Source organism: Shewanella frigidimarina (assembly GCF_003797125.1).
Classification (GTDB): domain Bacteria; phylum Pseudomonadota; class Gammaproteobacteria; order Enterobacterales; family Shewanellaceae; genus Shewanella; species Shewanella frigidimarina.
On record NZ_RKKE01000002.1, the window covers coordinates 388018 to 445688 of the forward strand.

The 57671-nt window shown below is 43.1% G+C and carries 42 protein-coding genes (2 of these 42 only partly in view); 24 read left to right on the forward strand and 18 right to left on the reverse strand.

Translation table 11 applies throughout. The annotated features are described in order from the left end of the window. On the reverse strand, positions 1-877 hold the start of the coding sequence (locus EGC86_RS06675; RefSeq protein ID WP_245423115.1) for a LamG domain-containing protein. 1562 nt of this gene lie to the left of the window's left edge; the window shows 877 of its 2439 coding nt (coding positions 1-877); its start codon is at positions 875-877; its stop codon lies beyond the left edge, outside the window. A 2-nt stretch (positions 878-879) separates the two neighbouring features. After that, positions 880-2148: a hypothetical protein gene (locus EGC86_RS06680; protein ID WP_123777033.1), complete on the reverse strand. Its 1269-nt coding sequence runs from the start codon at positions 2146-2148 to the stop codon at positions 880-882. Between the two features lie 314 nt (positions 2149-2462). Here EGC86_RS06680 and EGC86_RS06685 point away from each other — a divergent pair, with 314 nt between their 5' ends. The 21 genes from EGC86_RS06685 (at position 2463) to EGC86_RS06785 (ending at position 37611) form a co-directional block, all read left to right on the forward strand. After that, positions 2463-5126, forward strand: a complete 2664-nt coding sequence (locus EGC86_RS06685) for an HzsA-related protein (protein ID WP_123777034.1) — start codon at positions 2463-2465, stop codon at positions 5124-5126. Between the two features lie 57 nt (positions 5127-5183). After that, positions 5184-5924 (forward strand): SH3 domain-containing protein, encoded by a 741-nt coding sequence (locus EGC86_RS06690; protein WP_123777035.1) that lies wholly within the window; start codon positions 5184-5186, stop codon positions 5922-5924. Continuing rightward, positions 5894-6556: an outer membrane beta-barrel domain-containing protein gene (locus EGC86_RS06695; protein WP_245423116.1), complete on the forward strand. Its 663-nt coding sequence runs from the start codon at positions 5894-5896 to the stop codon at positions 6554-6556. Before EGC86_RS06690 ends, EGC86_RS06695 begins: the two co-directional genes overlap by 31 nt. Positions 6557-6631: 75 nt before the next feature. Next, positions 6632-7135: a TlpA family protein disulfide reductase gene (locus tag EGC86_RS06700; RefSeq protein ID WP_123777036.1), complete on the forward strand. Its 504-nt coding sequence runs from the start codon at positions 6632-6634 to the stop codon at positions 7133-7135. Between the two features lie 4 nt (positions 7136-7139). Continuing rightward, complete coding sequence (locus EGC86_RS06705; RefSeq protein WP_123777037.1) at positions 7140-7400, forward strand: DUF4266 domain-containing protein; 261 nt, start codon at positions 7140-7142, stop codon at positions 7398-7400. Continuing rightward, the gene (locus EGC86_RS06710) at positions 7387-8541 is read left to right on the forward strand and encodes a DUF3570 domain-containing protein (protein WP_245423117.1); all 1155 of its coding nucleotides are present in this window, start codon (positions 7387-7389) and stop codon (positions 8539-8541) included. The genes EGC86_RS06705 and EGC86_RS06710 overlap by 14 nt, the downstream gene beginning before the upstream one ends. A 54-nt stretch (positions 8542-8595) precedes the next feature. Continuing rightward, entirely contained in the window at positions 8596-9156 is a 561-nt protein-coding gene (locus EGC86_RS06715; RefSeq protein WP_123777039.1) for an AraC family transcriptional regulator, read from the forward strand. A gap of 117 nt (positions 9157-9273) precedes the next feature. Further along, positions 9274-11406: a tetratricopeptide repeat protein gene (locus EGC86_RS06720; protein ID WP_123777040.1), complete on the forward strand. Its 2133-nt coding sequence runs from the start codon at positions 9274-9276 to the stop codon at positions 11404-11406. Continuing rightward, a complete protein-coding gene (locus tag EGC86_RS06725; RefSeq protein ID WP_123777041.1) occupies positions 11406-14462 on the forward strand; it encodes a tetratricopeptide repeat protein in 3057 nt (1018 codons plus the stop codon). The genes EGC86_RS06720 and EGC86_RS06725 overlap by 1 nt, the downstream gene beginning before the upstream one ends. After that, complete coding sequence (locus tag EGC86_RS06730) at positions 14449-15240, forward strand: tetratricopeptide repeat protein (RefSeq protein ID WP_165872357.1); 792 nt, start codon at positions 14449-14451, stop codon at positions 15238-15240. The genes EGC86_RS06725 and EGC86_RS06730 overlap by 14 nt, the downstream gene beginning before the upstream one ends. A 1-nt stretch (position 15241) precedes the next feature. Beyond that, entirely contained in the window at positions 15242-15595 is a 354-nt protein-coding gene (locus tag EGC86_RS06735) for a hypothetical protein (RefSeq protein WP_123777043.1), read from the forward strand. Between the two features lie 132 nt (positions 15596-15727). After that, positions 15728-16381, forward strand: coding sequence for a MotA/TolQ/ExbB proton channel family protein (locus EGC86_RS06740; RefSeq protein ID WP_123777044.1), 654 nt, complete (start codon positions 15728-15730; stop codon positions 16379-16381). Further along, on the forward strand, positions 16381-16953 hold the full coding sequence (locus EGC86_RS06745; protein WP_242445186.1) for a biopolymer transporter ExbD: 573 nt from the start codon (positions 16381-16383) through the stop codon (positions 16951-16953). The genes EGC86_RS06740 and EGC86_RS06745 overlap by 1 nt, the downstream gene beginning before the upstream one ends. Beyond that, on the forward strand, positions 16950-17483 hold the full coding sequence (locus EGC86_RS06750; RefSeq protein ID WP_123777045.1) for an ExbD/TolR family protein: 534 nt from the start codon (positions 16950-16952) through the stop codon (positions 17481-17483). Before EGC86_RS06745 ends, EGC86_RS06750 begins: the two co-directional genes overlap by 4 nt. Position 17484: 1 nt before the next feature. After that, complete coding sequence (locus tag EGC86_RS06755) at positions 17485-18483, forward strand: AgmX/PglI C-terminal domain-containing protein (RefSeq protein WP_123777046.1); 999 nt, start codon at positions 17485-17487, stop codon at positions 18481-18483. Positions 18484-18928: 445 nt separating this feature from the next. Continuing rightward, positions 18929-19810: a COG3415 family protein gene (locus tag EGC86_RS06760; protein ID WP_011636696.1), complete on the forward strand. Its 882-nt coding sequence runs from the start codon at positions 18929-18931 to the stop codon at positions 19808-19810. Then, entirely contained in the window at positions 19794-27668 is a 7875-nt protein-coding gene (locus EGC86_RS06765) for a type I polyketide synthase (protein WP_123777047.1), read from the forward strand. Before EGC86_RS06760 ends, EGC86_RS06765 begins: the two co-directional genes overlap by 17 nt. After that, a complete protein-coding gene (locus EGC86_RS06770) occupies positions 27665-29758 on the forward strand; it encodes a PfaB family protein (protein ID WP_123777048.1) in 2094 nt (697 codons plus the stop codon). The genes EGC86_RS06765 and EGC86_RS06770 overlap by 4 nt, the downstream gene beginning before the upstream one ends. Beyond that, the gene (locus EGC86_RS06775; protein ID WP_207893036.1) at positions 29755-35643 is read left to right on the forward strand and encodes a hotdog fold thioesterase; all 5889 of its coding nucleotides are present in this window, start codon (positions 29755-29757) and stop codon (positions 35641-35643) included. Before EGC86_RS06770 ends, EGC86_RS06775 begins: the two co-directional genes overlap by 4 nt. A 17-nt stretch (positions 35644-35660) precedes the next feature. Then, positions 35661-37289: an eicosapentaenoate synthase subunit PfaD gene (pfaD, locus tag EGC86_RS06780; RefSeq protein WP_123777050.1), complete on the forward strand. Its 1629-nt coding sequence runs from the start codon at positions 35661-35663 to the stop codon at positions 37287-37289. Between the two features lie 64 nt (positions 37290-37353). Continuing rightward, positions 37354-37611, forward strand: coding sequence for a hypothetical protein (locus EGC86_RS06785; protein ID WP_059747937.1), 258 nt, complete (start codon positions 37354-37356; stop codon positions 37609-37611). Positions 37612-37710: 99 nt separating this feature from the next. On the opposite strand, the gene EGC86_RS06790 is transcribed toward EGC86_RS06785, so the two are convergent. Continuing rightward, positions 37711-38403, reverse strand: coding sequence for a fumarylacetoacetate hydrolase family protein (locus tag EGC86_RS06790; protein ID WP_123777051.1), 693 nt, complete (start codon positions 38401-38403; stop codon positions 37711-37713). A 372-nt stretch (positions 38404-38775) separates the two neighbouring features. Here EGC86_RS06790 and EGC86_RS06795 point away from each other — a divergent pair, with 372 nt between their 5' ends. Further along, positions 38776-40812, forward strand: a complete 2037-nt coding sequence (locus EGC86_RS06795; protein ID WP_123777052.1) for a methyl-accepting chemotaxis protein — start codon at positions 38776-38778, stop codon at positions 40810-40812. 105 nt (positions 40813-40917) lie between these two features. On the opposite strand, the gene EGC86_RS06800 is transcribed toward EGC86_RS06795, so the two are convergent. From EGC86_RS06800 to EGC86_RS06815, 4 genes are all read right to left on the reverse strand, one after another. Next, positions 40918-42501: a methyl-accepting chemotaxis protein gene (locus EGC86_RS06800; RefSeq protein WP_123777053.1), complete on the reverse strand. Its 1584-nt coding sequence runs from the start codon at positions 42499-42501 to the stop codon at positions 40918-40920. 535 nt (positions 42502-43036) lie between these two features. Further along, on the reverse strand, positions 43037-44050 hold the full coding sequence (locus tag EGC86_RS06805; protein ID WP_011636687.1) for a succinylglutamate desuccinylase/aspartoacylase family protein: 1014 nt from the start codon (positions 44048-44050) through the stop codon (positions 43037-43039). Beyond that, the gene (gene rimK / locus EGC86_RS06810) at positions 44050-44955 is read right to left on the reverse strand and encodes a 30S ribosomal protein S6--L-glutamate ligase (RefSeq protein WP_011636686.1); all 906 of its coding nucleotides are present in this window, start codon (positions 44953-44955) and stop codon (positions 44050-44052) included. Before rimK ends, EGC86_RS06805 begins: the two co-directional genes overlap by 1 nt. Before the next feature lie 3 nt (positions 44956-44958). Further along, entirely contained in the window at positions 44959-45390 is a 432-nt protein-coding gene (locus EGC86_RS06815; protein WP_011636685.1) for an ATP-dependent zinc protease family protein, read from the reverse strand. A 469-nt stretch (positions 45391-45859) separates the two neighbouring features. Between EGC86_RS06815 and EGC86_RS06820 the strand changes: the two genes are divergently transcribed. Together EGC86_RS06820 and EGC86_RS06825 are read left to right on the forward strand one after the other, a co-directional pair. Continuing rightward, positions 45860-46531 (forward strand): DUF2461 domain-containing protein, encoded by a 672-nt coding sequence (locus EGC86_RS06820; RefSeq protein ID WP_011636684.1) that lies wholly within the window; start codon positions 45860-45862, stop codon positions 46529-46531. 245 nt (positions 46532-46776) lie between these two features. Beyond that, positions 46777-48153: an RsmB/NOP family class I SAM-dependent RNA methyltransferase gene (locus EGC86_RS06825; protein ID WP_123777054.1), complete on the forward strand. Its 1377-nt coding sequence runs from the start codon at positions 46777-46779 to the stop codon at positions 48151-48153. 89 nt (positions 48154-48242) lie between these two features. Here the strand turns inward: EGC86_RS06825 and EGC86_RS06830 are convergent, their stop codons facing one another. The 11 genes from EGC86_RS06830 to EGC86_RS06880 form a co-directional block, all read right to left on the reverse strand. Next, positions 48243-48641 carry a DUF2802 domain-containing protein gene (locus tag EGC86_RS06830; protein WP_011636682.1) on the reverse strand — a complete coding sequence of 133 codons (399 nt, stop codon included), beginning with the start codon at positions 48639-48641 and terminating at the stop codon, positions 48243-48245. A 92-nt stretch (positions 48642-48733) separates the two neighbouring features. Next, on the reverse strand, positions 48734-49228 hold the full coding sequence (locus EGC86_RS06835; RefSeq protein ID WP_011636681.1) for a chemotaxis protein CheW: 495 nt from the start codon (positions 49226-49228) through the stop codon (positions 48734-48736). A 2-nt stretch (positions 49229-49230) separates the two neighbouring features. After that, a complete protein-coding gene (locus tag EGC86_RS06840) occupies positions 49231-50313 on the reverse strand; it encodes a chemotaxis protein CheW (RefSeq protein ID WP_123777055.1) in 1083 nt (360 codons plus the stop codon). Next, on the reverse strand, positions 50297-51091 hold the full coding sequence (locus tag EGC86_RS06845) for a ParA family protein (RefSeq protein WP_011636679.1): 795 nt from the start codon (positions 51089-51091) through the stop codon (positions 50297-50299). Before EGC86_RS06845 ends, EGC86_RS06840 begins: the two co-directional genes overlap by 17 nt. Positions 51092-51136: 45 nt before the next feature. Next, the gene (locus EGC86_RS06850; protein ID WP_102036434.1) at positions 51137-51601 is read right to left on the reverse strand and encodes a membrane anchored protein in chemotaxis locus; all 465 of its coding nucleotides are present in this window, start codon (positions 51599-51601) and stop codon (positions 51137-51139) included. Next, positions 51594-52790: a protein-glutamate methylesterase/protein-glutamine glutaminase gene (locus EGC86_RS06855; RefSeq protein WP_123777056.1), complete on the reverse strand. Its 1197-nt coding sequence runs from the start codon at positions 52788-52790 to the stop codon at positions 51594-51596. The genes EGC86_RS06850 and EGC86_RS06855 overlap by 8 nt, the downstream gene beginning before the upstream one ends. A 30-nt stretch (positions 52791-52820) precedes the next feature. Beyond that, positions 52821-55028 (reverse strand): chemotaxis protein CheA, encoded by a 2208-nt coding sequence (locus tag EGC86_RS06860; protein ID WP_123777057.1) that lies wholly within the window; start codon positions 55026-55028, stop codon positions 52821-52823. Between the two features lie 15 nt (positions 55029-55043). Next, positions 55044-55781, reverse strand: coding sequence for a protein phosphatase CheZ (locus EGC86_RS06865; protein ID WP_123777058.1), 738 nt, complete (start codon positions 55779-55781; stop codon positions 55044-55046). 13 nt (positions 55782-55794) lie between these two features. Continuing rightward, the gene (gene cheY / locus EGC86_RS06870; RefSeq protein ID WP_011919599.1) at positions 55795-56178 is read right to left on the reverse strand and encodes a chemotaxis response regulator CheY; all 384 of its coding nucleotides are present in this window, start codon (positions 56176-56178) and stop codon (positions 55795-55797) included. Positions 56179-56222: 44 nt separating this feature from the next. Then, positions 56223-56942, reverse strand: coding sequence for an RNA polymerase sigma factor FliA (locus EGC86_RS06875; protein WP_011636673.1), 720 nt, complete (start codon positions 56940-56942; stop codon positions 56223-56225). Next, positions 56935-57671, reverse strand: partial view of a MinD/ParA family protein gene (locus tag EGC86_RS06880; protein ID WP_011636672.1) — the 3' portion only. The gene runs 145 nt beyond the window's last position; 737 of the gene's 882 nt are visible here — the last part of the coding sequence; its start codon lies off the right edge, out of view; the stop codon is at positions 56935-56937. Before EGC86_RS06880 ends, EGC86_RS06875 begins: the two co-directional genes overlap by 8 nt.

Here is a 57671-nt window from a genome sequence, read left to right on the forward strand (position 1 = left end):
CAATCACGTCAGTTTCAAAACGGCCACCACTTGAGGCGGTAATACCATCGGTTAAACGCAATGACTTTGACATCACCATGTCTGGTGAAATCTCATCAAGTTCAATGCCATCACTGAGCGCCATAATCGCATCACGCATTTCAATGCTGTCGTCTACACAATTGCTCCAACAATTATGAAACTCAGAACCTAACCGCACTACAAGCCTTGATTGCGCAGGATCATCTAAATTAATCACCCCTTTAGCCGCTTCATAAGCTTGTTCAATGTCGTTACTGGCAAAAAACGGCGACTGTGCAGCTTGCACGCCTTGGTTATGACAAGACGCACAATATTGACTCACGATGGGATAAACGTGCTGACCAAATAAGCTGTTGTCATCTGGGAAGTTTTTACTTGAACCAGGATCACGAATAACTGGTGCGGTCAGCTCAATAGTATTGGCACTGCTAACACGTTCATCTGCCCATAATTTAATCCATTGAGTCATGGTTTCGCCGCAAGCTGAATCACTGGCGAGCCAACAATTGTGGCCACCAGCCACTTTGCTAACCAAACGTGATGCTTTGGGGTCGGTTAAATCAACCAATGGATTCGTGGCGGCATAAGCATCATTTACATCATTGCGACTAGCAAAATAAGGCGCTTGATTACCTTCGGTATGACACGCACCGCATTTGTCTTGGGTTGAGATGTTATCCCACAATGATGCTTTGTATTTTTGAATATCAGCCGTTGCTGCTGCGGGGCCGGTATAAACGTCAGATTGCGGGGTTTGTTGCGCAGGCGGATTTTTTTCAACATCGCCACCGCCACAAGCAGAAAGCCCCAAGATTAATGAGCCAATAACAAGGCCTTTAGCCATTAAATACTTCACGGTCATTCTCCCATACAGTAGTTGCCAACTTCAGCAAACACGCGCTTAAGTTGGTAAGAGTTCTGTTTAAAAGAAGCCGTAGTAGCACTAATTTGTGCAATATCAGCTTGGCTTTCTGCATCTCGTAAACATACAGTTTTAAAAACTTTTTTGACTTGGCACTGAGCAAATGCGTTGCTGTTTGCCAACTCTTGTCCTAATGATTTAGCCCCACTACCTTGACCTGACAAACTGTTATCCCAACCCAATTTTTGATTAGGACCTTCGCGCCAGTAATTGTTCCATTTATCGTTTGGCGTTGCATAGCCAAAAGGAAAGCTGGTTGAATTGATATGATACTTACCTTGCACTCGAGTGCCGGTGGCTGGGTCGGTTTGACCGCTGGTGTTGTAAGCTATCGCACCTGCCTCACCGGTTGGATCTTGGTCACGGTTAAACTCATATTCATAATAAGCAAACGCTTGTGCCAGCGGATCCATACCACTATGACAACTTGAGCAGTTATTAATAAATAAACGGCTGTCACCACCAGGACTGCGACTCACATCTTGTCGAATACGATCGGTTGGGCGGGTGTTGTCTTTTAATGGCTCTAAATCGGTACACAAATGATTCATTAAGGTAAAACGGAACATGGCGCGGTTAGTGCCTAAATAAAAAAACTCTTTTGCCGCTGCACGGCTCGTTAACACCCCTGCGGTTGCATCCGCAGGTAATCCATTCACACTCGATTGAGTGGTGCGCTCTAAGCCGTCTTTTAAATCAATAAATTGGTCTTCTAATGCCTGATAATGGTCATTATTATTACGATTGTAACCGGGTAAATTCAAACTGTTTTTACCCACATACACCATGTCTGCTTGCAGAATATCTCTGAAATCAACATCGTCCCTAACCGCACCAATCACTGTGGCAGAATAGTCATTTAACGGCGCAAAAATGTCTTGATCAATATTGGTCCACGGCGTAGCGAATAATTTTAGTGTAGTGGAATAAAATGCCGGCGTTTCCATGGCGAGGTATGCAGCGTCAATGGGTTTGCTGTCATCCAGTAATGCTGCCATATTTTGCAATGTGGTTTCGGATGCTGGAACACCAGTTATGCGGTCGTGCAGTTGCTTTGCTTGCTCTAGGCTAGCCGCTACTGCATTGATCGAGAAAAGACCAAACACACCAAGTACTAAGACACTCCTAAACGCCTTAGAATGCATTGTTTTTCCATAATAAGATAATAAGCTGAAGCTTTTTACCGTACGAAGTCGTTGCTTCATACTGTCTCCTTGTTAGCACTTGACTGCCTTACATTGAACTGACATTGAACTGACATTGATGTTGGACATGCTGAAAATCGAATGGTGCTGATTAAATCATTCAACGGCTCACAATAAAAGTTTTTATTTTGTTAATTTTTTTGACACTTGCAGCCAATAACTTGGCGCCAAAAAAGTGTCTTGCAGCGTCAAAATAAAGTATTCAATTATTTAATAAAAAATGTTGAAACACTGGTCCTAGAAAGCAATAATGTCAGGCGCCATCAGGTTTTGCCATGATACCCACAAAAATAATAAATCGTTAAGGAAAACAAATGAGGCCGACTTTGGGCTATAACATTATGATGTTTACGGTAATTACATTGTTATTAGGATGTAACACTGAGACAGCAATTAAAGATCAACAGCCTGATCCCGTTCTTGTTGAATATCCAGTAGCTTATATTGAGCGTAATTTAACAGCGGTCGATCAAACATCCGCACAATTTCAATCCCTTAATCCTGCCTATTTTAATCCTGGCGCTCAATTACTCATTAAACGCAATGCCTTCGCTGATTCACCTGCGACGAATTTAACAGCCGCCTTATTTGCAGAAGATCAGCTGATTGATATTCGCGATCTGTCAGTGTCTGACGATGGCCAACAACTGCTTATGGCCATTCGCGCACCAGAAATCGATGGTGTTGACGACGATGAACAACCTAAATGGAATATCTGGCGTTATACAGTTGCTAGCCAAACCTTAGAACGAATTATCACGAGTGACATAACTGCTGAGCAAGGCAATGACCTAATGCCTGCTTTTTTGCCAGACGGCAGAATTATATTTGCATCAACCAGACAACGTTTATCTCGCGCTATTTTGCTTGATGAAGGTAAACCACAATACACAGCATTAGATGAAAGCCGCACTAATGAAACCTTTAATATCCATGTAATGGACCCAGATGGCAGCGCCATTAAGCAGTTAACCTTTAACTTAAGCCATGACTTTTACCCATTGGTACTGCAAAGCGGAAAGATTTTATACAGCCGCTGGGATCGAATGGGCGGCGGCCATGGAATTAACCTGTACCGTATGAATCCAGACGGAACAGAAAACGAATTAGTATTTGGCTGGCATTCGCATCAATTGCCCCTTGACGGCCAAGCCGAGCCGATAGATTTCATCAAGCCACAACAATTAGCTAGCGGCGAGATATTGATGTTGTTGGCATCACAGGATGACACCAGAATTCAAAAGCGTCCGGTACTTATCAATATTGATGACTACATTGACGCTCAGCAAGCCACTGCCAATTCTGGCGCACAAGGCGAAGCGATTACAGACGCCACGTTATCAGAATTTAACTTCTCATTTTCTGCCGCATTGTCAGAAAACGGTAGAATCAATCATTTATACCCACTACCCGATAACAGCCAGCGCTTTTTAATGAGTTGGGATTTGTGTCGTGTTGTTGTAAATGACATCGTCCGCGCCTGCGGTCAACTCACCGCGGAGCAACTCGCTGACGATAATCTGATTCAAGCCGATCCCTTATACGAGCTATGGCTACTCAACAATGCCAACAACACCCAACAATTGGTAGCCACAACAGCTCAAGGGACGGTGCTAACCGAATCGGTGGTGATGCAACCTAGCGCACAACCAAAAACCTTTATCGCGGACAAGGTCGTCGGCAACGAACTTGATTCACAGCTAAGTCAAGAATTGGCTGGTTCTATCCACATTCGCAGCGTATATGACTTTGATGGTATCGACACCACTGCCAACGTAGGTGGTATTAGCCGTTTAAGTGACCCATCGCAAACACCCGCAGCCAACTTACCGGCTCGCTTTTTACGGATTGTGCGTGGTGTTCCCATGCCACCCGACGATGTTAGAGACATTGCCAATACCGATTTTGGCCGCAGTAATAACCAACTCATGCGCGAAATTGTCGGTTATAGCCCAATTCAACCCGATGGTTCAGTCAAAATAAAAGTGCCTGCTAATGTCCCATTGGCCATCAGTGTGTTAGATATCAATGGTCAGCGTATTGGCGGACGCCACAATCAATGGATCACGTTAACGCCGGGTGAAACCCTAGAATGTACCGGCTGTCATACTGCTAACAGTCAACTGCCTCATGACCGACTCGACGCCCAGGCCCCTAGCATTAATACCGGAGCCGCGGGTGGTTCTGCCTACCCTAATGCCACGAGTAATATCATTCCTGCGCAAGGACAAACCATGGCCGAAGCCAATGACATGGTCAATGGCCTTGCCGAGCTTAGCGACAGTATTAAATATCAAGATATTTGGACTAACCCAGTATTGTCTGCCGTTAATCCAAATGTTGAATACAGTTACAGTAATTTGGCCACACCGGCGCCTAATGGTAGCGAATGCTTTGACAATTGGACGCCCTATTGCCGCATTCAAATCAATTATGTTGAACATATTCAACCGCTGTGGGACTTAGCTCGACCCGTTATAGACGCAACAACTCAAATAAACGTTGCCGATAACACTTGTACCAGTTGCCATAATATCGTCGATGCCGATGCCGATGGCGCGGCGCAAGTGCCTGCGGGACAGTTGTCGTTAATCAATTCACCTTCAAGCGATCAAGCTGCACACTTAACCTCATACCGTGAACTGTTTTTTAACGATGTTCAGCAAGAAGAAGTCGATGGTATTTTAATCGATAAATTAGTTGAAGTGCTTGATGCCGATGGCAACGTAGTTTATCAAGTAGACAGTAATGGTGAGCTTATTCTTGACGCTGACGGTAACCCTATCCCAGTGTTAACCACAGTCAATGTGCCCGCTATTTTATCGACTAATGGCGCGCGTTCAAGTAACACATTTTTTGAGGTGATGAATAACACCACTCATCAAAATATGCTGTCGGCCGATGAGCTCAAATTACTTAACGAATGGTTAGACATTGGCGCGCAATATTACAACACGCCATTTTACTCACAGGACTAACAAAGCATGCCACAAGCAAAACCATAGGTTTGCTTCATGACTTTGCGATAGGGAATTATGCAAACATATTTACGAAACACCTTTTTGCTACTGACAATACTGTGTTTAAGCCCCGTATTACAGGCCGACGACAACCCAAGTTTGCGTATCGATGTGCCCTTTATTGAGCTACATTCTGGGCCAAGTGCTGGCTACCCTGTGGTGTCGATTATCGAAAAAAATGACATAGTCACAGTGCTGCTTAAGCGTACGTCCTGGTTAAAAGTGCAAAACAAACGTGGCGTTGAAGGTTGGTTTCATGAAGATAACCTAAAAGGTTTATCCCAAGATGGCCAAGCCATTGATACCAATTTAATCACAGATCAAGACGTCATCAATCGTCAAATAGAAGCCGGTGTCATGTACGGCGATTTAGAAGGTGCCAATTTTTACAATATCTATGCAGGCTATGCATTTACCCCCGTATTTAGTGCTGAAATATCAGCGGGCAAAGCACTGGGGAGCATTTCAGACAGTGATGTATTTGAAGTCATGCTGTTTAGCCAACCTCTACCCGACTTAATCGTAGTGCCATACATTGGCGTTGGCGCGGGGATCATTAATACCGAGCCCCATAGTGTGTTAGCCGACACCGAATCGCGTCGCAGCACCTTAATGAGTGCTGCGGTTGGGATTAAATATCACCTTGCACGTAATTTTTTATTACGAGCCGAATATAAACTCTCGTTAGCCTTAACCGACCGAGATGAAAATGAAGAGATCCAAACATGGAAAATAGGATTCAGCGTATTTTTTTAGTGCCTTTTTTCACCGCTAGTACCTTAGCGCTGACCGCATTAACGCCAAGCTCAGCAGCATTTGCAGCAGACGATGTTCCAACCACAGTCAAAGCCGATGTAGAACGTCGAACAGTGCTTGATGATGTGATTGATACTGAAAACTTTGAAGTGGGTATTCAAGGCGGTATTTTGTCGATTGAGGATTTTGAATCAAATCCTTGGATAAGTGCCCATGTGGGTTACCACATCAGCGAGCACTTTTATGTCAAAGCTCGCTATGCTCAAGCCAAAGCAGGTGAAACCAGTTTTGAAAAACTGTCTAACGCAGCCCCTTTGTTAACTGACGATGAGCGCGAGTTAACTTATTACGGCTTAAACATTGGTTATAACTTGTTGCCTGGTGAAATCTTTTTCAGTAAAGACACGGTGTTTAACAGTGTCTTTTCAATCGAATTAGGTGGCGGCAGTACCGAGTTTGCCGGTGACGAGCAATTTACCTTCAACCTCACAGCAAACTACCGAGTATTTTTAACCGACTGGATAGCATGGGATTTAAGCATGAGTGATTACCTGTTTAATACCGAGGTCACTAGCGCGTCTAAAACAACCCATAACCTGAATTTTGCTACGGGTGTGTCGTTCTATTTTTAATCCACCTCGATAGTGGTCGTTAAAAGAGACCATAGAATATTCGAGTAGCAAAAGTAAAACCAATAAGGAAATACAATGTTGTTCAGTCGATTTAGTGGTAAATGTCTTATTGCATTAGGTGCAATATTGTTGTCGATGCAGGTACAGGCGCTCACGCTTGGCCAAGCTGCACCCGACTTCACCTTAAAAAACCAGCAAGGGACTAACCTCAATTTAGCCGAGCAACGTGGCGAGATTATCTTGATCAACTTTTGGGCATCTTGGTGTGGACCATGCCGTAAAGAAATGCCGATTTTGCAAAAATTACAAGACAAGTATCAATACCTCGGCGTTCAAGTCTGGGGCATTAATGTTGAACAAGAAAACCAAGCAGGCAAAGACTTTCTAGCCAACCTTGATTTACGTTTTCCGATATTTTTCGACCAAACCAATTCTTTGTCTAAGACCTATCAAGTTGAAGCCATGCCAACCACAGTGATTATTGATCGCGATGGTAATGTGCGCTTTATATTTCAAGGCTATAAAGACGGCTTTGATAAAAAGTATGCTGCGGCCATTAAACAGCTAATTAGAGAATAAATTGATGACAAACACCTTATCTCCTCGCGTCACGGCTTTATCGCTTAATTGCATTGCGCTATTAAGCTTAATTAGTTTGAGCGGCTGCACGAGTATGGGCATTGAGCCTTGGGTTAAACCATACGAGCGTCAAAACTTAGCCGACCCCATCATGCGCTTTAATCGTCATCCAAGTGCCAGCATGCATATGGCTCACGTACTTGAAGGTCGTGAATCGGCCCGTGGCGCAGAAGGAACCGGAGGTGGTGGTTGTGGTTGTAACTAATTTTATCAATAAAGGCGTTAAGTTATTGGCGGTACTACTTGTCAGTATGACGAGCTTGTCTGTCCAAGCTGCGGTGCTCGATCCTGATCGTGCTGATGTGTTGTATCACAGCTACGAAGGTGGCGGCATGACCATTGATGGTCCGTCAGTGTTACTCAGAAAAAAGACCTCTGAATCGGTCGCATTTACCGCATATTATTATTTAGACAGTATTTCATCTGCATCGGTAGATGTTATCAGCACAGCCAGTGCGTACACAGAAAAGCGTAACGAAGGTCAATTTGGTGTTGAATACCTGCATGACAAAACCTTGATGTCATTTAACCTGCGTCAAAGTGATGAAGACGATTATTTAGCGCAATCATTTAGCATCAATGTCTCACAAGACACCTTTGGTGATTTAACCAATTTAAATCTGGGGTTGTCTTATGGCGACAACGAAATTAAACGTAATGGTGATGACCAGTTTGAAGAGCAGAGCGAGCAATATCGTATCCGCGCTGGCATCAATCAAGTGTTAACCCGCAACCTTACGGCGAGTATTAACGTTGAAGCCATTGCCGACAGTGGTTATTTAAATAACCCATACCGCACAGTGAGATACGTAGACAACAGCGTTCCATCAGGTGTGGCTTATCAGGCAGAAGTGTACCCAGAAACTCGCAACTCGTTTGCGGCAAAATTATCTGCCAGTTACTTTTTACCTTATCGCGCAGCCTTGTTTTTTCATTACCGCCACTTTAACGACAGCTGGGAAATCACCGCCAGTGATGTAGAGCTTGGATATCGACATCCGCTGGGCGACAGTCTCGAATTAGAATTTAAAGTGCGTTATTACCAGCAAACTCAAGCTGAATTTTACAGTGATTTGTTTCCTTATCGCGACGCACAAAACTACCTTGCGCGCGACAAAGAACTCAGTGACTTTAGCGACATCACTTACGGGATAGGCATTACCTATCAATTACCCGCCTCGGTATCGTTTGGCAACACGCGTTCAGAAGCATCGCTGCAATGGGATTATATTGACTTTCAATACAATAACTTTAGAGACCCTACTGCTGATGGCGGAGTGGGCAACGAACCATTTTATGGGTTTTCGGCCAATGTAATCCGTGCTTTTGTCAGCGTGTACTTTTAATTGTTCGCACTAACTACAGATAATTTTAACAACGTAATTGCCAAGGCCATAACTATGACAACCAACCGTAAATGGGGTTCTTTTTTAACGCGGTTATTCGCAGCAACGTTACTGATTGCTGGTTTATTTGCATTACCAGCCCAAGCAGAAAACACCAAGCAAGGTAATGGTGCATTAGCTAGCGAGCTTGAAGACATTAAAAGCCAAGTACTAAAACTCAATCGCGATTTATTTATTTTAGAAGAAGATTTGTTGTTTCCTGCCAGCACCCAAATCGCGGTATTTGTATCGGTTGATGTGGGCCGATTTCTCAAACTCGACAGTGTCGAGTTAAAAATTGACGACAACAATGTCAGTGGTTTTTTATATACAGAGCGTCAACGTAAAGCACTAGAGCAAGGTGGAATTCAACGTATTTACTTGGGTAATCTTAAAATGGGTCCTCACCAACTAACGGCAATTTTTACCGGCAACGATGCCGAAGGCCGCACTGTGCAACGTGCCATTAGCCATAGCTTTGATAAAACTGATGAAACGGTAATGATAGAACTCAAAGTCGAAGACAGTGAATCAAGCTATCGTGCTGATATCAAAGTCGAACAGTGGGTATTGTAAACAACAATGGCTGTTAATACTCAATCACTTAGCGTTAAGCTAGCTCATATCAGTAACCGACTCACACAAGGTTTGGGCTGTGCCGCCATGTTTTGCAGTTGCTTGGCTCTCTTGCACATGGCTGATCTTCAAGCGGCAGACCTTCAAGCTGCAGAAAACGCTGTGAAGGACTCAATGGAGACAACGGCAGCTAAAACAGACTTAGAAGATAAGTTTTACCGCCAATCATTGTACTTTTATTTTGCCGGTGATTATGGCGCGGCATTAAGGCAAATCAGCCTCAACCGCCAACGCAAAGGCATCTATTCTGATCGCAGCCAATTGTTCGAAGCCGGACTTCAAGTGTCGATAGGCTTACACGATCAAGCCACCCAAACCTTGGTGCAATTTGAACAACAGCAAGCGAATGCTACGGCCAAAACCACAGCGAATACCAGTACTAATACCAATAGCAGCAAAACGAAGTCAGCCACATCGCCAACCGAATTATTATTGATCGCTTTGTTGCAACTCAGCGAACAGCAAATTGAACAAGGCGATATTGATACAGCCAAGCTCACGCTAGGCAGAATTACCACATTACTGCCAGATTATGTCGAACAATATTATGTGTTAAATCAATTAGCTTATTGGCCAGATACGCCGCCATTAACCGCCCAAGTACAGCAATCAACATCAGAAGATGACCAGTCACCAACAAGTTCATCTGCCGCTTACATCGCATTAAACCAGGCGTTGTTGCACATGGAGCAACAACAATACAGTGCGGCACAACCTATATTAATTGAGCTTAAAAGCCAACAATGGCAGCCACCCAAAATTAATTTTTGGCAGCAATTGTTTAACCCTTTTGTAGAGCCCGACATTTTTGACGATAACGATGAGTTATTGCCAGAAGTTAAAGACGCCTTGTTGCAACAACAGGCCATCAATGATTATGCAAAGTTACTGTTGGCACAGTTGTATGTCGCCAATAAACAATACGATTTAGCCTATAACGAACTGAGCGATTTTCCTGAGCAAAGTCCTTATGCTGAATCCGCTTTGTTTTTATTTGCCTACTCGGCCCAGCAACAACAACACTATGACATGTCGTTTAAGTTGCTATCGCTATTGCAGCAGCAATACCCCTATTCAAATTTAGCCTGGCAAGCCGCGTGGTTAACTGCAAAACAAGTCAGTGAGCAGCAATCTTTAGCACAAGGATTAACCTTGTATCAGCAAGCTGAACAACTGTATTTACAAAAAATTGTCGAGATAAAAGCGTTTGCAGAAACAGTTAGCACCATTAGCAATGTCACCGACTTTGCCAGTAAGACGCTTGCTCAACAAACTCCTTCCTTGGCAACCAAGTCTGACGCGTTAGAGCTTATCCTTACCGAGCGTTTTAGCACTGATTCGCCTTGGCTAAAAAAAGCCTTGAATGATCCGCAATTAGCGACCGATTATCACACCTTATTAAGCCTTGATTTACTTAGCGACAATGTGCAAAAACAACAGATTAACAGTCAATGGTTAAAGGACACCTTAGCCCTCAACACCCAGCGCCAAGCCCGCGTCATTGAACAACAAAAACAGCTCGCCTACACAGAGATGATTAACGCTCTCACAGAGCAAAAACAACGTATTGCCAAGATTATTGATCAAGCAGAAGCTGAACAAAATGCCCAAGTGTTTGCCGACCCAAGTCAGCAACAATGGATAGACCGTATTGATGCCAGCCAAGCCAGGTTAACTACATTGGCGACTCAACGTAATATCGACGACGAACAACAACGACTTGATAGGATTAAAGGGGTGTTGCAGTGGCAATTACAGCAAACATTGCCACAACGACTTTGGCAGCATAAAAAAAGCCTGAAGCAATTAACAACACAACTTGAACAGCTTGAACGACAAGCCAATCGATTTAGTGCATTGTCGAGTAACACCCGCTTGTTATCTGACTTTGAGTTACGTCAACAACAAACCCAAACCGACATTAACAGCACGAACGTTAATATTACCGGACTGCGTGACAAAACCGACCGAGATATTCGTGGCAAAATGAGCATTTTTACCCAGCAACAACAATATACGTTACAGCAACTACTGCTCACCACTCGCCACCAAATGGCCAATGTATTAGAGCAAATGTCACAAGCAGACACTGCGCCAATCAATCCCTTCTCAGCAAACGAATCGGCGGTAAACAAATCGACTGAAAGTGATTCCACCGCAGGTGAGTCAGCTGCACAAGGAGCGCGCTAATGTCAGTATCGGCTTATTTATCAGGCGCATTAATCTTAATCAGTGGTATTGCATTATCGGGGTGTTTTAGCAGTGGGCAGGCTGATTATGCTCAACAAGCTAAACGCACTAGCTTAGGCGATTTGGCCAACAAACGCAGCAGCGAAACGGTGGCGAGTGTTGAAATGAGCCAAACTCAACGCAGTGCCAAGTTGGCTCATATTTATCAGCAATTGCTGACACTTGAACCCGATCCTGAAATCCGGACGCACGTTGAATATCGTTTAGCGCAAATCAATACTGAATCATTTGAAACACAATCTTATGCTGACTTAGATGATGAGTCGCAGACAGATAGCCAAGTATTAGCAAAGTTGACGCAAAACGATGCGGCACTGCAAAAATTAATCACCGAATATCAACAATTATTGCAGCGATATCCACAACGACCTGAAAACGAGCACATACAATATCAATTAGCTAAAGCGCTCGATTTACAAGGCAAGTTGGATGAGAGTTTGGCTGAAGTTGAATCATTACTGCGACACTATCCGCAAACCGTTTATCTTGCCGAGCTTAACTTCAGGCGTGGTGAAATCTATTATAATTTGCAAAATTACTCTGCAGCAATTCAGTCGTATAAGAAAGTATTAACCGCTCAACATAATCAAAAATACCAACTGAACAGTCTGTATATGCTCGGTTGGTCTGAATTTAAACTTAATCGACTTGCCAATGCCGACAAAGCATTCTTGCAAGTATTTGAAGCATTAGTGGCCAGCCAACAAAGTAATAGTGATGTTGCAAACTTAACGTCCGACAACTTTACCTTTGAAAAACTCGGCAGCCGCGCACAAAATTTGGCGATTGATACTCAAAGAGTATTGAGCATTTCATTAAGCCAACAACTGCAATCACAATCATTACTGACTTTAGTTAATGACAATCAATCGCTGCCTTATCTTGGTCTATATCAACATGTATTATTTGCCAATTTAGCTGAATTTTTGCTCGACAAAAAACTAGATTATGACGCGGAACAAACCTATCGAACTTACATTGCATTGGCTCCCGACAACATTTGGTCAGCACGTTACTCGCTAAAATTGCTTGATCTCTACCAAGGTCAGGGTAAATTTGCTTCAATGCATAAACTTAAAAATGACTATGTTAATCAATATGGTCTTAGCAGCACATTTGGGGTCAATGCCAACAAGGCGCAGCAAGCTGAGTTATTACCACAACTGCTTAGCTTTAGTGACGAACATAGCCGTCGTTTGTACGCCGATGCGCAAACTCAACAAGGCGCACAACGGGTTAGCGCATTCGCACAAGCTGCCAGTGCATTAAACACCTATTTACAATTGGCCAAATTACCTCAAGCCGGTAACTTGTTAACCAAAGATATTCTGAATGACGAGTACTTATTTGCCGACGCTAATTTTGAAGCCAAACAATATCAGCAAGCCATTGCCAGTTATTACACCATTGCCTATGACGCTACTGCAACGTCTGCGGCCTTGCGCAAAATACAGCAGCAATCGGCTTACGCAACAACCGTCACGGTACGCAAAATTCTTTCGCAACATGAACAAAGCCAACAAAATCAAAACCAAAATGAACAACGCAATAATGATGATTACAATAAACTCATTTCACAACGTAATCAGTTAGATAAAGACTTCATCAATCAGTATCCATCTGACAAACGTGCTTTACAGTTAGCCAGTAATGCCGCCCAATATTCGTTTGATGCTCAACACTACACAGATCTTAAATATTTTACTGATTTTGTATTACAAGCCCACGGCATTAACACACTCAATGACGCGGCAAGCTCAGTGCAAACCGCAACGCCATTGTCAGACGCTGCCCGCAAACAAGTGCAGTTTGTCAGCCAGCTTTATGCCAATAGCTTGTACCAGCAAGAGCAATACGCTCAGGCTGAAGAGGGTTACATTTTAGCGCTGCAATACACAGACAAGAGCACAGACTCATGGTCTGAAATGCGTAATCTGTTAGCTTCAAGCATATACTTCCAAGCGCAAGCCGTTAAACAAACACAACCAGAGTTAGCCGTCAGTCAATTATTACGAGTCGCTCAAGCGGTGCCCGAATCAAAATATGCGGTTAATGCCGAACTCGATGCAGCAAACTTATTGCTTGAACAACAACGCTGGCAAGAAGCGGTCGACGTATTAAAACCGTTTCAGCAACGTTACCCAAACCATGAGTTTAGCGCGGTCATTCCAGCTAAATTAGCTCAATCCTATGAAGCACTAGCCCAATGGGATTTAGCCGCCGAGCAGCTTTTGATCATTGTCGCCAATGAAAAGCCCGGCGCATTAAAGCGTGAAGCTCAATACACTGCGGCGGAGTATTATTTAAAAGCAGGCGATAACAATAGCGCACTCAGCACCTTTAGAACTTATGCTAAAACCTACCCACAACCGTTTGATGTAGCACAAGAGGTTCGCTTTAAAATGAGTGAGTTTTACCGCCAAAGCGGTGAAGCTAATAAGCAATATTACTGGTTTAGACAAATACTCAGCTTCGATCGCAAACAATTGCAGCAAGATGCGAATGCCATTCAGGCTCGTCAAATTGAACTTGCCTCTATCGCGGCGTTTGCCTTGGGTGAAGCAGAACAACGCAGTTTTGCGGCAATTAAACTCAACGCACCTTTGCAAAAAAGCTTGATGCGCAAACAAGATGCGATGAAAAAAGCCATTGGTTATTATCAACAAGTGCTCGACTTTCAATTAGCTAAATACGTTCCCCATGCAACATACAACCTTGCAGAAATGTATCGCCAACTTGCGAGCGACATGATGAGTTCACAACGCCCTGGCGATTTAGATGAATTAGCCTTGGAAGAGTACGAGATTTTACTCGAAGAGCTGGCTTATCCATTTGAAGAGAAAGCCATTGAAATTCACATCAGTAATACCCAAAGAGCATGGGATGATATTGTTGACCAATGGATAGAACAAAGCTTTAAACGCTTGGCACAAATGTCTCCTGCCCTTTATCAAAAACAAGAACTCACTCATGAGGTCATCGATGCTATTCATTAAATCATTATTTACCTCATCGACAGCGCAAGTGGCACTCTTCGTGCTAGTAAGCCTCATGCTGTTACCCGGTTGTAGTTCATCGCCAAGCAGTACTGATGTGAATAAGCAAACCGCTAAGGATCCAAGCCTAGATGGCATGAATAAGGACATTGTCGACTTAGTTAGCCTCGATACTAACCGAGCCAATAACAGCACCAGTATCAGTGCAGGCTCAACAGATACTCATAATGTGTATCTTGAACAAGCATCACAGCGTTTAGCTGATGTACCCGCAACGGTATTGAGTCAATATCAGAAAGCCATTGACCAAATGAAAAACCAGCAATGGCAAGCAGCCAATAGTTTATTTGATAAAGTAATTGCAGCAGAGCCTCAGTTGTCGGGCGCATATGTCAATAAAGCCATCATCGCGATAAATCAGCAACAATTAGCCCAAGCTGATGCACTGCTTGCACAAGCGATAGCGGTTAATAATAACAATCCATATGCGCATCAAATAAAAGCCAATATCGCAAGGCGACAAGGCCAGTATGCTCAGGCAGAGCAAGGTTACTTAACAGCGCTAACTCTGTGGCCTCAATACCCACAAGCGCAATTAAATTTGGCGATCTTACTAGAGTTATATCGCGGTAAGTTGTTGCAAGCCCGCCAATACTACCTAGCGTATTTGGCTAACCAGTCAAATGATGAACAAGCCAAACGTTGGCTAGCGGGCGTGGAAATTAAAATTCAACGCGCTGGGTTAACATTACCCGACAATGCTAATGGAGCAGGCTAAGATGACCATGAAAAAGGTGTTTCAAGCAAGGTGTCGTCTTAGCATATTGCCGCTGTTTTTAGCCACTTGTTTACTGAGTGTCTCTGCTCAGGTGGTTGCCAATGATGACACTGAAAAACAACAAACCGTGAAACCCACAAGCAATAAACCTGTGGTGATCCAAAGCCAAGTGACCGGCTCACAAGAGCAACCCAAAGTGCTTTATATTATGCCGTGGCAAGGGATCAATAATCCGATAGACATTAACAACGAAGGCATGCGGCTTACGCTGCCTGAGTTTAGGCCTATCAATCCAAAATTATTTCGACAACAAGTCAGAGATTTTGCCAACGGCAAACCAGAAAATGATCAATAAATGCATCATTAAATAATGACTCTAAATAAGCAACATGCTAGCCAAAAGCTGAGTAATACCTAACAAAAACAATTGAACACCTGCAGCCATTAACGCCAGTGTTCAATACGACAATAAGAGAAGGAACATCACATGAGTTTTACCGACCATATCATTGCGTTTTTACAAAATGGCGGCCCATTTATCTACCCTATCGCCTTAGTGTTAGTGGTCGGTTTGGCCATTACCATTGAGCGCTGGTTATATTTAAGCTCTGCACATCGTAGTAATCAGCAGGCTTTTGCACTGATTAAAAATGCCTTAAAAACAGGTGACATCAATACCATTAGTCAGCATGCACAAAACCATAAAGCCCCCGTGTTTGATGTATTACAGTCAGGTATTGCCCGTATATCAAGTACAAGTCATCGTGAAGACGTGGAATACGCCATGGAAGAAACCGTGATGGAATACATGTTACGCCTTGAAAAGCGTACACCATTTATTGCTACACTCGCTAACATTGCCACCTTATTGGGTCTATTAGGTACCATTATGGGCTTAATCGCAGCATTCTCGGCAGTGGCTAGCGCCGATCCAGCTGAAAAAGCCAACTTATTGTCTTCTAGTATTTCGGTTGCGATGAACACCACCGCATTTGGTTTGATCACTGCCATTCCGCTGATTTTATTTCATTCAAGCCTACAAACTAAAACGGCAACTATCGTTGACTCTATTGAAATGGCAGGCATTAAACTGCTCAATTCATTGTCATTTAACAAGCAAACGGATAACAACCGAGGCTAATGAGTATGAGACGCCGTCGTCGCCCTAATACCCAAGACGCAGAACTGGATATCACCTCATTCATGAATTTGATGATTGTGTTAGTGCCAGTACTCCTGCTGAGTTTGGTGTTCTCACAAGTGCGTATTTTGAATCTGCAATTGCCAGTATTGTCAGAAGCGGAACAAGCACAAGATGATCAAGAGCCCAAAATACTCGAACTAGTGATTACCCCTGCGCGCTTAGCACTAAACTACCCAGCAGGCATGTCACTTAAACAGTTTGAACTGACTGATAAAGGTTATGATTTCGCCGCATTGTCTGTGTATCTACAAGACTTGAAACTGACGTTTCAGCAACAAGGCATAGAAAAAAATGACATCGTATTGTTACTTGATCCTGCGGTTGACTATCAAACCATCGTGTCCGCCATGGACACGGTACGATCATTTAAAGCGGTAGTGGCAGCCAACTTGGTAGATGCGGAACTGTTTCCGATGATCTCATTAGGTGATGCTCCGGCCACTAATGACGCCGATGCTGCTCAGCCGATACAAGCCACTATTGGAAAACCAGTAGGAGCTAAGCCATGATGAAGCAATCGGCAAGAAGCCGAAGATTAGCCAAACATCACAAACGCTTAAAAGCCGGTAGCAAGCTCAACCTTGTTGCGTTAATGGATATTTTTACCATTTTGGTGTTTTTCTTGATTGTGAATCAGTCTGAAGTGCGCATATTGCAAAATATCGAAAAAATCAGTTTGCCCGTGTCTGTTGCAGATGTGCTCCCAGTTGAAAATCTGGTTATTACTGTGTTTACGGACACGGTATTAGTGCAAGAGCGCCCTATTTGGCAAAAAAGCGCTGATGGCCTTGGCTTAACTGAACAAGAAAACCCAGAGTTTATTAGCACGTTAACAACAGAGTTGACCTATCAAGCCAGTAAACGCACCGAGCTTAGTGAAGCCGAGCGACAAAATGGTCGTGCGGTAACTATTATTGGCGATGCATCAACACCTTATGTGGTGCTTAAGCAAATTATGACTGCTTGCGCGGCGACCGGTTACCGGGATATTTCGTTGGCGGTTGAACAACAAGCAAAGCAAACTAATGGTGAGGGCTAATATGACAACAGCAACCTTACACCATCATGAAGCCAATCAGAGTTTTAATGATTTAGGCGACTTATTTAAACCCAGCAAACAAGACAAACTGTTTAAACAGATTTTGTGGTTGTTGCTGTTAGTTTATGTCGTCTTTGCGGTCGTAGTGCCCATGCTTGAACAAGTTGAACTGCCGCGCGAAGTGAAAGAGCAAGTACCGCCACAATTAGCCAAAATCATCTTGCAAGAAAAGCAGCTACCGCCACCTGTCAAACCAGAGGTGAAACCGCCCGAGCCAGAACCGCTGCCAAAACTAGAGCCTGAGCTAGCACCACCAGAAGAAAAAGTACCAGAAAAGCCTGTTGAACAAGCTGTAAAGCCACAAATAGTGCAACCGACGACGCGTGAAGCAGCAAAAGAAAAAGCCAGCACATCAGGCTTAGCGGCGATGAAAGACGAGCTTTTTTCAATGCGCGAAGCCTTTGACGTTAAACCCGCTGCGCAACGTAAACTTGATCAAACGACGGCACAAGAAGTCAAAGTAAAGCGTGATTTATTAGCTGGTGCGGCCAATAAACAAACTGACAGCTTGGCAAAATCAACTATCAGTAAAACTGTTGCTGCAGGGTCGTTAACAGGCAACGAAACCCAACAAATTCGCTTAGCAAAAGAGGAAGTATTGGCAAGCCAAGGGGCCGTTTCTGAAAAAGCCAGCCAAGCGAGCCAAAATGGACAACGTTCAGAAGCGGCACTTAGGCGTACATTGGAGGCCAATAAGTCTCGGCTTTATTCGTTATACAATCGCGCACTGCGAAAAGATCCGTTCTTAAAAGGCAAAGTGATGTTTGAAATTGTCATCCAACCTAATGGCAATGTCAGTAAAGTGACGATTAACTCAAGCGAGCTAAATAACGCCAAATTAGAGCGCCAATTAACCTTGGTATTACGCTCTATCAGCTTCCCAGCAGAAAAAGTCGCGGTAATGACCACTATCTGGGCTATCGACTTCTTCCCGAGTTGATTGGTATAAACCCTAATATCGATTGATAAAAAGCAGGTAATGAGATAACTCACTATCTGCTTTTTTATTTGAATACGAAAATTAAATAGATAAACAGCTAGAGTTGAATTCAGGCCTCATATAAACAGCTCCCCCATCGACATTTCATCGCTTATTTCAAAAGAATCAAGATAGGGGATGGAGCGTATAACGTATTGTTCTCCCTTAAAGAGCGAAGGTGGTCGCTTCTCATACTCCTTAGGTAAATGTTTTTTTACATCTAAGATATCGTTTTCAGTCTCGGGTGATTGTATCGGAGTGAAACCTCAGGTAATGTGCTTTGTGCTAAAAAAAGCATAAATGGATATTTAGACTAATTTTTAACTTCTTTAAGTATGACTTAAGTAAGTATCGGTAAGTTTAAATGCGCTAAAGTCCCAATAGATTATTTGGAATCCCGGTCTAGATGACAAAAAAGATAACAACACATTTAGAATCAGGTTTATTTAAGGGCAAGCCTCGCCAAAAAACGGTTCAACACCGTAATGCGACGACGACGCCTGAAATGCGTCAATTTATTCAGCAATCCGATTACAGTGTCAGTCAGTTATCCAAAATTCTCAATATCAGCGAAGCCACAGTACGTAAATGGCGTAAACGTGACTCAATCGATAACACCCCAAATACCCCGCACAAACTCAACACCACACTATCTCCGATGGAAGAGTACGTGATGCTGGGTTTGCGTTATCAATTAAAAATGCCTTTAGATCGGCTACTAAAAGTCACCCAAGAATTTATCAACCCCAATGTCTCTCGCTCCGGTCTTGCCCGTTGCCTAAAGCGTTTTGGGGTCTCTAAACTAGACGAATTTGACAGCCCTTTTGTGCCAGAAAAATTCTTCAATCAGCTGCCTATTACTCAGGGAGCTGATATACAAACCTATACCGTTAACCCTAAGACCTTAGCCGATACTTTGTCCCTGCCAAGTCCAGATCCGGACAACGTAGTGCAAGTAGTGTCGTTAAGTATTCCGCCTCAATTAACGAAGCAGCAAGCCTATTCTGTTTTGCTTGGAGTCGATTTTAAGTCTGACTGGGTTTACCTCGATATTTATCAAGACAGCCATACCCAAGCGAGTAATCGCTATATAACGCATGTCTTAAAACACGGACCATTTCATTTACGTAAGTTATTGGTTCGGAACTATCACACTTTTCTTGCTCGATTTCCCGGAGCAAGTCAACCAGCCGCAGTATCCACTAGCACCATTGATGCAGCTGGATCCCAACACCAGATAACTGAACCTCAGTTATCAAACGGAGACTCATATGAGCCAATCCAGTAATAAAGATAAGCGTTTAAACAAACGCTTAAAAGACATGCCTGTCGCGATTGTCGGCATGGCGAGTATTTTTGCTAACTCACGTTACCTAAACAAGTTTTGGGATTTAATCAGCGAAAAAATCGATGCGATTATCGACGTTCCAGAAAGCCATTGGAATGCTGAAGATTACTACAATGCCGATAAATCAATGGCCGATAAAAGCTACTGTAAACGCGGTGGTTTTTTACCTGAAGTCGATTTCAATCCAATGGAATTTGGCCTGCCACCTAATATCCTCGAACTAACAGACACCTCACAACTTTTATCGTTAGTGGTCGCCAAAGAAGTGCTGGCAGATGCAGGTATTGATGCACAGTACGATACCGATCGCATCGGTATTACACTAGGCGTCGGTGGTGGTCAAAAAATCAATCATAGCCTCAGCGGTCGCTTGCAGTACCCAATACTCAAAAAAGTATTTAAAAATAGTGGTCTAAGTGATGAAGACACTGAGATGTTGATCAAAAAGTTTCAGGATCAATATATTCACTGGGAAGAGAACTCATTTCCAGGTTCACTCGGCAATGTGATTGCAGGGCGAATCGCTAACCGCTTTGATTTAGGCGGCATGAATTGCGTGGTTGACGCAGCTTGTGCAGGTTCTTTAGCGGCAATGCGCATGGCGATTACAGAATTAGTTGAAGGCCGCAGTGACATGATGCTCACCGGTGGTGTGTGTACCGACAACTCACCTTCTATGTACATGAGCTTTTCAAAAACACCGGCATTTACCACCAACGACACCATTCAACCTTTTGACATTGACTCAAAAGGCATGATGATTGGTGAAGGTATTGGCATGATGGCGCTTAAACGTCTTGATGATGCCGAGCGTGATGGTGACAGAATTTATGCTGTTATCAAAGGTATTGGCTCATCATCAGACGGTAAGTTTAAAAGCATATATGCACCGCGCCCAGAAGGCCAAGCTAAAGCACTTCGACGCGCTTATGACGATGCAGGTTTTGCGCCGCACACTGTTGGCTTAATTGAAGCCCATGGTACTGGTACTGCAGCTGGTGATGTCGCGGAGTTCAATGGTTTAAAATCAGTGTTTGCCGACGGTAATGACTCTTTACAGCACATTGCTCTTGGGTCAGTTAAATCACAAGTTGGCCACACTAAATCAACAGCAGGAACCGCTGGTGTGATTAAAGCGGCTCTGGCTTTGCATCATAAAGTGTTGCCACCGACCATTAACGTTAGTAAGCCGAATCCTAAATTAAACATTCAAGACTCGCCATTTTATTTAAATACCGAAACCCGTCCATGGTTACCAAGAGTCGACAATACACCGCGCCGCGCGGGTATTAGTGCCTTTGGTTTTGGCGGCACCAACTTCCACATTGTGTTGGAAGAATATCGTCAAGAACATGTTCGAGGCGATAAGTATCGTCAACGTTCAGTGCCACAAAGTCTATTGATCCATGCTGAAAACAAAGCCGCATTACAGGCTCAATTAACCGCACTGCAAAGTGAAATTAAGGCTGTTGATACCACACAGCAAAATCGCCAAGAAATTGTGTTAGCCGATTTTGGTAAACGTTTTGCCTTGAATACCATCGCCCCTAATGCGGCCCGTATAGGCTTAGTGGTTGCATCATTAGCAGACTTAACCATTCAGCTAACTCAGGCGCTGGCGCAGTTAAGCTCAAATACTGCCGACAGCTGGCAATTGCCTTCTGGTACCAGTTATCGCGCAGCAGCATTGATTCATCCTGAATCGGCAAGCCATAAAGTGGCAGCACTATTTGCTGGGCAAGGGGCGCAGTATCTGAACATGGGCGCCGATTTAGCCTGTTTGTATCCAGAAATGCGTCAACAACTGATGCAAGCAGACAAGGTGTTTGCGCAACATAAACAAACGCCACTATCGCAAATTATGTACCCAAATCCTGCTTTTGAAGCCGAAGACATTGCCGCACAACAGGCCGCATTAACCAATACCGCCAATGCCCAGAGTGCTATTGGTGCGGTGAGCATGGGCCAATATGCATTATTGACTCAAGCAGGTTTTAAAGCCGATATGGTTGCTGGCCATAGTTTTGGTGAACTGTCAGCATTATGTGCAGCAGGCGTCATTAGCCAAGCAGATTATTACCAATTGGCCTTCGCTCGTGGCCAAGCAATGGCGGCAACACCTAAAGATCAAGACGCTGGCGTAATGTACGCCATTATTGTCCCAGCTCAATCTGTTGACAACGGAGTTGAAAAGCTTGAACAGTACATTAGTGCATTTGAAGGCGTCAAGGTGGCTAATTACAATGCACCAACCCAACTGGTTATTGCAGGCCCAACAGCGTCATGTACCCTAGCGGCAAAAGCTATCACCACTGAACTTGGTTTTAAAGCAATCGCCCTGCCGGTTTCTGGTGCGTTCCACACTCCATTAGTGGCACATGCTCAGCAGCCGTTTGCTGCGGCAATCAATAAGATTAAATTTGCTAAGCCAAAACTAAGCCTTTATGCCAATAGCACAGGTAAAGCACATCCTAACGATGCTAAAGCAATCCAAGCTGCATTTAGTGAACATATGCTGCAATCGGTTCGTTTTAGCGAGCAACTAAATGCCATGTATGATGCTGGTGCTCGTGTATTTGTTGAGTTTGGTCCTAAAAACATCCTCCAAAAATTGGTTGAAGCGACCTTAGGCAATAAAGCAGAGTCAGTCAGTGTAGTGAGCTTGAACCCAAATCCTAAAGGCAATAGTGACACTCAACTACGCCAAGCGGCTTGTCAGCTTGCAGTATTAGGTGTTGCATTAACCGAGGTTGATCCATATCAAGCTCCTATCGCTGAGCTTGCAAAAGTGTCACCGATGAACGTTAAGTTAACCGCGAGTAATTATATTAGTCCGGCCACTCAAGCCAAAATGCAAAAGTCATTGCAAACCGGCACCGTTACCAGCCAGACAGTGGAAGTGCCTGTCAAGAAAGTTGTGGAAAAGATTGTGGAAAAAGAAGTCATTAAAACTGAATACATTGAAGTGCCTGCAACATCAGCACAAGCTCAAGCCTCTGCAGTCGCCGCACCTTTAGCGGCAACGACTCCTGTAGCAAAAGCTCAACCGGTTAACTCAAGTGTGCCAGCGTCGGCCGATAGTATCGGTGCATTTTTTGCTGCGCAGCAACAAACAGCTGAATTACATCAGCAGTTTTTAGCCATACCACAGCAATATGGCGACACCTTTGCTCACCTGATGACAGCCCAAGCGCAAATGGCGTCATCGGGATTAGCCATTCCAGAAAGCTTGCAACGTTCGATGGAGATGTTCCACCAGCATCAAGCACAAACATTGCAAAGTCATACCCAATTCTTAACGCAGCAAGCACAAGCAAACCAAGCTGCGTTAGCCATGTTGCAAGGGCAAACGGTAACACCTTCAATACAAGCAACAGTATCTGTACCTGCTCCATCAGTACAGCCTGCATTTGTGCAGCCAAACCAAGTTGCTCAAGCCACAACGACACCTTCGCCAGTGGTAGCACTTATTGCTCCAGCTCCGGTTCAAACAGCTCAAGCGGTTCAATCTCAACCGACAGCCAGTCAACCTGTTCAAGCTCCTGTGGCTCAACAAGTTAGCTCAGCAGCGGTTACTGCACCAACAGTCGGATTAACACAGCAACAAGTGTTAGACACTATGCTCAGTGTGGTCGCAGACAAAACCGGTTACCCAACTGAAATGCTTGAACTTGGCATGGACATGGAAGCAGACCTTGGTATCGACTCAATCAAGCGGGTAGAAATCTTAGGCACAGTACAAGATGAGCTTCCAGGCTTACCAGAACTGAGCCCAGAAGATCTAGCCGAGTGTCGCACCTTGGGCGAAATCGTTAGCTATATGCAAACCAAATTGCCAGCGGCGAACACGGTTGCTGTAGCGTCAACAGGATCAACATCGGTAGTTACTGCAGCACCAGCATCAACAGGCTTAACGGCTGAAAACGTCCAACGTACCATGTTAGCTGTGGTTGCCGATAAAACCGGTTACCCAACTGAAATGCTTGAACTTGGCATGGACATGGAAGCAGACCTTGGTATCGACTCCATCAAGCGTGTAGAAATTTTAGGCACAGTACAAGATGAGCTTCCAGGCTTACCTGAACTGAGCCCAGAAGATTTAGCTGAGTGTCGCACCTTGGGTGAAATCGTTAGCTACATGCAAACCAAATTGCCAGCGGCAAGCACAGTGGCGCCAGCACCAATTGCATCAGCAACGCCAGCAACAGGCTTAAGTGCAGAAAGCGTTCAACGCACCATGTTAGCTGTGGTTGCCGATAAAACCGGTTATCCAACTGAAATGCTTGAACTAGGCATGGACATGGAAGCCGACCTTGGTATCGACTCAATTAAACGCGTCGAAATTCTAGGCACAGTGCAAGACGAGCTACCAGGTTTGCCTGAACTGAATCCAGAAGATTTAGCTGAATGTCGCACCTTAGGCGAAATCGTCAGCTACATGCAGACTAAACTGCCTGCAGTCAGCACTGCGGCTCCAGTAGCAACTGTATCTGCACCTGCAACTTCGGGCTTGAGTGCTGATACAGTATTAAGCACCATGATGTCAGTAGTAGCCGACAAAACCGGTTATCCTGCTGAAATGCTTGAACTGAGCATGGATATGGAAGCCGACCTTGGTATCGACTCAATCAAACGTGTTGAAATTCTAGGCACAGTGCAAGACGAACTACCAGGTTTACCTGAACTCAACCCAGAAGATTTAGCCGAGTGTCGTACCTTGGGCGAAATCGTTAGCTACATGCAAACCAAGTTGCCTGCAACCAACACTGAGGCTCCAGTATCTGCTCCAGCAACAACAGGTTTAAGTGCTGATACCGTTTTAAGCACCATGATGTCAGTGGTAGCCGACAAAACCGGTTACCCTGCTGAAATGCTTGAACTGAGCATGGACATGGAAGCAGACCTTGGTATCGACTCAATCAAACGCGTAGAGATTTTAGGTACAGTGCAAGATGAGCTTCCAGGCTTACCTGAGCTGAACCCAGAAGATTTAGCCGAATGTCGCACCCTAGGTGAAATCGTTAGTTACATGCAAACCAAATTGCCTGCAGCAAACGCGATTGCGCCGGTCGCACCAACATCAACTGCAAACAAGGTTGACGTTAACACCGCGGCATTACCGCCGCACAGCGAGGTAGCGCTAAAAAAGTTACCAGCGGCGGATAAACTCGCAGATTGCTTTTCAACAGACTCTTGTATTGTCATCACAGACGATGGCCACAATGCAGGTTTACTAGCAGAAAAGCTAAATGCAAAGGGATTAACCGTCGCCGTTATTCGTAACCCACAAACCATTACCGTGGCACATTCACCCTTAAGCAGTGATATTAAAAGTTACACCTTGAGCAGCATTGATGATGCCCAAATTGCACAAGTGATTGCCGATATTAAGGCTGACTTGGGCGCTGAACATGCCATTGCGGGCTTTATTCATTTACAGCCACAAATCACAGCTAACAGCAGCGAATTAATGTCGTGCACTGTTGCAGCAAAAGCCGCTGTCGACAACGCGTTTTTATGGGCTAAGCATCTTCACGCTGAGTTTGCCAAACCAACTCAAGCTTCGCGTTTATGCTACTTTACCGTGAGCCGTTTAGACGGCGGGTTTGGTTATCTTGATAATACTCAGCTAGCAACAGCAGAGCTTAACCAAGCAGCCTTATCTGGCCTGAGCAAAACCCTAAGCCATGAATGGCCACAGGTGTTTTGCCGCGCATTAGACATTGCCAACAATATTGATACAGCAAGTTTTGCCGATGCAATCGTTGCTGAGTTATTTGATATCAATGGTGCCAATGCAAGCGCGGACCGCATTAATGAAGTGGGGATCAGTAATCAAGGTCGAGTAACCTTAGTTGCCGGCAATGCTAGCGAACAGTTTGCACCAGCAAGCCTAAACAAAAATGACACTATTTTGGTCACCGGCGGCGCAAAAGGCGTAACGTTTGAATGCGCCCTCACCTTAGCCAAACAATGCCAATCACATTTTGTGTTAGCAGGTCGTAGCCAACATTTTGGTAGCGACTTACCGGTTTGGGCGCAAGGCAAACAAGCTTCAGAGTTAAAATCCGCAGCCATCGCTTATATTCAATCTCAAGGCAACAAACCGACGCCAAAACAGATTGATGCACTAGTGTGGCCAATAAGCAGCAGCCTAGAAATAGATGCTGCGTTAAGTGCTTTCAGCAAGGTTGGCGCCAGTGCTCAGTATGTCTCGATGGATGTCAGCGACGCCACCGCGGTAGCGGCTAGTCTTAAAAGTCTGACTAATGTTAAGGGCGACTCATTAATCATTAATGGGGTTATTCACGGTGCGGGCGTATTAGCCGATAAGCACATTCAAGATAAAACCTTGGATGAACTTAACCGCGTATACCACACCAAAGTGACTGGGCTTGCTAGCATTATTAATGCACTCGACCCACAACAGATTAAGCTTATTGCACTGTTTTCATCGGCGGCCGGTTTTTACGGTAATACTGGTCAAAGTGATTACGCTATGTCGAATGAAATCCTCAACAAAACTGCACTGAAACTAGCGCATACTTTACCGCAAGCTAAAGTGATGAGTTTTAATTGGGGCCCCTGGGATGGCGGTATGGTCAGCTCAGCATTAAAGAAAATGTTTGTTGAACGTGGCGTTTACGTTATTCCGCTACAAGCAGGTGCCGAGTTATTTGCCCACAGTTTATTAAGCCAACAAGGGGCACAACTGCTCATTGGCTCTGATATGCAAGGTTCATCAGAGCAGGACAACGCTGTAAAAAAGCTTAATGCGGACGCTTTGCTTATGGCCAAGGGTTCGCTGACATTTGCTACTAATACACTTGTGACTAAAGCATTTACGGCTAACGCAGTTACGACTAAGGCAGTTACGACTAAGACATCGGCTACTGATATTATCAGTCAGACGGTGGCTCGAGTATTAACCCCAGCTGAAATGCCTTTTGTTAGCGATCATTGTATTGCTGGCAATCCGGTATTACCGACGGTATGCGCCATGCAATGGATGCGTGATGCGGCAGAAACCTTATGTCATGTGCCTGTCAGTATTGCTGAATACAAATTGCTTAAAGGGGTTATTTTTGACACCAATGAGCCACATTTGTTGCAACTGGAACTAACGCAAACTAACGCGGGGATCAGCGCGCTGATCACCTCTCGTTTGTTAAACGATCCAAGCGCAGTCATGAAACCGCAATACCAAGCTCAATTGGTGATCAATAAAGCAATATTGGCAACTGATGTTGCTAAACCCACTGTTGGCGACAGCAGCTTGGCTCAATGGGCTAACATGTCACCATTGTATTCAGGCGCTGAATTATACCAAAACGGAACCTTGTTTCATGGCCCGCGTTTGCAAGGCATTAAACAAGTGTTGGCATTTGATGACGCTCAACTATTGTGTCAGGTTCAATTGCCGAGCATTAATGCTAGCGATTGCCAAGGTTTTATACCGTCATCGACATTAGGTGGTAGCCAAATTTTCGCGGAAGATTTGCTACTACAAGCCATGTTGGTATGGGCAAGACTGAAATACGATGCCGCAAGTTTACCGTCAACAACCGGTGAGTGTGTTACTGCTTGGCCATTTGCAAATGGCGATAAAGGTTATATTCAACTTGATGTGGTTAAACACAGTGGCAGAATGCTAGTGGCTAACGTGAGTTTATATCATCAAGACGGCCGCCTGAGTTGCCAAATGCTCAATGCTAAAGTGACCATTAGTAAGAGTTTGAATGGGGCATTTATTCCACATCGAGCTTCTGCAGAACTATCACACAAGGACACAGTGTGACAGCCACAGATAACATGGTGCTAAAATCCATTAGTGAGCGTATTTTGCAGCAACAAACCAAGCCAATACGCTTGGCTTTGTTGCTCAGAAAACCCAATATCGACTCGGTTAATGAGCACAAGGTTGCGATTGATACTCAACATAGCGACGGTTTTGAACTGGCGTTATTACACAGCATAGAGCGGCTATCATCCACTACAGATGAAATGATCAATATTGCCGATCGGTTGTGGATAATGCCGGGGCTACTTGCCGCGAAAAATAGCGTCAATGCGCACGCTTATCTCAATGGTGTTGCACTTGGTAGCAATCAGGCTGAAGCAATCACTCTCGCGCTGAATCATGCAAAACGTTTACATACTCAACCGCAGATTGTCGCGCTAGATAGCAATGCAAAAAACAATACGGCTAACAATGCACAAACAGCATTAGCAGCAATGGTTACCCTAGTAGAGTCTATCGCCAGTCGTAACATACCAGCACAAGATAAGGTCAACAGCCAGTATTGGTTTAGCCCACTTCACCAAAGTCGGGTTGCAGCCTTATGTTACCCAAGTGCCAACGGTGTTCAGGCAATGATCTTGACCCAAGGGCGTGCATTAGTCGCCTCAAAGCAATTGGTTAACCCCCAACGTTTATGGCTGCCACTGTGTGCCACTTCATTGACGCAATTGCACACTAAACTGATGGCTTTTTCTGCGCAGGTCAATTCGGCGACAGACGATGTCAGCTTACTAAAACTTATCAAAAGTACATTGGCCGATTATCAAACGGATGCGCCCCTAGCTTTAGTGTTAATGGCACAGGATCGTAACGGATTAATCATAGAAATTAATGCGATGTTGGCAACAATGTCGACTTACCTTCAGCCAGACATTAACGATAACCCGCCGATAGAATATAAAACCCCTGCTGGCAGTTGTTTCTATTCTGCGCCGCTGGGTGATCATGGCTTAAGTTTTGTCTATCCTGGCGTCGGTACTGTGTATCCAAATATGCTCAGTCAAATGGGCTTGGTTTTTCCCAATGTGTATGCCGAACTCGAAAGCCAAGGTGACATGCAGTCGATGTTACAAACAGAGTTTATTTACGCGGCAGATAAAAACCGTGCCACACAGATGAGCTTAAGCCAATTAGCCATTGCCGGTGTGGGCGCCAGTTATATTTTAACCAAGCTGTTGCAGCAAGAGTTTGCCATTGAGCCCAGGTTTGCCTTAGGTTACTCCATGGGCGAAGCGGCCATGTGGGCGAGTTTAGATGTATGGCAAGCGCCACACACTATGATTGAAGCAACCCAAAACAGCAGTATCTTTACCCAAGATATTTCTGGAGAGCTTCGCTGTGTTCGCCAGCAATGGCAATTAACCGATGACGAACCCATTGTCTGGAATAGCTTTGTGACTCGAGCCAGTATTGATGAACTCACGCCCCATTTAACGGATTATCCACGCGTTTATATTGCCATTATTCAAGGTGATACCTGTGTTATCGCAGGTTGTGAATCCAGTTGTAAAGCATTGTTAAAGCAAGCAGGTAAACGTGGTATTACAGCCAATCGAATTACCGCAATGCATACGCCAGCCGCGCTAAATATTGTCGACGATGTACGCCAGTTTTATCAGCAACCGCTGCTGGAAAATTTACCCAAGCAATTGCAGTTTATCTCGGCGGCTCAAACAGCACCTGTCACGCTAGACTCGCACGCTATTGCACAATCGATTGCCGATACTTTTTGTCATCAGTTGGATTTTACTCAGTTAATCCACAATGCTCGAGAGCAAGGCTGCCGATTATTTGTTGAGGTAGGAGCCGATAGGCAAACCACCACCTTAATAGACAAAATTAATGCTCAGAGTAGTAATACGTCCCCAGCGATGGCGATTGCTGTTAATGCCAAGGGCGGCGACGATGTCAGCAGTTTACTCAAGTGTTTGGGACAATTAATAGCGCATCGCGTGCCGATGTCATTAACGCCCTTTTTTCGCAGCCTTGACGATACAATTAACTCATTATCTCAGCAGACGGCAATAGCCGGCGGCTCACCACTGTCTCGTTGCAGTGAAACATCATTAGAAGGAGAACCTCATTGAGTTCTCAAGCCACCCCTAAAATCGCCATTGTCGGTTTAGCCAATCAGTATCCCGACGCGGATACTCCGGCTAAATTTTGGCAAAACTTATTAGACAAAAAAGATTCGCGCAGCCAAATCAGTGCTAGCAAACTCAATGCTTCACCGAGTGACTACTTGGGTGTACAAGGCGAGTCGGACCGTTTTTATTGTGATAAAGGCGGCTACATTCAAGACTTTCAATTTAACCCTCAAGGTTATCGTATTGAGCCCGACGCATTTACTGGTTTGGATGACAGTTTCTTGTGGGCAACCGACACAGCGCGAAATGCGTTAACTGATGCAGGTATTGACCTTAATCATAACGTGCTGCAGCGCACTGGTATTGTCATGGGCACCTTATCGTTCCCTACTGCCAAGTCTAACGAGCTATTTGTGCCGCTTTATCACAGCGCGGTCGAAAAAGCCTTACAGACTAAACTCCAACAGCCAAACTTTAGTCTGCAATCGTTTAATCAAGCATCGCAAAACAATAGCATTACTAATAATAATGTAGCGCCTAAAATCGTTAACTTGCGTAATGGTGCTGTTGCCCATAATGCCTCAAAAATCGTTGCCGATGCTTTAGGTTTGGGTGGTACGCAACTGAGTTTAGATGCCGCCTGCGCAAGTTCAGTTTACGCATTAAAATTAGCCTGCGACTACTTGCATACCGGCAAAGCAGACATGATGCTGGCTGGCGCGGTGTCGGGAGCCGATCCGTTCTTTATCAACATGGGCTTTTCGATATTTCATGCCTATCCCGACCACGGTATTTCCGCCCCATTTGATAGTAACAGTAAAGGCTTATTCGCTGGCGAAGGTGCTGGGGTATTAGTGCTCAAACGCCTTGAAGATGCCGAGCGTGATGGCGACCATATTTACGCTTTGGTCAGTGGCATTGGCTTGTCGAACGATGGTAAAGGCCAGTTTGTGTTAAGCCCAAACAGCAAAGGCCAGGTGCAAGCATTCGAGCGCGCTTATCGCGATGCAGCAGCAATCGATCCAAGTATCACCCCTGCCAGCATTGAAGTGATTGAATGTCATGCTACGGGAACACCATTAGGCGACAAAGTTGAATTAACCTCGATGGAGCGTTTTTTTGAAGATAAACTTCAAGGTAGCGCCACGCCATTAATTGGTTCAGCAAAATCCAATTTAGGCCATTTACTCACAGCTGCAGGCATGCCAGGGATCATGAAAATGATTTTTGCGATGCGCCAAGGCGTGTTGCCACCGAGTATTAATATCAGCTCACCTATCGCCTCGCCTAATGGCTTATTTGGCCAAGCGACCTTGCCAAATGCAGTGCTACCTTGGCCCGATAAAGTTGGCAATAAAGCCCGCCATGCTGGCGTATCAGTATTTGGTTTTGGCGGTTGTAACGCTCATTTATTGATTGAGTCATATCAAGCTAAAGCTGTCACTGACAGCACTCAGAATAATAGCACTAAAACTCGTCACTCAACGTTAGTTGATGCAGAAACGCCAATGCACATTACCGGCATGGCGGCGCATTTTGGTCAATGCAGCAGTATTGATGCACTGGCGAAAAAAATCATCGCCAAACAAGCCATCTTTAGCCCGCTACCCACTCAACGCTGGAAAGGCTTAGACAAACATCCTGAACTATTAGCCCAATATGGCATCACCCAAGTGCCGCAAGGCGCGTATATCGATCAATTCGATTTCGATTTCTTGCGTTTTAAAGTGCCACCCAATGAAGATGATCGCCTAATATCGCAACAACTACTGTTGATCAAAGTCGCCGATGAAGCTATCGCCGATGCCAAGCTAACGCCAGGCAGCAAAGTCGCAGTGTTAGTCGCCATGGAAACCGAACTTGAACTGCATCAATTCCGCGGTCGAGTTAACTTACACAGCCAAATAGCGCAAAGCCTTAACGCTCAAGGTATTCAATTATCTACAGCGGAATATGACAGCCTTGAAACCATTGCGATGGACAGTGTTCTCGACGCCGCTAAGCTTAACCAGTACACCAGCTTTATTGGTAATATTATGGCGTCGCGGATAGCCTCATTATGGGATTTTAACGGCCCGGCATTTACCATTTCTGCAGGCGAGCAATCAGTTAACCGCTGTATCGATGTGGCGCAAAACTTGTTTGCTTTAGGCTCGTTACAAGAGCCATTAGATGCAATTATTATTGCCGCTGTAGACCTGTCTGGCAGCATTGAAAATATGTTGTTCAATACCGCAAAACTTAACGCCAAAGGATTAAGTTCAACAGATTGGTTAGTGGGTGAAGGGGCTGGCGCACTCGTGCTGCAACAAACCAATGCAGCACACACTCAGCTTGATAGCTATGCCAGTATCGATAGCGTCAACTTTACGCCATTGTCACAATTACCAACACAATTACCAGCCGAATTATCAGCCGATGTTGTTGAGTTAAACCAATCACCTGAATGTATATTATCGACTCAAGGTCAACAGTTTGCCCAAGGATTAACTGATGCTGCAATCGCGGTCAGCTCAGCGCCGTTATTGAGTAAAGCTCATGATATTCTCGGTCATACATTTGCCGCTTCTGGCATGGCCAGTTTGCTGCATGGTTTAGTGCAAACTCGTCACATAGATAAACCGTCTATCAATGCCAGTGTATTCACCAGCAGCGACAATCAATACTCACAAGTTAATCTGTCGGTTTCTGCGGCGCAACAACACGCATTGCACGCTAGACTGGGCAATAATTTAACTCAACAACTGGCTACGGGCAGTAAGTTAAGTTTAATTAAACAAGTCAGTTTAGGTGGTCGCGATATTTACCAACACATTATCGACAGCCCACTTGATGCGCTTGACAGTATTATCAATCAATGTGCAGATATCGCCCCAGCTGTGGTCAACACCATTGAAAGTAAGCAACCAACTATTCGTGATAATAATCCTCTTAGCGTCAATAATAGCGAGAATATCGCCGAGCCTCTTATGTCAGAAAATATGCCCGATAAAACAATTCCAAAGCAACCAAGGGTTGCCAGTATGACAAATCATGCTATCCCACCTGCACATTTAACGGCATTTCAACAAAATCAGTGGTTAGCACAACAAGCGCATTTAGCTTATTTGGCCAGCCGAGATGCAGGCTTGAAAGTAGCCGACAGTTTATTACGGTCCCAATTAGCTGGTTTTAGCCATCAGACAACTGCGACTCAAGTCGCGTCTCCGGTGGCTAATACTTATGCCGTTAATGCTGCAGTACAAACCGCGGTTAAGAGTGAAACCATTAGCCCTGCCAGGTTAATCCAACCTAATCATGCTTGTGTGCCCGCTTACACTGCACCTATTCCAGCGAATAAACCGTGTATTTGGAATTACGCTGATTTAGTTGAATATGCCGAAGGCGATATCGCTAAAGTATTTGGCTCAGATTACGCCATTATCGACAGTTACTCGCGCCGAGTTCGCTTACCGACAACAGATTATTTATTGGTGTCACGCGTCACTAAACTCGATGCCACCATGAATCAATACAAACCGTGTTCAATGACTACAGAATACGACATCCCCGTCGATGCCCCGTATTTAGTGGATGGTCAAATCCCTTGGGCTGTCGCGGTAGAATCGGGCCAGTGCGATTTAATGTTGATCAGTTATTTAGGTATCGATTTTGAAAACAAAGGCGAGCGGGTTTATCGCTTATTAGATTGTACTTTAACCTTCTTAGAAGATTTACCCCGTGGCGGCGACACTCTGCGTTACGACATTAAAATCAATAACTTTGCCAGCAATGGCGACACGTTATTATTCTTTTTCTCTTACGAATGTTTCGTAGGCGACAAGATGATCCTAAAAATGGATGGCGGTTGTGCAGGCTTCTTTACCGACCAAGAACTGGCCGATGGTAAAGGGGTTATTCAAACTGAAGATGAAATAAAACATCGTCAACAAGTGCTCAACAATCCGAATAAACCAACCTTTACACCATTACTACATTGTAACCAAACGGCATTTGATTATGGTCAAATTCATCATTTACTGACCGGTGATATTGGCAGCTGTTTTGGTGGCGACCATGTCGCGCATCAGCTACAAACTGGGGTGCAAAAATCGCTTTGTTTTGCCTCTGAAAAGTTCTTAATGATTGAGCGAGTGAGTCAATTACAAACACAAGGTGGTACGTGGGGCTTAGGCTTACTCGAAGGTCATAAACACATTGCGCCAGACCATTGGTATTTCCCTTGTCATTTCCAAGGCGACCAAGTGATGGCAGGCTCGTTAATGGCCGAGGGTTGTGGCCAGCTATTACAGTTCTTTATGATCCACATCGGCATGCATACTCTAGTAGAAAATGGCCGATTCCAACCATTGGAAAATGCTTCGCAAAAAGTTCGCTGTCGTGGCCAAGTGTTACCACAAACGGCTGAGCTGACCTATCGCATGGAAGTGACTGAAATCGGTATTCATCCCCGCCCGTATGCCAAAGCCAATATTGATATTTTACTCAATGGAAAAGTCGTGGTCGATTTCCAAAACTTGGGTGTAATGATTAAAGAAGATGCCGAATGTACTCGTTATCCGCTTATCTCGTTAGACGCTAGCCCTGCCGTTGATTCAAACGCTAGCAGTAAAGTGATTGCTAACAAAGCGCCGTTAATGGCGCAAATTCCAGATTTAAACGCCCCGAGTAACAAGGGCGTTATTCCGCTAAATCACGTTGAAGCGCCCATAGTCAGTGCCGATTCAAAGTACGCCAATCGCGTGCCCGATACAGTGCCATTTACCCCGTACCATATGTTTGAGTTTGCTACTGGCGATATCGAAAAATGCTTTGGCCCTGACTTTAGTATTTACCGCGGACTTATCCCGCCGCGCACACCTTGTGGCGATTTACAGTTAACCACTCGCGTGGTTGAAATTAACGGTAAACGCGGCGAATTGAAAAAGCCATCATCGTGTATAGCAGAATACGAAGTGCCTGCAGATGCTTGGTACTTTGTGAAAAACAGCCATCAAGCGGTAATGCCTTATTCGGTGTTAATGGAAATTTCATTACAACCCAATGGCTTTATTTCTGGCTACATGGGCACCACCCTAGGTTTTCCTGGGCAAGAGCTATTTTTCCGTAACTTAGACGGTGGCGGAAAATTATTACGTCATGTGGATTTACGCGGTAAAACTATCGTCAATGACTCAAAGCTATTATCAACCGTCATTGCTGGCAGTAACATTATTCAAAGCTTCACCTTTGAGTTAAGTGTCGATAACGAGCCGTTTTACACTGGTAGCGCGGTATTTGGTTACTTTAAAGGTGATGCGCTTAAAAACCAGTTAGGCATAGATAACGGCAAAATAACCCAACCATGGCATGTTGATAACAATGTCGCGGCAGACATTAGCGTTAACTTACTGGATAAACAGTCACGGGTATTTACTCCGCCAACTAGCCAACCGCATTATTGTTTAGCGGGCGGCCAGCTTAACTTTATCGACAAAGCAGAAATTGTTGAAGCGGGCGGGAAATACGGTAAAGGCTATCTTGCTGCGTCACGCACTATTGACCCTAGTGATTGGTTCTTTCAATTCCACTTCCATCAAGATCCGGTAATGCCAGGTTCATTAGGTGTTGAAGCCGTGATCGAGTTGATGCAAACTTACGCCATCAGCACAGACCTAGGTAAAGGTTTCACTAATCCAAAGTTCGGCCAAATATTGTCGGATATTAAATGGAAATATCGCGGTCAAATTAACCCACTGAACAAACAAATGTCACTTGATGTACATATCAGTGCAGTAAAAGATGAAGACGGTAAACGCATCATAATAGGCGACGCAAACCTCAGTAAAGATGGTCTGCGCATTTATGAAGTCAAAGATATCGCCATCTGTATTGAAGAAGCTTAGGCCAAAAAGGAATAATAATGACAACTCAAGTGCACAACGAAAAGCTTTCTCCTTGGCCATGGCAAGTTAGCCAGCAACACGTCAGTTTTGACCCTGTAGGCATGGATAAGAAGCTTAAAGATTTATCACAAGCGTGTTATGTGGTTAACGACACACAACAAGGCTTAGGGGTTGCTCAGCAAGCCCAAGTCGTAACTGATGCTATTACTGCAGCAAATGCTCTGCCAGTCAGCGCATTTGCCCCAGCCCTTGGCACTCAAAGCTTAGGCGACAGTAATTTCCGCCGCGTTCACGGGGTAAAATTTGCCTATTATGCTGGTGCGATGGCCAATGGTATTTCTTCTGAAGAACTGGTTATTGCGTTAGGTCAGGCTGGTATTTTATGCTCGTTTGGCGCAGCTGGGTTAATTCCATCTCGAGTTGAACAAGCCATTAACCGTATTCAAGCGGCATTACCAAATGGTCCATACGCATTTAATTTAATTCACAGCCCAAGTGAACCTGCGCTAGAGCGTGGCAGTGTTGAGCTATTTTTAAAGCACAAAGTGCGCACTGTTGAGGCTTCTGCCTTTTTAGGCTTAACCCCACAAATTGTCTATTATCGTGCAGCCGGTTTAAGCCGTGATGCAAACGGTCATGTGCAAATAGACAATAAAGTGATTGCGAAAATCAGCCGTACTGAAGTGGCGATTAAATTCATGCAGCCTGCACCCGTTAAAATACTGCAACAGTTGCTTGATGAAGGTCTTATCAGCGCAGAGCAAATGGAGTTGGCTCAGCTAGTGCCTATGGCTGATGATATTACCGCTGAAGCAGACTCAGGCGGTCATACCGACAATCGACCATTAGTCACTTTACTGCCCACTATTTTGGCATTAAAAGATCAAGTGCAAGCACAGTACAAGTATAGAACCCCTATTCGTGTTGGTGCCGGTGGTGGTGTTGGCACGCCTGACGCGGCACTGGCGACATTTCATATGGGCGCAGCCTACATCGTTACTGGTTCAATCAACCAAGCTTGTGTAGAAGCCGGAGCCAGCGAGCATACTCGTAAATTACTGGCCACCACAGAAATGGCCGATGTGACTATGGCACCTGCTGCCGATATGTTCGAAATGGGCGTTAAGCTGCAAGTGGTAAAGCGCGGCACCTTATTCCCAATGCGTGCCAACAAGTTATATGAAATCTATACCCGCTATGACTCGATTGAAGCCATTCCAAGCGAGGAACGTGAAAAACTTGAAAAACAAGTATTCCGCTCAAGCCTGGATGATATTTGGACAGGCACGGTAGCGCATTTCAATGAGCGCGACCCGAAACAAATTGAGCGAGCTAAAGATAACCCTAAGCGTAAAATGGCGTTAATTTTCCGTTGGTATTTAGGTTTATCAAGCCGTTGGTCAAACACCGGTGAACTTGGTCGCGAGATGGATTATCAAATCTGGGCAGGTCCGGCACTCGGCGCGTTTAACGCATGGGCTAAAGGCAGTTATTTAGATGACTACACCCAACGTCATGCAGTAGACTTAGCCAAACACTTAATGCATGGCGCAGCTTATTTGGCCCGAGTTAATTTATTAACGGCACAAGGTGTTAGCCTTCCGGTAGCATTACAACGCTGGCGTCCAATTGACCAAGTAAAGTGATCGACCAAATGAAATAGATTGATCTCGCTTTATTGCGAGATCAGCTAGAAAGATAGGAACCGACATGAGCGATACACAGAAACTCGATTTTTCAGCGATTAATGACCCAACATTGGCATCGTTTAATCAACAAAAAAATCTGATAAAACGCATGCTCAAAGGTAACAGCGCAACTTGCAGCGACTGTAGTAAACCGCTGACACTGCAATTACCGCCTAACACCAAAAAGGCACCAAAAAGCGCTAAAGCCCCAGGGATTTATTGCGCTAAAGGTTGCACCGACATCGAGCTAGACATGGAAGCCGTTGCGTTAATGAAATAGCATTAATTAAGCGAGCCAATTTAATGCCTTCATAAAGAAATGACCCTCTTTAATAAGAGGGTCATTTTTTTCGAGCATGCTTTATTTCACGGCCTAACTCTATTTTGCCTGCCATTGCTTAACGATTTCGGGGTTACCACAAAGCTGTTCAATCGGTTTATCGCCCGACAGTGCAGCTTCAAATACAGTAAATGGCACATTAGCCCATAAGCTCAGCTCAAAAGTAGTATTTTCTGTCACCACACCTACGCCTTTAGGTGTCCCTGTCATGACAATGTCACCATCGTTTAAGGTCATAAACTCACTGACGGCGTTATAAATAGCTTGTGGCTGGTACATCATTAATTGCTGATGGCCTAATTGCGTCACGACATTATCAATGGTTAATTGAAAGCACCAATCTTTGATGTCTGGTGTTACTGCAATAAATTCGCTGAATAACGCCGAACCATCAAAAGCTTTAGAACGTTCCCACGGTAAGCCTTTGGTTTTTAACTTGGTTTGCAGCTCACGCTTGGTCATATCAAGCCCAACACCAACCGCACTAAAATGACCATTATTCACCATAAAGCACAACTCGGCCTCGTAATGTAAGGGCTCACCTAAGTAACTACATAACGTGTTAGTAATGGCTGAGTTTGGCTTAAGAAACACTACCATATCATCAGGAATGTCATTACCGAGCTCATCAATATGCTCGGCATAATTACGCCCAATACAAATGATTTTTGATGGCGAGACGAGGCGTACTTGGCCATTTGATTGCGTTAGCGATACTGATTGTAGACCCACATTAACCTCGAATAATTGAAAATAGTAATAAGAATAATCCTTCTAACAATAAAGCTAATCATTTCAAAATAGAACAACCACTTTTTTTAAATAATACTCAAAGCATTATCGCTTGCCTATTAGATGCTGAATAGCTCAATGATATTGCTCTATTAGTCCTAATCAATTGGTACACATGCTCAATATGCATTTGGATTGAAAAGTGAAATATAACCATAAAAACAAGGGTATATTTCTATTTCCACACAAGGTCATTTACATTATTTTAACAAACAACTACTCTAGAGATTGTCACTATTGAACAAAAAACATCCTTGATTACGCATAAATACGGCAAGAATGACGTCAGAAAATAACAATAAGAGAGACTAAATGACAATATTCGAATTGACAATCAAACAAAAAATAGCGTTAGGATTTGCCTCGATTGGCTTATTACTGCTTGCTGGAAGTAGTTTTTTTTATCATTCCTTGAGTAAAATTCAAACAGCCAATATTAATATCGAAACCTTAGCAGTACCAGTTCAAAACCAGTCAAATGCCTTGCAAATTACCCTATTAAAAATGGCTAAAACTGGCAGTTTAGCTTATTCACAAATCGATAATGACAATATTGATCTCAGTTATAAGCGGTTCAAGCAATTGCAACTGGAGTTCAGAGAGGTATTAAAGACATTATCTGCAAAAGTGGCTGATCAACCCACAATGCTTCAGTCATTAACTCAAGCTCAAAAATCATACCAGCAGTACGAACAGCAATCGCACATCATGTTCGGCGCTAAACTTGAAATAGGACAAAACCGCGACAATTTCGGCACACTAAAACAGCAATTTGATAATGTTCGAATTAATGCCAGTAACAATATGATTGATTTAGAACTGATAGAAGCCCCGCCGGGCGAACAGCAGTTATTAAATGAAGTCATTGGCGGCGGAGTACGCATCGACGATATGCTGTTTACTCTAGGCAATACCATGACGGAACTTGGCCGATTAACCGCTGTTGATGCTGTGAATATTCATAAACAAGATGTGGCTATATTATTAGGTAATATTACGGTTAATCGCAACTACTTAACCCAACAAGCAGAGCCTTTGGGTGCTACTGAGCTATTTGTAGATTTTGACACTAACTTGCAAACAATTAAACAGTTCACCGATAAACCAGGCAGCTTGTATGTCGCACAAGAAAATGTCGTCAATCAGCAGCGCTTAGCTGAGAATAGTAACCTGCAAGCCAACACCTTTTTTGATGCAACTAACAATCAGTTAGAGCAATTAGTAAAGCTCGCCAACGAACGATTCCACCAGTTACAAATGGTTGCGATTGATGACGTTAGTACCGCACAAACATTGGCTGTTGCAATGGCGGTGGTGTTTGTCTTGATGGCGATGTTTATCTATTACTTTACCTCAAAAGCCATGTTAGGCCCCCTACAAGCCATTAACAGTGCATTATCGCGAATTGCCAGCGGTGATTTATCTCGGCGATTAACCAAGAGAAATAATGATGAATTTGGCGAGTTGATGGATAACATCAATAAACTGTCTGACGACCTGACTAATTTATTGCAAGACATTAGTCGTGATGCACACCTGCTAGATGAATCCGCTATTCGCTCGCAAGCGCAAAGCGAAACAATATCCCTTTCAGCTTCCGCACAAATTAACAATATTAGCCAAGCTAAGCAGCTTGCAGAGCAAATACATCACAGTTCAAATCAGGTCAATGAGCAAGCCTCTGAATCTGAACAACATGTTAAATTAGCTTCCTCGCAAGGATTACAAATAAAAAGCATTGCTAATGATAACCGTTTCCGTATTGAAGCCTTATCAACCAGCTTGCGCGATTCTGTGGAGATCATGGCAAAACTCAGTCAGCACAGTGATAATATTGGTGGGATTTTAACCACCATCAGTGCTATTGCCGATCAGACCAATTTGCTAGCATTGAATGCTGCAATTGAAGCTGCAAGAGCGGGTGAACATGGGCGTGGATTTGCCGTTGTTGCTGATGAGGTTCGTTCATTAGCCTCTAGAACGCAACTATCAACCGCCGAAATTCAAACCATGATTAGTGCCTTACAGCAAGAAACAACTTATGCCGTTACAGCAATCTCACAAGGACAAATACAAGCCAGTGAATGTGTAGAACAAAGCCAGTCGTTGCATGATGCAATCGAGCAAATAGAAGCGGCGCTTAGCACTATTAATGGTATGAGCCAAAGCATTACTCATGCAGCCAATGAACAAGTAAGCCATAGCCAACAAATAGAGCAAACAATGACCCAAACAGCCGATGCAGCAGAACAAAATGCTCAGGAGTCTGCTTCAATGACACAGCAAAGCCAGCAATTAAATCAATTAGCTCATTCGCTTACCACCTCTGTTGAACGCTTTACACTCTGAGCAGTAGCGTAATAAAAGCGGTAGTCAGAGAAACAATAAAATAGGCCAGTAATCGCAAGATGTCTGGCCTATTTTGACTCTGTAAAAGATGCTGTGGCGTATCGTCTATTTCTTACCTAATGTCCCTACAGCAAAACGCCTAATAATAGATCGAACCATCAACACTGACTGGCCCAATTCACTACTGTTATGTAACGATTTTTCTGATGAAGCTTTAGTAATTTCTGCAGAATCTGCAATATCAATAATTTGCTGATTAATATGCTCAGCGACTGCACTCTGCTGCTCTACCGCCGCAGACATATCTAAGGTAAGTTGGGTAATTTGTTCAACGGATTGGTTAATCGACGCTAATGCGTTACGCGTTTTATCAACAATCTCAACACCTTTACTGGCTGCTTGTTCCCCCCTAACCGACACTTGAACGGCATTACTGGCTCGCTTCGTTAGTACGCTCACTATGCTGTGAATTCTATCGGTCGATTCTCGAGTTTTCAGTGCTAGGGAACGTACTTCATCTGCAACAACGCTGAATCCACGACCTTGTTCCCCCGCCCTTGCGGCTTCAATCGCGGCATTTAAGGCCAACAAATTGGTTTGGTCGGCAATACTCGAAATAAGACTGGCCGCTTGGCCGATCTCATTTGTAGAGTCAGATAACTCGCGTACTGTTTTAGCGATATCCGCGACAGACAGATTTAATTCATCAATAGACTGTTTAGCTTGATTAGCCAGTTGAGCTCCGTCGGTAACATTGTCTAATGCTTCTTTTGCGCTGTAAGCATTACGCTCGACATTAGCGGACACTTCTTGAATAGCTGTAGACATCTGGGTAATTGCCGAAGCAATCTGTTGTGTTGATACACTTTGTAAACTTACCGCTTTAGCCGTTGATTCAGCCTCAAGTTGAGTGTGCTCGACAATTCCATCTAATGATTTTGCAGCATCTTCAATACGCGTCATCGCTGTACGACAACGAGCAACTTCGCAACCCAGAGCCAATTTTGCCTGCGCTTTAGCGCCAAAATCAGCAAAATAGGTTTCTGCCACAATGAGATCTGTAAACGAATTAGGATTAAGTTTGACGACTTCATACCAATCTTGTTGCTGTTTATAGCCCAACCAAGCCGTTGATAATACAAGGGTGAATAAACCCATTGCACCAGGGACAACCCCCCAGAACTCAGTTAATACAATGGACAAAATAAACATTGGTAACCATGCGGGTAATAATTTAATTACTTGATGTTTTATTTTTGCATGAAGTGGTCTTGGTGACTTATTAGCTTTTATTCTGGCATAAGCCGCTTCAGCACGGGCAATTTCACTTGGTAATGCAGTAACCCTAACAGACTCGTAACCTGCTATTTTATTATTTTCGAATACTGGAGTAACAAATGCGCTAACCCAATAATAATCACCATTTTTACGACGATTCTTAACCAGTCCCATCCACACTTTACCGCTTGAGATACATGCCCACATATCTTTAAATACTTCACTTGGCATGTCTGGATGACGCACAAGATTATGTGGTTTACCGATTAGCTCACTTTTATCAAAACCGCTGACCTCAACAAAAGCATCATTACAATAGGTAATATGGCCGCGCAGATCGGTTCCTGAAATTAAACGAAGAGCATCATCGAAGTTGTACTGATTGAGGGTAACGGGTTGATTATTGCGCATAGGCACTGACATCCTTGTTTTGTATCGTGTATAAGAAAACCCATTAATGCTATCTGTACACCAATAATGCGTAGACAACGGTTCCATTTAATGAGGTGGTGGATTTATGTCATCACTGTCGTTAGTGAGCCATAACCCTATTTTTTATAGGTTATTATAGTTTGGTATGTATTTGAAAATTGTCAATTATATAATTTAATAGACACAACAGATGTTCCGGACAAAGCATGATGTAGTAGAGTTGAACAAAAGTCGTTTTTTTTATCGCAAAAGAAAATTTAAAATAAAAAATCTTTAAAAATAGAACATTACGAACTTTAATTAGCTTATTTCAAAGTTGAAGTTAAATTGGTTAGTCACAAAGCAGAATAGGTTATTAATCATGTATTGTGGTAATAAAATTAACATGTAAGGCAAAGTATGCCCTACATGTTAATCAGACGCTCGAATAACCCAAGTGATATGTCCAATCCGTTAACCATACCTACTTGAGTGACAACTGAGCCAATAACTAAAAACGCCAATACAAAAGAAATTAAGCGTATTCTTGCATAAAATCGTCAAGGTTATCGTTGATGATTTCTATCTCGTCACCGCTAAATTGCGCGATATGAAACAAGGCTTCGCCTTCATTGGTAACAGGAATATTACTGTTACCAATAATAATTCCGTCAGTAGGTGCGAGCAAAGGCGATGGTTCACCACCCAAAGGGTTAACGATGTTGGCTAACACCTGCCCTTTAGAGACGCGCTCACCCAATTTAAGCTTAATATTAACTAATCCATCAGACTCACTGCGGACCCAATAACTGCGGCTGGCATTAACACTGGTACTTTTAGTTTTAATTTTGCCTTTAGTCATACTTAAACAGCGCATCACATTGATAACGCCGTTAACGCCAGATTTAATCGACATATCACTAAAGCGCAGTGCTTCACCTGCCTCATATAAAATACAAGGAATATTCAGGCTGTTAGCATAACCGCGCATTGAACCTTCACGCGCTTTTGATGACATAATCACCGGTGCACCAAAAGCATTTGCCATGTCGAGCATCACTTCATCGTCGGTATCACAACGGATCTGCGGTAAATTATCACGATGGATAGCACCGGTATGCAAATCGACAATATGCGTTGCTCGTTTAACTAAAATACTACTAAACAAATGGGCCAAACGACTCGCTAGCGCACCTTTAGCAGAGCCCGGAAAACAGCGATTTAGATCGCGTCGATCCGGTAAATAACGAGATTGTTGAATAAAACCAAACACGTTAACGATAGGAACAATTAACAAGGTTCCCGTTAAGGTTTTAGCATTAACACGACCGAGCAAACGTCGACATATTTCAATGCCATTTAACTCATCACCATGGATTGCTGCGCAAACCAATAAAACAGGTCCCGCTTTAGTGCCGTGAAACACTTCAACGTGCAAATCCATCGGTGTATCGTTATACAGTTTTGCTGCGGGCAATTTGACACTTTGTTGAGTACCTGCTGCTACGCTAACATCACCGATAACAAACGGTTCATGCTTTTTTGCCATTAACCAACACCTTTCGTTTTTGAACTTGTGGATTTAACGTTTTTCTCAATAAACTGAATAATTTTTTCAGCAACATCAATACCGGTAGCTTTTTCGATGCCTTCAAGACCTGGAGATGAGTTAACTTCCATCACTAATGGGCCGTGTTTTGAACGTAAAATATCTACACCAGCGACATTAAGACCCATTGTTTTGGCAGCACGCAACGCGGTCGAACGTTCTTCAGGCGTTAACTTAACAATGCTAGCAGAACCCCCACGGTGTAAATTAGAACGGAACTCACCGGGTAATGCTTGGCGTTTCATTGCTGCAATCACTTTATCACCAATAACGAAGCAGCGAATATCTGCACCACCAGCTTCAGCGATATATTCTTGCACCATGATGTTAGCTTTTAGGCCCATAAATGCTTCAATAACAGATTCAGCCGCTTTACGAGTTTCAGCTAAGACAACACCAATACCTTGAGTACCTTCAAGTAACTTAATAACACAAGGGGCACCACCAACCATGTCCAATAAATCAGGAATATCAGCAGGCTTACTAGCAAAACCAGTCACGGGTAAACCAATATTCTTACGAGACAAGAGTTGCAATGAACGTAATTTATCCCGTGAGCGAGTAATAGCAACAGACTCGTTTAACGGGTGAGTGCCCATCATCTCAAACTGGCGCAATACCGCGGTACCATAAAAAGTGACAGATGCACCAATACGTGGAATAACCGCATCAAATTTTGGTAGTTCTTCACCACGAACATGAATGCTAGGGGCATTCATATTGATGTTCATATAACACTTTAATGGGTCGACAATTTTTATGACATGACCGCGAGCTTCAGCAGCTTCTTTTAACCGACTTGTCGAGTATAAATTCTTATTTCTCGACATTATTGCAATATGCATTTGTTATTCTCCTGCTAGAAATGATTCTGCTGAATTAACCAAAAAACGCCCTTCTAATGCGCGGCGTCCCAATAACATTCTAAATTTCATGTGATCTCTATTGGTTAACGTCAGTTCGATGTCAAAAAGTTGGTCACCGATTAAGATCGGCGTTTTTATCACGTAGCGTTTCGTTACATGACCACCAGAGTCACTAACATCTCGGCGATCAAAGACATGGAATTCACAGACGACTTCACGATCTGAACCTTGGTCAGGGTGAAGCCAGACTCGAACCCATTTTTGGTTTTCTTTTTGAAACGGTTTTATTTTGAACGCATGTAAACAAGATGTTTTTGCGCCAGTATCCACTTTGATTTTGACTCTTTCGTTGCCAATATCAGGAAAAGTGCCCCATTCACGCCAACCCACAATACCGAGGGAATGTTCAGTCATGGTCAATCCTTTCTTGTAGAGGAATTATTCATTCCAAAGTGTTATCTTTCTAAAAATTCAATATTTGAGCAGACACCACAATTAAGTTTTTTCATTGCACTGCTCAACGTATATTTTTTGTTAACCAAACGTTAACCGACAAAGTTTTTGTCAAAAATGTAGCTTTCAAAACAATTTTAACACCAACACTTTATTTATATCAAACTAACATTGACAACATATCTAAAATAAATTTCTATGTCAGTAAGTTACGATAACAATACGACCATATCTAAAGCGCCAAAAACCAACATCCACCTTGACTTACAATACAAAAATCACGTAATTAAAATTAAAACGTTCAAATAACGTGCATAATATTAATGGCTTAAAACAACTCTAGCTATTTCACTCAGAGTAGACATTGTTTAACATGATAGCCAAATTATAACATTAATATCTGCATCGCTATTGTAAAAAAGGTATCGTCATGTTCAGTCAACATAGTTTCGATTTTTTAAACAGTCTAGCAGTTAACAACGATAGAGAATGGTTTAAAACCAACCAACAGCAATACGAAGATCAAGTGAGAACACCAGCATTACAGTTTATAGAAGCCATGCAAGGGCCTATTTTAGGTTTGTCTCCACGCTTCACTGCAGTGGCTAAAAAAGTTGGTGGTAGCTTAATGCGCCCACAACGCGACAGTCGCTTTAGTAAAGATAAAACACCCTATAAGACTAATGTCGGCATTCAGTTTAAACACTTTCAAGCCAAAGATGTCCATGCTCCGGGATTTTATGTTCACATCGCTAATGATGAATGCTTCATTGCCGCGGGTATTTGGCACCCAGAATCAAAAGATCTCAATGCCATTCGTCATTGTATTGATGAAAACCCTAATGCTTATCAAAAAGCATTAACTCAACTGTCGCAAGCAGGATTTGAATTAACGGGAGATAGTTTAATTAGACCTCCACGAGGATTTGATAAACATCACCCAATGATTGACGAGCTCAGGCGCAAAGACTTTATTGCCATCAAACCAATTAGTTCAGAACAAGTATGCCAGGCTGATTTTATTGAATTTTGTACACAAGAATATCAACATACGCGCGCCTTGATGGCTTACTTATGTTTTGCATTAGATTTAGACTTTTAAGTGCGAGTGAATCATAACATCATCATAGAAGCGTCGTTTCGACGACGCGAATAAGCGTATTTAGCACAGAACGCTGGTGATAGCCTTTTAGAAGTATTTAATATTACAAGATTATCACTAAGATATGATGTCATTTTCGCCAACATAGTTTTAGCTCATCATTTAGATAAGCCGTGTTAAACTAGCAAAAAATAGTCCCCTGTACAGCATCAGTTATGTGCTGTGCGGCAATATCAGGTTAATTCATGAGTCATAATATTCCCGCCATGTCTAACGCATCCACATCAGACGAGACACATACGCAAGAAATAGCTGCGACGACACCAGCACAAAAGCGAGCCCTAAGTTACTCAACCACTATTGAGACTCTGTTTAATCAGGTTATGAGTACCAACATGCCTGCCGATCGAATCATTGGCCAATATTTTCGTGAAAATAAAAAACATGGGTCAAAAGATAGGCGAGTGATCCGCGAAAGTTTGTTTGGTCTATTTCGCTGGAGGGGCTGGTTAAACCAATTAAATTCAAGCCAAAAACACACTACATGGTTTCAACAGCTAAGCACATGCGCTATGTTGGAACAACATGAATGGAATGACGTTGCTACTGCCTGGAATGACTTCGCGAGTTGGCCTCAAACCCGCCCGGACCAAGTTGAACTGATAAATAATGCTTCATTAAATGACAAATTAACCGCCTTTATGACGGTAAGTGGCATTGATACCTGTCAACTAACCCAGTTGTTGCCACAATGGTTTTGGCAACTGTGTCCTATAGATGGTGTTGATCAATATGCAGTTGTTAATGCTATGAGCAGTCGACCTCCGATCTGGGCTCGTGCACAAACATTATCAACTGAAAAAGTGATCAAATCTCTTGGCCAAGCTGGTATTGAAGCAAAAGCGAATAGTTACTTTTCAGATGCCATAAATTTAGGTTATAAGAGTATTAACTTAAATGAAGTTAATGTTTATAAACAAGGTCATCTTGAAATCCAAGATTTAGCTTCACAAGTTATTGGACAAATTTGTCAGCCAAATAACCATGAAAAATGGTGGGATGCTTGTAGTGGTGCTGGCGGCAAAACACTGCAATTATATTCATTAATGTTACAGCAAGGCTCTGCCTTAACGGGCAGTATTATTGCATCAGATATTCGAACTAAACCGTTAGAAGAGCTACGCAAGCGTGCCAAACGTGCAGGTTTTGATAATATTAGTGTTGCACCTTGGAAAGGCGACGTATTGCCTGTAGACGCGAATGCTTTTGACGGAGTATTAGTCGATGCTCCTTGTAGCTGCACAGGTACTTGGCGTAGAAACCCTGATATGCGATGGCTTGATGATGCCAGTGCAGTAACAGATAAACCGATGCTACAATTAGCCATTTTAAGACGTAGCGCAGTGGCGGTAAAATCAGGCGGTAAATTGGTTTATGCAACGTGCTCTTTATCACCTAGTGAAAATGAACAAATTGTAAAAGACTTTTTATCTGAAACAGCCGAGTTTGAACTTGAACCGGTCACGCATCCTTTTACAGGGCAACTATGTGATATGCTGACAATTTGGCCTCAGCAAGCTAACAGTGATGGCATGTTTGTCGCAAAAATGCGCCGCAAGTAGTACGCCTAGCCGAAAGAGAATTAAAATTTCCCACTAAAAAGCCATCATATCGATGGCTTTTTTATTATGGTGAAACAACGACTAACTGTCTATCTTCGATGAAGGCGTAATATTAATTCAGCTTCTGCTTTAGGTAACTCACACTCTTGCATTAGCTCTTCAATACCGGCCCCCAAACCCACCATTTTTACGGCTCTAGAATATAACTTGGCTTGTGGGTCTTGCTGGCTAGCTTCTTCTAGCATATCAAACTGCTTGGAGAGTTTTTTCTCTAATTCGACAACGCGCCTTCCTACACCAATAGTACCACTACGCAATTCGTGTAATTCACGTTTAACAGCTTCTCGCTGACGATCGCTTTCTTTTACTAGCACTGTCAGAGCATTAACTTTAGTCTTTAATTTGCTCGACTGTTTTTGTAAGTAAAGTACCAAACCAAGGCATGCAATAACGTACACTAAAGCTGCAATTAGAAATTCATCACCCATTAACATACCTTTGTTGCTTCAACAAAAAACAAAACTAAAGCCAAAACAAAAAGCCAACAGTTATTCGGTTGGCTTTTTTCATCAGATTACGATTAAATTTGTGTTAATTCTACCCACTCATCATCAGACAATAATTTGTCCAAATCGACTAGAATCAATAATTCATTATCGCGGTTACTCACACCTTGAATATATTTAGCACTTTCTTCAGTGCCCACATTTGGTGCGTTATCAATTTCTGAGCGACGTAAATAAACCACTTCAGCTACGCTATCAACCAAAATACCAATAACTTGTTTTTCAGCCTCAATGATAACCACTCGAGTAGAATCATCTAGTTCGGCTGATGGCAAACCAAAACGTGAACGCGTATCGATAACCGTTACCACGTTTCCGCGTAAGTTAATAATACCTAAAACGTAATCTGGTGCACCTGGTACAGGAGCAATTTCGGTGTAACGTAATATTTCTTGAACTTGCATTACGTTAATACCGTAGGTTTCATTATCTAGCTTAAATATAACCCATTGTAATACCAAATCGTCTTTAGCTGCAGTAGCCGCTGCTACACTTCTAGAATTGCTCATAGTTAACCTCGGTCAATCGAATCCTGACAACCTAAACCTGCATCAAGCATTTTGATTAATGCTTGAACATGTAAAATGCCACACATTTGTTGTTTTACTACCCCAGCAAGCCAAGGACGCTTACCCGGTTTTTCACGCCAATTGACGTGTGATTTATCTATTTTAACGGCGTTAACTAACGATTCGCACGTTAATCCCCACTGACTATCTTCAAGCATAACAAGATATTGATAATTTACTGTTTGTGCTAATTCTGGAGAATATTTTTCAGGCATCACCCAAGCACACGTATCAACCACATTTATTTTAGTATCTCGATGGGTTTGCACCCCTTTAAACCAAGAGGGCCTACCTATAAGATGGCTTATCTTCTCAATTTTAATAATCCCACCCAAACTGACCAATGGCACCGCGAGTGTTAACCCTGCTACATTGAAGAATAACACCTGAAATTCATCATCAAGTAATTCTTGTAAATCATGGGTAATACTAGGCGGTTGATACCCAACCTGAGTCTGTGGCGCATCGTGCTCTTGCGACGCCGAGTTCTCTACCAACTGATCATGCTTAATGATAGCGTCTTTTATATCAGCATGTGAACTTTCGTTATTGTTTATATCGACTAACGGCTTGATTTCTTTATCCGTTAATTCTGTTTGTTGTATTTTTGTATGAGTAATGTCCGTTTCAGGCTCAATATGAGTGATAGCCTGACGAACTCGTTCTGCACTGGCTTTAATCTGTTGTGATAAATCGGTTTCAGCCTTGGGTTTAGACACTGCAGATAATAATTTTTCAAGTGCCAGCTTATCTACACTGGTTGTTGGCTCTGCATATTGCCTAGCAATAACAGGAACAACCTTAGATGATGTTAGTTGCGAATAATGTGCCGACAGCGTCATTTCGACCGATGTACAAGTCGATTTTTCCTCGCTAATGCTTGACGTTTTATTGCCGCTGTCTTTAACGGTATTAGCAGAAATACTTGGTTTTACCTCAAGGCTTTGTTCAGTAATCGGCTTAGGCGATTCCTGTAATAAAAGACTGAAATAATCAAAAACAGTTTCATCAACCGATTTTGACATGGGTAAACTCCTGAGAAAATAAAAAATCCAGCAGGCGATTATATGCTTTTACACCTCGGCTACTGGCTGAATAATGTGATGCGGGTAAATGAGCCAAACTTGCATCTCTAAATTTTGTATCTACAGGTATTACATCATTAGGCCACAGTGTTGGACCATATTTATCCTGCAAAAATTGTAATGCGATTGGGGACGCTTTAGTGCGCTTGTCATACATTGTAGGTAATACAGTATAGCTATAACGAGTTTTCTTAGAACGCCCCATTATTTCCATCGTTTTCACCATACGTTCGAGTCCTTTTATAGCCAAAAACTCAGTCTGGACTGGAATAATAATGTGATGACTTGCTGCTAATGCATTAACCATTAACACCCCTAATACTGGTGGACAATCGATAATAGCAACATCATATTTATCTTCAAGCAATGCCAATAAGTTGCGCAACACCAAACCCATTCCTTCTTGATGACCTAATGACCTATCAAGTGTCGCTAACGCCATGTTCGCAGGAATGATATCAAGCCCTTCGATTTGAGTTGGGAGCACATTCTGTAGAATAAACTCTTGGGTCAGCGTCTGATGATTCAAAAAGACATCATAAAGTGAACAAGGCACTTCATCGGAATCAATACCTAAATAATAGCCCAATGAAGCGTGAGGATCGGTATCGATCATCAGCACTCGTTGACCACGTTTAACCAACGCTCCGGCTAAACTGGCTACTGTGGTGGTTTTACCTACTCCACCTTTTTGGTTAGCTACCGTCCATACTTTCAAAAAAGCCTCTCAACTCATTATAATGGTACTATTATGGAATATTGACTACTGCTTGTGTTTTTTATCATCACGGGTTGTTACACGGATCCCACCATTAGGTAAACGGATCACTTTAACCCCCTGAGCATCTTCTGATACTATGACTTCTTGATCAATTTGTTCAGCAGCAACATCTGCATCGTGCTCAACCTTATCAATATCAGTAAGCGGTGCGTCATCTAAAGTACCCGGACCAAACAGCACACTTTGGGGTTGTTTATTTCCTGCAGACGCTATAATTGCTTGAGTTTGTTCAGGATGCTGAGTTAACCAATTAGCAATATTAGCGGCTTGATCATCGGGTACCATTAATAACACTTGAGATGCCGTTAACCGCGCGACATCTTGCTCTAATAACGTCACTTTTTGATGAGCATCAATATACAAACCCGCTAATACTACGATGGCAATAAAGGATAAAAAAAATCCCAGCATTTGCTTGGTCTGTAATGAGTACTCTGGCTTAGCCACGACTAGACTCTTTTAAAATAGCTTCAGCCATATTGTCCAACGAAATAGAGTGAGTCGAGATACCGGTTGATGCCACAGCTTGAGGCATACCATATACCACACAGCTTGCTTCATCCTGTGCCCAAATAGTGGCACCAACAGACTTCAACATTCTGGCACCTTCTCTACCGTCAGCCCCCATTCCGGTTAATACAACCGCTAAAACATCACCGCCAAAAGCTTTGGATGCTGATGCAAAAGTAATATCAACACACGGTTTATAGTTCATTTCTTGAGTTCCAGAAATGACTTTAAGTCTTCCAGAAATACCGCTTCGCTCAATCATGAGCTGCATGCCTCCAGGCGCTAAATAAGCACAACCAGGGCGCATAACATCACCATTTTCGGCTTCTTTTACCTCAATTTTACACAAGGTATTTAAACGAGCTGCAAAAGCTGGAGTAAACGCCGCAGGCATATGCTGTATCAACACAATAGGATGAGGATAATTTGCTGGAAATGCGGTTAATACTTTCTGTAATGCTACTGGTCCACCGGTTGAAGTTCCAATGAGTAACAATTTATATTGCTTACCACTGGCCCGAATAGATGATATTGAAGACGTTGTCGGATTAGCGCTATGACGATCTGCCGAGATTGTGGATAAACTGGAACGAGTCGCTACTGGCGTTGTTGTGGAAGCCAAACGACTACTTAACGGGCGACGAGGCGTATTTGTCTCTGGAGCAGCAATCGTTGAACGACGAGATTCTATTGTTGAAGTAGGTGTTAACGAACTTGACCGATACATCCTACGTCGACCTAACGCTTTAATTCGTTGCTGTAACAAAAGAATCGCATCGTCTTTATTCGTTGCTATATCTTCAAAACGTTTTGGCAAAAAATCTAATGCGCCGGCTTCTAACGCATCAAGTGTCGCTTTAGCACCATCATGAGTTAATGATGAAAACATCAAAATAGGTGTAGGATTATTAGCCATAATTTCACGGACAGCAGTTATACCGTCCATCACAGGCATTTCAATATCCATCGTAATGACTTGAGGCTTTAATTTTGCAGCCATTTCAACAGCTTCTTTGCCGTTAACGGCAACTGCGACGACTTCGAGATCAGGATCTTGATTGACAATCTCACTGACTCGACGTCGAAAAAAGCTAGAATCATCTACAACTAGTACTTTTATGGCCATTTAATTCCTTAAATAATGGAACTTTTATTCTTATTTTTTGCTTTTAGCGTAATGTTTTAGTAGTCCTGGCACATCTAAAATCAGTGCAATACCACCATCGGATGTAATAGTCGCACCCGCCATTCCTGGAGTTCCTTGTAACATACTGCCAAGCGGTTTAATGACAACTTCTTCTTGGCCTATCAATGCATCAACAACAAAACCAATTTGCATCGTGCCAAGCTGAACAATAACCACATGACCATGCTTTTTATCGCCATGTTTAAAGGTTGATTTTTTACTGTGCAGCCAATGTTCTAGGTAGAATAATGGCACGGCCTTATTACGGAAAATTACCGTCAATTGACCGTCTACTATATTGGTTTTTGTTAAATCTAAATTAAAGATTTCATTCACACTCGATAATGGTAGTGCAAAAACTTGATTAGACACATCAACCATCAATGTCGGCATAATAGCCAAGGTTAATGGCACTTTAATTTCGAGAACCGTGCCCTTACCTTTCATAGAATCAATATAAACAGTACCGTTTAGTTGGTTGATGCGGGTTTTCACCACATCCATACCCACTCCACGTCCTGAAATATCTGAAATTTCAACTTTGGTTGAAAATCCTGGGGCAAAAATCAAGTTATAAGCTTCGTTATCGGTCATTCTAGAGGCGGCATCTTCATCAAGCACACCACGACTTATCGCGATTTGTTTTAGTTTCTCAGGATCCATTCCCGCGCCATCATCCTCAATTTTAAGCAGGATATGGTCGCCTTCTTGGCTAGCCGATAAGGTAATTGTACCGGTTCGAGATTTACCACTCGCTTCACGAGTAATCGGCATTTCGATACCGTGATCAACTGAGTTACGAACCAAGTGGACTAAAGGATCGGCTAATGCCTCAACTAAGTTTTTATCAAGATCGGTGTCTTCACCAATCATGATTAAATCAATTTCTTTATTTAAGGTACGAGCTAAATCGCGAACAACACGCGGGAAACGACCAAAAACTTTCTTAATCGGTTGCATGCGGGTTTTCATCACCGCACCTTGTAAATCAGCCGTAACCAAATCTAGGTTTGCAAGCGCCTTGGACATTTCTTCGTCTTCACGATTAATGCCTAAACTAACCAATCGGTTACGCACTAAAACTAACTCACCGACCATATTCATGATTTGATCTAAACGAGCAGTATCAACACGAACTGTTGTTTCGCCTTGTGGGACAGACGCAGCTTTTGCAGGCGTTTTATCTTTTACTGGCTCAACCTTTGAAGCAACAGCCGGGGCTGATGTCGCTACTGGTTTAGCTATAGGGGCTGGACTCGTTTTTGCTGCTTGTGGAGGTGCGACTGCTTTAGTCGGTTGAGCTGGAGGAGGCGTTTGCGATTTAGCAACTGGCGCAGTACCTTTTCCGTGTAATTCATCTAAAAGACGTTCAAATTCATCGTCAGTGATTTCATCAGAATCAACAAGGGGTTCAACAATAGGCGTTGCAGCAGGCTTAGTTGGAGCTTCAGATTTGGTTTTAGCCTCGAATGAACCTGAGCCATGTAATTCATCTAATAATGCTTCAAACTCATCATCAGTGATTTCATCGCTACCACTTGTAGCAGGCTTTGAGTCAATATTGTCTTTTTTTACTTCAGAAGGTTTAGCTGCAACAGGACTTTTACCCGGACCATGTAAGGCATCAAGCAACGCTTCAAATTCTGACTCATCAATGTCATCAATACTGCCAGTGTCAGACATTTCCGTTGATGGAATACTGATATCTTCGACGTATTCAGGCTCACTAAATTCAACAATATTTTCAATTGGTTCCGGTTCATCCGCCGACATTTCTGAAGGTAATGGTGCACCCGAACTTAATAATTTGAGTTTAGCAAGTAATGCAGAATCAGCAGGGTCTTGTGATTCTCCCTGTTGAGTTTGAGCAAACATGGAATTAATGGCGTCGACCGCTTGCAAAATAATATCCATTAATTCTGCATTTACGCCACGTTTACCGGTGCGTAATAAATCGAACGTGTTTTCTGCTTCATGACATACGTCAACCATCGGTTTTAGACTTAAAAAACCAGCCCCACCTTTAACTGTATGGAATCCACGGAAAATAGCATTAAGTAAATCACTGTCATCAGGATTATTTTCAAGAGCAACTAGCTGCTCCTGTAGAAGCTCTAAAATCTCGCCAGCTTCAATTAAAAAGTCCTGGAGTATCTCTTCATCAACATCAAAAGACATTAAATTGACTCCTAATTAGAAACCCAGACTTGATAGCAGATCGTCTACTTCATCTTGACCTGTCACCACATCTTCACGCAGTTCAGCATGCATGATGGGACCTTCTGCTTCTATTTTATTTTCGTTTATAGTTGGCGATGATTCGGTAGTATGATCACCGAATACCGTTAGCATTGAGACCAAATTACTTTCTACTTCACGAACCAAATCAATCACTCGACGGATCATCTGCCCCGTCAAATCTTGGAAGTCTTGCGCCATCAAAATTTCATTTAATAACTCGCGAAGACGATTAGAATCATTTTCACTATGTAACATAAACTGCTGAACATCATGACAAAGTGACTTAAACTCACCCATTTCAATGTCACGACGCATCAATTTATCCCACATTGGCGTCACTGATTGTATATTGCTAATGATGGTATCGGCCAAAGGTAGACATTCTTCAACTGCATCCATAGTTTTATTTGCAGCTTGTTCTGTCATGTCGATAACATAATTCAATCTTTCTTTAGCATCTGGTATTTCAGTATTAGCTAATTCAGATAAACGGTTATCAACTTGAAAATCTTTTAGTGCGCTATGGAGTTGTCGAGTTAGCTTACCGACCTCTTCAAAAAGCTCACGCTGCAATGGCGTAGCAAGCTCTCTGATCATTTCATCGGCTTTATCTTGTTGACCCAAGGTAAGCAATTCAACAAGTTCTTGGGCCTGTTCGAGGGTGATTAACCCCGATATTGATGCCTGCATGACTTATCCTTGCTTATGCGAGTCGTTCAAAGATTTTATCTAACTTTTCTTTTAACGTAGCTGCGGTAAAAGGTTTTACTACATAACCATTTACACCGGCTTGCGCGGCAGCAATAATCTGTTCACGCTTAGCTTCTGCAGTTACCATTAGCACAGGTAAATGCTTTAACGAATCATCTGCACGGATTGCTCTAAGTAAGTCAATACCTTGCATTCCAGGCATATTCCAGTCTGTTACCACAAAATCAAAATCGCCTTTTTGTAACATAGGTAGGGCTGTTGAGCCATCATCTGCTTCTTGGGTATTATTAAATCCCAAATCTCGCAACAAGTTCTTAATGATACGCCTCATTGTTGAAAAATCGTCAACAATAAGAATCTTCATATTCTTGTCCAAGGTTTCCTCCGGTGAGCTGACACTCGTTTGCTCTAGATAAGTTATTATTCTTGTGTCCAATGCTTGAGCTTCGCTTTTAATCTGAGCATTGCCTGACTTAATATCTGGCTTACTCGCGATTCGCTAACTTCAAGGATGGCACCGATTTCTTTTAAATTTAATGCTTCGTCGTAATATAACGACAACACTAATGCATCTCTTTCTGGCAATGTCTTAATTGCTTCAACCAATGCAGATTGGAATTGAATTTCAGCAAGCGAGTCAAAGGTTTCATCTGGTGATTCGTTATCTGTGATTAACACATCTTGCGAAACACCAAGATCTTCTATGCCTATGATTTTACCAACAGAAACATCATTTAAGATATGATGGTACTCATCGAGCGACATATCAAGTTTTTCAGCAATTTCTGTATCGTTGGCATCTCTTCCAAGCAGTTGCCCCAATTCATCAATTGCATGTGCTACTAGACGATTATTACGATGAACTGAGCGCGGAACCCAGTCACCACGGCGAATTTCATCAATCATTGCACCACGAATTCTGATGCCAGCAAAGGTTTCAAACTTAGCCCCTTTACTATTATCAAATTTAGAAGAGGCCTCAAGTAACCCCATCATCCCTGCTTGTAATAAATCATCAAGTTGCACCGATGCTGGTAATCTTGCCAGCATATGATGAGCAATTCTTTTTACCAACGGTGCATACTGTTCAACAATAGACGTTTTGTTATCGAACTGAGTATACGCTGCGGCTTTATTCACTCGTTCTTCCTTCTTGTATCGGCTTACGTTGTACAAGACGTTCAACAAAAAATTCTAAATGACCACCAGGCTGTTGTGGAACTGGCCAAGTCATAATTTTGTTGGCTAATCCATGATAAGCAATAGCTGAAGGAGACTTAGGATACGCTTCAACAACTAACTTTTGCTTACGAACAGCTTTACGTAAATTTTCATCAAATGGTATTGTTGCCACTAATTCTAAAGCAACATCTAAAAATCTATCAGTCACTTTACTGAGTTTAGCAAATAATTCCATACCTTCTCGAAGACTACGAACCATATTTGCCACAATTTTGAAGTGGAACACACCATGTTCACGACTTAATATTTTAATTAGCGCATAAGCATCAGTAATTGATGTTGGTTCGTCGCAAACGACTATCAATACATCCTGTGATGCACGAGAAAAACTCAGCACCATGTCTGAAATACCCGCGGCAGTGTCTACAATTAAAATGTCGAACTGAGTACGCATTTCACTAAATGCACGGATAAGTCCAGCGTGTTGCGCTGGCGATAACTCAACCATCGCTTGAGAACCAGATGTGGCAGGAACAATACCAATACCTTTAGGTCCGCGTACAATGATGTCATCTAATTCGGCATCTCCAGACAAAACATGAGATAAATTTTTCTCAGCACGTATCCCAAGCATGACATCGACGTTGGCTAAACCTAAATCGGCATCAAGCACTAATACGCGTTTGC

Bases quoted from the DNA above. Each gene is read 5' to 3' on its own strand.
- EGC86_RS06680 (WP_123777033.1), bottom strand. From the start codon at position 2,148: ATGAAGCAACGACTTCGTACGGTAAAAAGCTTCAGCTTATTATCTTAT.
- EGC86_RS06685 (WP_123777034.1), top strand. From the start codon at position 2,463: ATGAGGCCGACTTTGGGCTATAACATTATGATGTTTACGGTAATTACA.
- EGC86_RS06690 (WP_123777035.1), top strand. From the start codon at position 5,184: ATGCAAACATATTTACGAAACACCTTTTTGCTACTGACAATACTGTGT.
- EGC86_RS06695 (WP_245423116.1), top strand. From the start codon at position 5,894: ATGGAAAATAGGATTCAGCGTATTTTTTTAGTGCCTTTTTTCACCGCT.
- EGC86_RS06700 (WP_123777036.1), top strand. From the start codon at position 6,632: ATGTTGTTCAGTCGATTTAGTGGTAAATGTCTTATTGCATTAGGTGCA.
- EGC86_RS06705 (WP_123777037.1), top strand. From the start codon at position 7,140: ATGACAAACACCTTATCTCCTCGCGTCACGGCTTTATCGCTTAATTGC.
- EGC86_RS06715 (WP_123777039.1), top strand. From the start codon at position 8,596: ATGACAACCAACCGTAAATGGGGTTCTTTTTTAACGCGGTTATTCGCA.
- EGC86_RS06720 (WP_123777040.1), top strand. From the start codon at position 9,274: ATGGCTGATCTTCAAGCGGCAGACCTTCAAGCTGCAGAAAACGCTGTG.
- EGC86_RS06725 (WP_123777041.1), top strand. From the start codon at position 11,406: ATGTCAGTATCGGCTTATTTATCAGGCGCATTAATCTTAATCAGTGGT.
- EGC86_RS06730 (WP_165872357.1), top strand. From the start codon at position 14,449: ATGCTATTCATTAAATCATTATTTACCTCATCGACAGCGCAAGTGGCA.
- EGC86_RS06735 (WP_123777043.1), top strand. From the start codon at position 15,242: ATGACCATGAAAAAGGTGTTTCAAGCAAGGTGTCGTCTTAGCATATTG.
- EGC86_RS06740 (WP_123777044.1), top strand. From the start codon at position 15,728: ATGAGTTTTACCGACCATATCATTGCGTTTTTACAAAATGGCGGCCCA.
- EGC86_RS06745 (WP_242445186.1), top strand. From the start codon at position 16,381: ATGAGTATGAGACGCCGTCGTCGCCCTAATACCCAAGACGCAGAACTG.
- EGC86_RS06750 (WP_123777045.1), top strand. From the start codon at position 16,950: ATGATGAAGCAATCGGCAAGAAGCCGAAGATTAGCCAAACATCACAAA.
- EGC86_RS06755 (WP_123777046.1), top strand. From the start codon at position 17,485: ATGACAACAGCAACCTTACACCATCATGAAGCCAATCAGAGTTTTAAT.
- EGC86_RS06760 (WP_011636696.1), top strand. From the start codon at position 18,929: ATGACAAAAAAGATAACAACACATTTAGAATCAGGTTTATTTAAGGGC.
- EGC86_RS06765 (WP_123777047.1), top strand. From the start codon at position 19,794: ATGAGCCAATCCAGTAATAAAGATAAGCGTTTAAACAAACGCTTAAAA.
- pfaD (WP_123777050.1), top strand. From the start codon at position 35,661: ATGACAACTCAAGTGCACAACGAAAAGCTTTCTCCTTGGCCATGGCAA.
- EGC86_RS06785 (WP_059747937.1), top strand. From the start codon at position 37,354: ATGAGCGATACACAGAAACTCGATTTTTCAGCGATTAATGACCCAACA.
- EGC86_RS06795 (WP_123777052.1), top strand. From the start codon at position 38,776: ATGACAATATTCGAATTGACAATCAAACAAAAAATAGCGTTAGGATTT.
- EGC86_RS06800 (WP_123777053.1), bottom strand. From the start codon at position 42,501: ATGCGCAATAATCAACCCGTTACCCTCAATCAGTACAACTTCGATGAT.
- EGC86_RS06805 (WP_011636687.1), bottom strand. From the start codon at position 44,050: ATGGCAAAAAAGCATGAACCGTTTGTTATCGGTGATGTTAGCGTAGCA.
- rimK (WP_011636686.1), bottom strand. From the start codon at position 44,955: ATGCATATTGCAATAATGTCGAGAAATAAGAATTTATACTCGACAAGT.
- EGC86_RS06815 (WP_011636685.1), bottom strand. From the start codon at position 45,390: ATGACTGAACATTCCCTCGGTATTGTGGGTTGGCGTGAATGGGGCACT.
- EGC86_RS06820 (WP_011636684.1), top strand. From the start codon at position 45,860: ATGTTCAGTCAACATAGTTTCGATTTTTTAAACAGTCTAGCAGTTAAC.
- EGC86_RS06825 (WP_123777054.1), top strand. From the start codon at position 46,777: ATGAGTCATAATATTCCCGCCATGTCTAACGCATCCACATCAGACGAG.
- EGC86_RS06830 (WP_011636682.1), bottom strand. From the start codon at position 48,641: ATGGGTGATGAATTTCTAATTGCAGCTTTAGTGTACGTTATTGCATGC.
- EGC86_RS06835 (WP_011636681.1), bottom strand. From the start codon at position 49,228: ATGAGCAATTCTAGAAGTGTAGCAGCGGCTACTGCAGCTAAAGACGAT.
- EGC86_RS06840 (WP_123777055.1), bottom strand. From the start codon at position 50,313: ATGTCAAAATCGGTTGATGAAACTGTTTTTGATTATTTCAGTCTTTTA.
- EGC86_RS06855 (WP_123777056.1), bottom strand. From the start codon at position 52,790: ATGGCCATAAAAGTACTAGTTGTAGATGATTCTAGCTTTTTTCGACGT.
- EGC86_RS06860 (WP_123777057.1), bottom strand. From the start codon at position 55,028: ATGTCTTTTGATGTTGATGAAGAGATACTCCAGGACTTTTTAATTGAA.
- EGC86_RS06865 (WP_123777058.1), bottom strand. From the start codon at position 55,781: ATGCAGGCATCAATATCGGGGTTAATCACCCTCGAACAGGCCCAAGAA.